Source organism: Massilia aquatica (assembly GCF_011682045.1).
Taxonomy (GTDB): Bacteria; Pseudomonadota; Gammaproteobacteria; order Burkholderiales; family Burkholderiaceae_D; genus Telluria_A; species Telluria_A aquatica.
On the sequence record NZ_VVIW01000022.1, the window covers coordinates 57672 to 105718 of the forward strand.

Below are 48047 nucleotides of genomic sequence, written 5' to 3' on the forward strand. Positions count from 1 at the left end.
GGCGCGCCAGCGAGGCTGAAATCTCTTCTTCGTCCACCCCGTTGAATTTGACGGTGGTGGTCATCACGATGCGTTCGATCGGCATGTTCAGGCCCATCGCCAGCGCATCGGTGCCGACCACGATATCGGCCGAGCCATCGCGGAAGCGCTCGGCCTGGGCGCGCCGCACCTCGGGCGCCAGGTTGCCGTACACGGTCGCCACCGACAAGCCCATCTCGGTGATCATGTCGCGCCACATCAGCACCTCGCGCCGCGAAAAGCAGATCACCGCGTCGCCGCGCTTGAGGTTGCGCAATTTGCGCACCGCGCCCGACTCCATCGACAGCGGCGCCATGCGCTTGAGCAGATGCACTTCGAGCGGACATTCGAGGCGCGCCGCCAGGGCCTCGATCGCGCGCCGCGCTTCAGGCGCGCCGACCAGGTACACCACCGAGGCCGGGGCGCCGCACACGGCCGCGGTCCAGGCTGCGCCACGGTCGCGGTCGGCCAGCATCTGGATCTCGTCGATGACGGCCACCTCGACCGGAGTGCGCGAATCGAGCATCTCGACCGTGCTGGCCACGTGGGTACCGTTCTCGGCGATGCGGCGCTCCTCGCCCGTGACCAGGCTCACCGCCAGCGGCTCGCCATGCGGACGCGCCGCTTGCAGGCGCTCGAAATTTTCCAGCGCCAAGAGGCGCAGCGGGGCAAGATACACGCCGGATTTGGCCTTGGCCAGCGCCTCCATGGCGCGGTGGGTCTTGCCCGAATTGGTGGGCCCAAGCAAGGCGATGAACTTGCGCGGCATGCGGCGCGCCACCTCGAACGAGGCCGGATACTCGGCCAGGTTGATGCTGGCGCGGGTGCGCGCGGCGTGGCGCTCCTCCTGGGCGCGCTCGACCGCGTGGGCCACGCGCTGCGCGATGCGCTCGAACAGGTAGCTGGCCGGCTCCGAGGTTTCCATTTCGAACAGCGGGCCGAGGAAGGTGGCCGCGTCCAGATTGTGATCCTCGCACTCGCCTGAAATATCGCGCACGAACACGCGCACGCTCTGGTGCAGCTCGTCAATAGTGCGTTCCGACACCCGTTCGCGCAGCAGGGCGCGCTTGGTATCCGCATCCATCTTGCGCCACTTGCCGGGGCGCGCCAGCACGCCCTGGGCCGGGACCAGGTGATACGGCACATTCAGGCCGCCCTCGTCGACCGCGCCGGAAAATTGCAGGAAGACCCGGCCTTCCAGCTTAACCAGGCGCACGGTCTGCGGATCGAAACCGAGCTCGGCGACCAGCGTATCGTCGTCGCTGTTGTCGTTGGCGGAAGGGGGTAATTGCTGAGTTGAAGATGCTGTCATTGGTGCTATTCAAAAATTATATACGCGATGAACGTGCACTATATCGCGTCCGCGCCGCTTGCGTAACAGGAAACATTTCCTAACCGGGGTCAGACCTCAATTAAGAAACTTTCTTAATTGAGGTCTGACCCCGGTTAAGAAATTAATTGTCGCAGCGCAGGAGTTGGACCAGGGCGGCGGCGTGGTCGGCGGCAGCTTGGGCCGCGGCCGCCTGCATGGCGCGATAGCGCGTCAGCACCTCGCGGCCCATTTCGGTCACGCCGGCGCCGCCGCCCTGGCTGCCGCCAGCCGCGCTGCGCACCAGCGGCACGCCGAAGCTGTTGTTCATCACGTCCACCAGCAACCATGCGCGCCGGTACGACATGCCCATCGCGCGCGCCGCCGCACTGATCGATCCGGTGCGGCCGATCGCGTCAAGCAGGTCGGCCTTGCCGGGACCCATGGCGATCTCGTCGCCGTGCATCAGGCGCAGCTTGACGTCGATGCGCCCTGCCCGCTCCTGCTTGCCGTCCTTGTTCACCATGGCCCTACCCTCCCGACAGCAGCGCCGCCGCCTTGACCTGGGCCCACACCGGCATGCCCGCTTCCAGCCCCAGCTGGTCGCACGAACGCCGCGTGATGCGCGCCAGCAGCGCGGTGCCGCCGGCGTCAAGGCGCAGCATGACGTGTGCCGGGTCAATGCCCGGCGCAATCTGCACCACCGTCGCGCGCAGCTGGTTGAGAATCGAACTGCCGGCCTGCGCCACCAGCGCCACGCTGACGTCGCGCGCCAGCACGCGCAGCCGCAGGCGCGTGCCCGCCGCCAGCGGCGCGTGCGCAATGTACATGGTCCCGCCCGCCGCTTTTAGGCTCAGCAGGCCGTAGTCGCTGTCGACGCTCTCGACCACGCCTTCAACCAGCGCACCGGCCTCATCCAACATGCCGCGCGTGACTTCCGGCAGCACCAGGGTGTCGGCCGCCGGGCCGCTGGCAACGATGCGCCCGCCGTCAAGCAGGACGATATGGTCGGCCAGGCGCGCCACTTCCTGCGTCGAGTGGCTCACGTACAGCATGGGAATGGCCAGCTCGGCCTGCACCCGTTCCAGATAGGGCAGCACGTCATCCTTGCGCCGCGCGTCGAGCGAGGCCAGTGGTTCATCCATGAGCAGCAGGCGCGGCGCGCCCAGCATGGCGCGCGCGATTGCCACCCGCTGCCGCTCGCCGCCGGATAATCCCTCGGGCCGGCGCCCGAGCAGATGGCCGATGCCAAGCAGCGCCACGGCGTGCGCCATGACCCTGGCGCCATCGGCGGCGCGCGCCCGCTTGCGGGCAAAATCGAGGTTGCCCTGGACCGACAGGTGGGCAAACAGGCTCGCTTCCTGGAACACATAGCCGAGCGCGCGCTGGTGCGTAGGCAGGAACACGCCGGCGGCGTCATCCTGCCACACCTCGCCGTTGACTTCGAGATAGCCGCCGGCATGGCGTTCCAGCCCGGCAATCGCGCGCAGCAAGGTGGTCTTGCCGGAGCCGGAGTGGCCGAACAGCGCACTCACGCCACGCCCCGGCAAGTCGAGCCGGACCTGCATGGCGAAGCCGCTGCGCCGGATGTCGAAGCGCATGCGGATCGCTTCGCCCTGCCCTGCGGCGCTGCTCACAGCGTCCTGCGCGGTGGGTTGAAGCGGTACAGCAGCAGCAAGGCGACGAAGCTGATCACCAGCATGCCGCCGGACAGCCAGTGCGCCTGGGCATATTCGATCGCTTCCACATGCCCGTAAATCTGCACCGACACCACCCGCGTCTGATGTGGAATATTCCCGCCGATCATCATGACCACGCCGAATTCACCGACCGTATGGGCAAACCCGAGGGTCGCGGCGGTAATAAAGCCCGGCTTGGCCAGCGGCAACACCACCGAAAAAAAGGTGTCGAGCGGGCTGGCGCGCAGGGTGGCCGCCACTTCGAGCGGACGCGGGCCGATCGCCTCGAAGGCGTTTTGCAGCGGCTGGATCACGAAGGGCATCGAATACAGCAGCGAGCCGATCACCAGCCCGGTAAACGTAAACGGCAGCAGCCCCAGGCCGAGTCCTTGCGTGAGATGCCCGAGCGGGCCGTTCGAGCCCATCGCCACCAGCAGGTAAAAGCCAAGCACGGACGGCGGCAGCACCAGCGGCAGCGCGACGATGGCGCCGACCACGCTCTTGGCGCGCGAGCGGGTTTGCGACAGCCACCATGCCAGCGGCGTGCCCAACAGCAGCAGCAATACCGTGACGATGGCCGCCAGTTTCAGGGTCAGCCAGATCGCGCCCCAGTCGTCCGCGCTGAGCATGCGGCCCTACAGTCCGTAGCCGTAGGCGCGCATCACGGCACGCGCCGGCGCGCCGCGCAGGTAGCGCAGGAAAGCGATCGCGGCCGGCTGGTCCTTGCCCGCCGCCAGCAGCAGCGCATCTTGCTTGATCGGTGCGTACATTTCCTGCGGCACTACCCAGGCCGAGCCCGTTTCCGGCTTGCCGCCGCCCTTGATTTGCGACATGGCCACAAAGCCCAGCGGCGCCGCGCCCGAGACGACAAATTGATGGGCTTGGGCAATGCTGTCGCCCTGCACCAGGGTGGGCGCCAGGCGCTCGTGCAAGCCCAGCTTCTCCAGGGTCTGCATGGCGGCCGCGCCGTACGGGGCCAGCTTGGGGTTGGCGATGGCCAGGTGGGTGAACTTGCCGCCGCCGAGCACGTCGCCACGCTGGTCCACCAGGCCCGCCTGCGGACTCCACAAGACCAGCTTGCCGATGGCGTAGGTAAACCGCGAGCCCGGCGCAGCGTTGCCTTCGCGCTCCAGCCGCGCCGGGGTCTCGTCATCGGCCGCCAGCAGCACCTGGAACGGCGCGCCGTTCTTGATCTGGGCGTAGAACTTGCCGGTGGCGCCGATCGTGGTCAGCACCTTGTGCCCGCTTTCGCGCTCGAAAGCGGTCGCGATCTCTTTCATTGGTCCGGTGAAATTGGCGGCCACGGCCACGTGCACCTCGTCAGCGCTGGCAATCCCGGCCGCCATCAGGGCGAGCCACAAGCTGGCTAGTCGAAACATGTTGTTACTCCAATCATGGTCAAGGCGGAGGCGCCGCGCATGGCGCTATATCCGATTATATACGACGGCATTTTGTGATACGGAAAAGTCCGCCGCCGGTGATGTGCGGGTGCGTTCGCACAGTGGGGCCGGTGTGGTGAATATGCGACCAATGAACGAATTTCGTCACGTATCGACAGCGTCAAACGCATAATGATTGCAACGATGGCGCGCGGAAATGTCACAAGATGGCGCGGCGATAACGATGTTTCACTCTCCACAAGGAAACGCTGATGAGTCTGTCTAATATGAAAATCGGAACGCGCCTGTACCTGGGTTTCGCCGCCGTGGTGCTGCTGCTGGTCGTGCTGGTCAGCGTGGCGTACGCCAACTTCCAGAAACTCAGTGCAGCGAACGATATCAATGTGCACACCTACCAGGTGACGGCCGAAGTCAACGGCGCCCTGGCGCAGCTGATCAACATCGAAACCGGCCAGCGCGGTTTCCTGCTGACCGGCAATCCGGCCTCCCTCGAACCCTACAATGCCGGCAAGGCCGCTTTCCTCAAGCATGTGGCGAGGGCAACCTCGTTCACGTCCGATAATCCGGTCCAGCAGGAACGCCTGCAACGCCTGCAACGCGAACAGGAGGCATGGCTGGCGAGCGCGGTCGACCCCGCCATCGCGCTGCGCAAGGCGGCGGCGGATGGCGACATGGCGGGTGTGGTCGCGGCCGAAAAAGAAGGCAAGGGCAAGAAAGGCATGGATGCCATGCGCGGCCTCATCGCCGAGATTACCGGCGCCGAAGAAATGCTGCTGGTGCAGCGCGCCAGGGACGCCAAGGCGCTCGATGCGCAGACGGCCGGGATGCTGGTCGGCGGCGGCGTGCTGGCCGCCGTGCTCGCCGCCGTCATCGCCGTCTGGCTCGCCCGCAACATCACCGTGCCGCTGGGCCGTGCCGTGGCCTTCGCCCAGCAGGTGGCCGAGGGCGACCTGACCGCCCATGTCGACGCCAGTTCCACGGATGAAATCGGCGAATTGCTGGCGGCGCTCAAGACCATGAACACCGCGCTGGCGCGCATCGTCGGCGAGGTGCGCACCGGCACCGACACGATCGCCACGGCATCGGCGGAAATATCGTCCGGTAACTTCGACCTGTCGTCCCGCACCGAGCAGCAAGCCGGATCGCTGGAAGAAACCGCCTCCTCCATGGAAGAGCTGACCGCCACCGTCAAGCAGAACGCCGACAATGCGCGCCAGGCCAACCAGCTGGCCACCGAAGCGTCCGACGTGGCGGTGCGCGGCGGCGCCGCCGTGTCGCAAGTGGTGGAGACGATGGGCGCGATCAACGATTCGGCCAAGAAAATTGTCGACATCATCGGCGTGATCGACGGCATCGCTTTCCAGACCAATATCCTGGCGCTCAATGCCGCCGTGGAAGCGGCCCGCGCCGGCGAACAGGGGCGCGGCTTCGCGGTCGTGGCGTCGGAAGTACGCAATCTGGCCCAGCGCTCGGCCGGTGCGGCCAAGGAAATCAAGGCGCTGATCGACAATTCGGTCGAAAAAGTCGAGCTCGGCACGCGCCTGGTGGACCAAGCCGGCGTGACCATGGGCGAAGTGGTCGGCAGCGTGCGCCGCGTCAATGACATCATCAGCGAAATCGCCAATGCCAGCGACGAGCAGCGCGCCGGCATTGAGCAGGTCAACGCGGCCATTACCCAGATGGACGAGGCGACCCAGCAGAACGCGGCGCTGGTCGAACAGGCCGCCGCCGCATCGGCCTCGATGCAGGAGCAAGCCGCGCAACTGGCCGAGGTGGTCAGCGTGTTCAAGCTCGATGGCGCCGCCGCCCTGGTGCGGCCGGTTCTTGCGCGCAAGCCGGCGCCGGTGGTAGCGCCCGCGCCCGCGGCACGCGCCGCCGCGCCGCGCAAGGCGATCGCTGCCGCCAGGCCGGCGCCTGCCAAACAGAGCGCGGCCGCCAGCGGTGGCGACGATGGCTGGGAAGAGTTCTAACCCTGGCGCACTGCCTCCCCGCAGCGGCCGTCAGCTGCGGTGATACGTGAGCGCGCTGGCAATGCAGAACGCCAGCGCATCGACCGGCGGCGCGGCCGATTGCTCGAAGACCAGCGCGCGGCTGCCGTCGAACACGAAGTCGTGCGGAAAGATGCTGCGAAAGGTGTCGACCAGGGTGGTATTGCAATTGAAATAGATCGCGTACTGCGCCGGCGCCGATTTTTTCCAGGCGAGCCGAATCGTGCTGCCGCCCTTGCTCTCGGTGGTGAGGTAGGCGGGCTCGCCCCACTTGAGCGTTTCCTCGATCGCCCCGACACCCTCGGTCGACGCCGCCGTGGCGAAAATCAGTTCGCGCAGCGCCAGCAGCCGCGCGCGTACCGCAGCGGGATAGGTGGCGTAGGTGCGCTGCACGGCGGCGTTACGAAAGGGCGTGATCGGCGCAGTCATGCGTATCCTGTCGGAGTGCGGCGCCGGCGCGCCCTTCCCGCCTACGCCGCGATTTTTTTCGATACGAAGCGCGCCGCCATCAGCGCGCTGGCCAGCCCCACCACGATGGCCGCAGTGCTGCCCGAAAATCCCACCGCCGTGTTGGCAGCGATCTTGCCCACCTTGGGCTTGAGCAATTCCAGCCGGCGCCTGGTCATCTGCGCGCCCAGTTCATTGAGGCGATCCTTGTCCAGCATGCGCTCGGCCTCGGGCAGCAGCACCGTTTCTTCATCGGCCACGTGGTGCATGACGTCGCGCATCAGCTCGTGCAACAGCTGGTCGTGGCGGCGCTCAGTCGGCGCGGTGGCGCGCAGCTCGCCGATCAGGCGCCGCATCTCATCATGTTCGGGCTCGCTTTTGCGGATCACCGGCTCGTCGCCGTTCAGGCGCCTCAGGACCGGGTAAAACACTTCTTCTTCCAGTGTCGCATGGATCTCGAGCGCGTCGCAAATCGTTTCGGCCAGCGCTTTCTTGACGCTCGCGCGCGCGGCCGTGGTGTACTGGTGGAACGTCACCAGCACGTGCGAGTGATCGAAGCGGATCATGTCGGTTACCGACGGGCTTAATTTATTCAAAGAAAACATAGTTTTTCCTCCTGACAGGTGATGCCTTCATGATAAATACACCCGCCGGATTTTCGCGTAGGACCTTACCTCTTTGCGGTGTCGGCTTAGTCCATCGCCTAGCGTTCATTGCGTCCGTGCAGGAACTCACGGTACCAGCGCCCGCTGCTTTTCACGGTGCGCTGCTGGGTCTCGAAGTCGACGTGGACGATGCCGAAGCGGCGCAGATAGCCTTCCGACCATTCGAAATTGTCCAGCAGGCTCCAGGCGAAGTAGCCTTTCACATCCACGCCCTGCTCCTGCGCGGCGCGCACGGCGGCCAGGTGGCGCGCCAGGTAGTGGCGGCGCGCCTCGTCGTCGACGCTGCCGTCGGCCTGCACCGCGTCGTCGTAGGAAGAACCGTTTTCGGTCACATACACGGGGCCGGGCTGGTACTCGCGCGCGATGCGCAGCAGCAGTTCGGTCAGGCCGTCGGGCGCGACTTCCCAGCCGAAATCGGTGCGCTCGCGGTCCTGCGGCAAGGCCACCTCGGTGCGCAGGAAGCCGGCCGGCGCGCCCCTGCCTGGAACATCGCGCACCACCTCCGGAAAGTAGTAATTGAGGCCGACGAAATCGGTCGGCGCGGCGATGGCGTCCATGTCGCCTTCCAGCACCGCTGGCGCGGCCGCGCCCAGCAGCGCCAGCGTCTCTTGCGGATAACCGCGCCCATACAGCGGATCGAGGAACCAGCGGTTGCGAAAGCCGTCGTGGCGCGCCACGGCCTGGCGGTCCGCCTCGCTGTCGGACGCTGGACGGATCGGGTGCAGGCTCAGGGCGATGCCGACCTGCGCCTGCGGCACATTGGCGCGGATCACCGGCGTGGCCAGGCCGTGCGACAGCAGCACGTGGTGGCATACCTGGAGCGCGGTGGCGGCGTCGCGCAGGCCCGGCGCGTGCATGCCGTCGAGGTTACCGTGCATGGCGGTGCACCATGGCTCGTTGTGGGTGATCCAGTGGCGCACCCGGTCGCCCAGGCGGCGCGTGACCACGTCGGCATAGTCGACAAAGGCGTCGACGGTGGCGCGGTTGGCCCAGCCGCCCTGGTCCTGCAAGGCTTGCGGCAGGTCCCAGTGGTACAGCGTGGCCCACGGCTGCAGGCCGCGTTCGAGCATGCCGTCGACCAGGCGCGAATAGAAGTCGAGCCCCGCTTCGTTGGGCGGCTGGCCCGGGCCGCTGAAAATACGCGGCCAGGCGATCGAGAAGCGGTAAGCGTTCAGGCCGAGCGACTGGCCGATGTCGAAGTCCTCGGGCCAGCGGTGGTAATGGTCGCAGGCGACCTGGCCGTTGGCGCCGTCGCGGATCTTGCCGGGTATGGCGCTGAAGGTGTCCCAGATCGACGCCACGCGCCCGTCGGTGCTGCCCGCGCCCTCGATCTGGAAGGCCGATGTCGAACAGCCCCACAGGAAGTCGTCGCCGAAACTGGCGCGTGCAAGGGGCTGGTGCGGGGCGTTTTTCTGGATGGTCATAGAAGGATCGGTCAGTTTAAAGTTGCTCGATGAGAAATTGGAATCGCTTCCACTTTAACACAAAAAAAAGCCCCGGCAAGGGCGATGGGAGAATATTTGTTGCGCTTGAGTTAAGGTTTCCGGCAGCGTCGGAGCGTCGCTGCCGGCATCAGCTACGCTGCCGGGATGTCCCTGGCGCGCCCCAGCGACGCCCGCAGCGCAATCGTCACCGGATAATCATGCGTGACCGGCCGCTCCATGCCATAGCAGCGATTGAGCAGGCAATTCAAGCCGCTCAGGGTCATCTCGGTCCACGGCATATGCACGGTCGTCAGGCGCGGCGCCGTGTATTCGGCGCTGTTGGTATCGTCGTAGCCCAGCACCGACACCTGCTCCGGCACCGCGATGCCGGCCTGCTGGAAGTACGACAGCGCGCCCACCGCCATGTCGTCGTTGGCGCAAAAGACAGCGGTAAACGGATAGCCCGATTCGGCCAGCTCGCGGGCCGCCTCCCACCCGCCCCTGGGCGCGAAGTCGCTTTCGGCCACCCACAGGCCGTCGGTGTCGATGCCGGCTTTGGCCAGCTCGCCCAAAAAGCCGTCGATGCGCTCGACGTTATCGGGCGCGCCGCGCGGGCCGGCGATGACGGCGATGTCGCGATGCCCTTCGCGCAGCAGGGCCTGCGCCGCCAGCCGCCCGCCCAGCAGATGGTCGATGGTGAAGCTCTGGCTGGCGATCGACGGCACGCTGTGATTGAGCAGCACCAGGCGCGACTTGCGCGGCCCGAGCGCGGCGATATCTTCATCGCGCAGCACGTTACTCATCACCAGCACGCCGTCGCAGCCGCGCTCCTTGAGGAAATCGATGCCCTGCACCGCCTGCGTGCGCTCGTCGTCGCTGCCGATGCCGAAACCGACCACCATGTTCAGCCCCGCCGCGCGCAGCTCGGCGTAAATGAGCTTGAGGATCGGCGTGTAAAAGGTGCCGCTCAGGTAGGGTATGTACACCCCGATCATCTGCGAGCTGCCCAGCATCAGCGTGCGCGCCGCGTACGAAGGATGGAATTCGAGTTCCTCGATCGCCTTGCGGACCCGCGCCAGCGTCTTGGGCGAGACCGCCCCCTTGCCGCTGACGACACGCGAGGCGGTTCCGAGGCCGACCCCGGCCCGCAATGCTACGTCTTTGAGAGTTGCCACGCGCGCTTGTTCCGTTCAAAAATAGGGACTAAAAAAAGGCAGCATACTGCATCCGGGTGCCCTCTCACAAGCGCGCAGCGCCTCACTGCTCGCTGCGCAGCGCCGCCGCGATCTGCTTTTGCGCCTTCTCGACCGGCATTCTGGTGTTCCAGAAGGCGGTCAGCACGTCCTGCATGGCGCCGTTCTGGTCGGGCGTCAGGTACACCTCGCCGATGCCGACATGGCGCGTGCGGTCCTTCATGATGGCCATGCCGGCGCGCGCGCACGGGTCCATGCTTGATGAGTCGACGTCGCCGCGGATCGGGATCGAGCCTTTGAGCTTGCTGAAGGCGACCTGGGTGCCGGGCGCCACCACCACGCTGGCCAGCAGCTTCTGGTACTTGACCTGCTGCGCATTCGACGTCTTGGGGAACACGAAAGCGTCGCCCTGGATCAGGTAGGGCGAGCGCGGGCCGAAGCCGGCGATGCAGCCGTAATCCTTGCCGGCGCTCTGGCGCGCGGCGGAAAATTCGCCCTTGGCCCAGTCGCCCATCACCTGCACCCCGGCCTTGCCGGCGATGACCAGGGCGGTGGCGTCGTTCCAGTTGCGCCCCGGCGCGCCGGCGTCCACATACGATTGCAGGCGCTTGAAGTTAAGCAGAACGCGGCGGAAGGCCTCGGAATTGATGGCCGCCGGATCGCGCTCGCGCAGCACCTTCAGGTACAGGTCGGTGCCGCCCATGTGCGCCAGCATCGACAGGAACAGGATGTTTTCCTGCCACGGCTGGCCACCGTGGGCCAGGGGAATGATGCCGGCGGCCTTGAGCTTGTCGAGCGCGGCGAACAGTTCATCGACGCTGGCCGGCTCCCTGGCGATGCCGGCCTTCTGGAAGGCGGCCTTGGAATACCAGATCCAGGCCTGCATGTGGATATTGACCGGCACCGCGTAGTAATGGCCCTTGACGCGGATCACGTTCAGGACCGGCTCGGGCAGGAACTTGTCCCAGCCTTCCCTGAGGGCGACGTCGTCGACGTTATTGAGCATGCCCTGCTCGACCAGGTCGGTGAACTGCTTGGTGGTGTTGAACTGGGCCGCCATCGGGGCGTTGCCGCCGACGATGCGGTTGACCGCCACCGCGCGCGCCTGGTCGGCGCCGGCAATGGCGGTGTCGGTCCAGACCCCGCCGGCGGCGCGGTAGGCGTCGGCGATGGTGCGCACCGCGGCAGCTTCGCTGCTCGAGGTCCACCAGTGGATCACTTCCGGTTTGGGGTCGGCGCCGAAGGCGGCGCCGCTGCTTGCCAGCGCCAGCGCGGCGGCCAGAATGCGTTGTTTCAACGTGGGTCTCCTGGTTGAGCAGGTCTGCGCCCGCTTCGCAATTGGAAGGCTTTCCAATTTAGTCGGCTGACTATATCATTCAAAGAATTTCAATGTCAACGCGCAAACACCCCGCAGCGCCGTGACATCGTTTTCACCACCCTGTCCGCATGGAGCGCCCTTGTTCAATCCCCGTCCCACCGTCCGTTACGTCGCCATTCCCGGCCAGGCGCCCTGCGCGGTGGTGGACGACTTTTTGCTCGACCCGCATGCGCTGGTGGCCAGGGCGGTGGCTGACCAGGCGCGCTTCGCCGTCGATCCGGCCAATTATTATCCCGGCCCGGAACTGGACCTGGGGCGCGATACGGCGCTGCGCCTCGATGAATTCTTCATCCAGCACATCCGCCGCGCACTGGGCGCGCAGCGCACCATCAGCGTGGCGGCGCGCCTGGCGTTGGCCACCCTGGCACCGCGTGAGCTGCATCCCTTGCAGCGCCTGTGCCACCGCGACTGCGCCGAACTGGCCCCCGGCACCGGCGCGGCGGCGGCCGTGGTGTACCTGTTCGACGATGCGCGCCTGGGCGGCACCAGCTTTTACCGCCCCATGCAGGGGCTGGAGGCCACGGGCCGCGTGCTGCGCGAGGCCCATGCCGGGATCGCCCCGGATGCGCACGCGCCCGGCTACCTGGCGGCCTCGAACGCTCATTTCGAGCAGTTGTGCACCATCCCCGCGCACTTTAACCGCGCCATTTTCTACGATGGCGCGATTTTCCACGCCGCCCAGATCGACCATCCCGCCCTGCTCGACGCCGACCCGGCGCGCGGGCGCCTGACCATGAACGGGTTTTTCCGCTTCCGCAAACGCAGCGCCTGAGTGCTTGCGCCGACCACAGCAGTGTTGTTTTACAGCAAATTCCCGGCAAATAAATTGCAAATAAGAAACTTTCACGTGATTTGCCAAGATTGTCCGATATATAATCCGGACAGTTTTCGCCAAATAACGACATTTGGTGACATATTTTTACAAACCATCTACAGGATTTCACGTGAAAAACACTCTCGCTCTCGCTTTGCTGGCCGTCGCTTCCCTCCCGCTGGCAGCCCATGCCGAAGGCTCCTACATCGGCGGCGGCGTCGGCCGCGCCGAGCACAAAGTTGCGGTTAACAGCATTGGCTCGTACAAGGACAGCGACGTTGCCATCAAAATCTTCACCGGCTACAACTTCGACAAGAATTTCGGTATCGAAGCCGGCTATTCCGACCTGGGCGAAATTGAAGCGGGCAATACCGGCATCAGCGTCAAGGGCCGCTCGTTCTACGCCGCTGGCACCGCCACCTTGGCGCTGAACGAGAAATTGTCCCTGACAGGCAAGCTGGGTGTGGCCAAGAACCGCGCGCGCATGAACCTGCCAGGTGGCGACCTCAAGGACACCAAGACCGATACCCTGCTGAGCGTCAGCGCCGCTTACGAAGTCACCAAGAACCTGGCTGCCTACGTCGAAATCGAAAACTACGGCAACATGGCCCAGCCGAAGGGCGGCGGTTCGCTCAAGGTCAAGGTCATTTCGACCGGCCTGCGTTTCTCGTTCTAAGCTGTTCTGGCATGCAAAAAAAACCGGCTGCGCGCCGGTTTTTTTACGTCCGCGTCACGCCGCGCGCCGCAGCGGCGCCGCCTGGCAGTTGGCCTTGATGAATTGCTCGTGGCTGTCCATGGCGTTCACGCATTTGCGGATCACCGCCTGCGTACCGTGCAGGAAGTCGGCGATCTCGTCGGGCGCGCGCTGGTCCACCACCGGATTGTAGCCGCGCGCGCGCAAGCCCTGCCCGTGCATCACCTGCAACCAGCTATCCTCGGGAAACAACTCCTCGTTCTCGCGCAGGATGCGCCCGTGGCTGGCGTACAGCGCCAGCTTGCGCTGCAGGTTGAGCGGCACCTCCATGTCGCGGCAATAGCGCCAGAAGGCCGAATCGTCGCGCGTGCCGACCTTGTAGTGCAGGATCAGGAAGTCGCGGATCTGCTCGTATTCCTTGTCGCACAGGCGGTTGAAGGTGTCGATGTCGACCTGGTCGAAGCCGCAGTCCGGGAAAAAGCTGATCAGGCGCATCAGCGCCGTCTTGACCATGTGGATGCTGGTCGACTCCAGCGGCTCCATGAAGCCGCCCGACAGGCCGATCGCCACGCAGTTCTTGTTCCAGGCGCGCTTGCGCTTGCCGGTGGTGAATTTAAGCAGGCGCGGTTCGGCCAGCGGCTGGCCGTCGAGATTGTTCATCAGGATGGCCTGGGCTTCGTCGGCGCTCATGAATTTGCTTGAGAACACATGGCCATTGCCGGTGCGGTGCTGCAAGGGAATGCGCCATTGCCAGCCGGCCGTGTGCGCGGTCGAGCGCGTCAGCGGCGCCAGCGGGCCGTGCGATTCGCAGGGAACGGCAATGGCGCGGTCGCATGGCAGCCAGTGACTCCAGTCGTCGAAGCCGGTGTGCAAGGCCTGCTCGATCAGCAGGCCCACCATGCCGGAGCAATCGAGAAAAAAGTCGCCGTCGATGCGCTCGCCGTTTTCCATCAGCAGCGCGCAAATCGATCCATCCGGGTGCAGCACGGTCTCGACGATGCGCCCTTCGGTGCGGCGCACCCCGCGCGCTTCGCTGTAGCTGCGCAGGTAGCGCGCGTACAGGCCGGCGTCGAAATGAAAAGCGTACGACAGGTCGGCCAGCGGCGAATTGGGCAGGTCCGGGCGTCCGCGGCTGAATTTGCCCAGGCGCGCGGCCATGCTGTTGATCGAGTACGGCTCCAGGCTCGCGGCCTGGCCGGCCTGGTGCATCTTGAGCCAGTAGTGGAAGAAATTGGCGGTCGGCTGGTCGCGTCCGACCGAACCGAAGCCGTGGATGTAGTTGCTGCCCTGCCGGCCCCAGTCGACGAATTCGATACCGAGCTTGAAGGTGCCCTGGGTGGCGCGGATGAAATCGTTCTCGTCGATGCCCAGGTGCAGGTTGAAATTGCGGATGCTGGGGATGGTGGCCTCCCCTACCCCGATGGTGGAAATCTGGTCCGACTCGATCAGCCGGTATTCATGGCCCACGGGCAGCAGCTGCGCCAGTGCGGCGGCGCTCATCCAGCCGGCGGTGCCGCCGCCGACGATCACGATCTGTTTGATGCGGTGCTCTGTCATCTGGTTCTCCGGTCGATATGCAATTGACATATACAGCAGGCAAAAAAACCGGTGTGGCCCGGGGACAGGCCACACCGGTCCACCGCGCGCCTTGCGGCACGCGGGGCTCGCCAAACGGTTGTGCCGGTTTGTTTGCCGGGTACGTTGTTACTTAATAGTTGATCCCGGCGCGCAAGCCGAACATGCGCGGTTCGATGTAGCCGGCGATCATCTGCGCGCCCAGGCCGCTACCGCCGGACGTCTTGACGCGCTTGTCGGACACGTTGCGCACATACAGTTCCGCGTGCCAGTTGCCGTTCGGCGCGTCAACCCGGAACGAGGCGTCGCCGACCGCGTTGGCCTTCTGGAAGCGCCCGATATGCGCGAATTCGTCGTTGCGCACGTCGAAATACACCTTGTCGCGCCAGTTGACCTTGAAGTACGGGGTCAGCTTGTAGCCGCTGTCGAGCACAAAGGCTTGCGAGGCGTGCAGCATGAAGGTGTACTTGGGCGCGTTCGGCAGGCGGTTGTTGGTCACGTCGTACAGGCGCTTGCCGTTGTCGGTGCCGGCACCGGTGAACGGGGCCGGGCAGCGTTCCTGGTTGAACTCGATGCGCTCGTCGCACAGGTAGTCGTCGTTGTAGGCGCCGTAGTCGCGGATCGAGGTATTCAGGTTGGAGAACGCGCCGCCCACCTTGGCGCCCTTCCACGGCTTGTAGTCCCACTCGACTTCGACGCCCGAGATGCGCGTGTTGCCGACGTTGATGGTGCGCCAGGTTTCGTACACATCGCACTTGGGCTGGTCGCTGGCGCACGGCTTGCCGTCGTCCGGCATGACCTTCGAGACAAAATAGGTGTTGGTCAGCTGCTGGTCCTTGTAGCGCATCATGAAGGCCACGGCCGACACGCTCAGGCGGTTTTCCAGGAACTTGCCCTTGTAGCCCAGCTCCAGGTTGGTCACCAGTTCAGGCTTGTAAGGAAGGAAGGTTTCGACGCCCTTCTTGCCGTCGGCGCACAGTTTGTTGTTGCAGCTGTCCACCTTGTCGCCGAAGCCGCCCGCCTTGTAGCCGGTCGACAGGGCCGTATAGGCCATCTGGTTCTCGCTCACCTGCTTTTGCAGGCCGACCCGCCAAGTGACTTTTTTCCATTCTTCCTTGTGGTCGTTGGCGGTGGGGCGCGGATAGCCGGAATACGCGTCGACACTGCCGCCCATGCCCGGTTTCAGGTCATTTGCCTGCGGGAAGCGGTAGCCGGGCGTGTTCGGCGTGCCGCCGTTGTACTGGCCGCGGTAGAAGGCGGTATTGCCGGCCCAGCCGCCCAGGTTCAGGCCGTTCTTGTCTTCCTTGCTGTCGACGCTGTAGCGTGCGCCCGCCGTGGCGGTCCAGCTCGGGACGAATTTCCAGTCGGCTTGCGCGAACACGGCCTTGGCGTCGACCTGGCGGTCCGGCTGGGAGTAGAAGGCGCCGGAGGCGATGCCGTGCGGCTTGCGGAAGAAGTCGACGACTTCGTAGTTGATCTGGTTTTTCTCGTGCATCCAGAACAGGCCGGCCACGTATTGCAGGGTGTCGAACTGCTGCTTGAGCTGGAGTTCCTGCACCGAGGACTTGTATTTCGAGTCCCAGGTGGCCTGGTAGCGGTCGTCCAGCGGCCAGGTGCTCCAGTTGGCCGCGTCCGGACGGTTCGGGTAGTCGGCCGTCACCTGGAACGGCAGCGCCGAGGTCAGGCCCTTGTCGGCGTCATACAGCTGCGAGCGCTGCTGGTTGGCCAGCATGAAGCTGTAGTCGACGCTGGTGTTCTTGTTGACGTTCCAGTTGATCCCGGCGCGCAGCGATTTGATCGTCATGTCGGTCTTGCCGGGCACGTTGACCAGCAGGTCCCACTGGCCGCCGCTGCAGGCGTAGCGCGTGCCGGCGCCCTGCTCGCAGTCGCGGAAGCTGGTGTTGCCAGCGCCATTGTCCTGGAACAGCTCGTAGGCGGCGTTCAGGGTCAGGTCGGGTGTGATCTTGAACTTTGCCGCCAGGCGCGCCGCGTACTCGTCCTGGTTGGTATAGAAATCCCTGGCGCTGACCGGGTGGTTGTAGCGCTGGTCGATGTCCGGAATGCCGTCCGGAATCCAGCCCTTGGCCGGTACGTTCGCTTCGCGCGTGTCCGACATCTGCTTGGCCCAGCCGTTGCGGGTCACCTTGGAGAACGCGGCGCGCAGCGCCAGCTGGTCGTTGATGGTGATGTTCTGGATCAGGTTGACCTGTTTCTTGCGGTAATTGCCGATGTCGATCTCGGCCTTGCCGTAGTTGCCGGTGAAGTCAGGCTTGGCCGAGATGACGTTGACGCTGCCGCCGGTGGAATTGCGTCCGAACAAGGTCCCTTGCGGACCACGCAAGACTTCCACCTGCTCGACGTCGAACATGAGCGCCTGCGCGCCTTGCGGGCGCGGCGAATACAGGCCGTCGACGTGAAAGCCGACGGCCGGATCGCCGATTTCGGTGGTGTTCGAGGAGGTGATGCCGCGGATCGTGATCTGCACGGCGGAGTCGCCGGTGGCCTGGAAGGTAACGTTGGGAATTTCACTGGCCAGGTCCTTGGCGCTGGTGATGCCCATGCGGTTCAGGTTGTCCTGGCTGTAGGCAGTGACCGCCAGCGGGGTTTTCAGCAGCGAGGTCGAGTAGCGGGTCGCGGTCACCTTCACCTCGGGAATGACTTCCTTGTCGCTTTCGGTACTGGGTGCCGGTGCGGGTGCCTGGGCATGGGCGGACATGCCGATCAGCCCGCAGGCGCTGGCAACGGCCAGGCTGACCAGGGTCCTTCTTGTCTTCGGATACAACATTGCGTCTCCTTGATTTTTTTGATTATCGTTTTTAGTACGCGGCCATGGCCGGCGCCGCGTCTTGACTCCACTACTGCCTGCTGCCCGGACCCGGATGACACAGCCACGATCGGCTCTCGCGGCATTTCCGACGGATTGGAAACGCTCCCAATCAATGAGCAAAATATATCACTCAATGTTTTTCAATGTCAACGAGACTTTGTCAGGAGTTAAAAATGCAACAACAGCGGCCGCGATGGCGCGTTGCAGCAAGCTCGCATGCGGCAGCGCGACCAATGAAAAGCATTCCGGGTGGCAATAGAGCACGCGTCGCGCGTGCTTTTTGCGCGCGCCGTGAACTGGCTGCGGAACGATTTGGAACGGCGCCACTCCAATCACTGTATAGCCATTGCCAACAGGTGCCCCATGCAGTCCATCGATACCGAACTTGCGATCATTGTCGCGCTCGCCCTCCTCCTGTGCCTGTGCCTGTACACGCGCTGGCGCTACCCGGTACCGGATTTTCCGCCCATGGCCACCCATGCGGACGACCCGCTCATGCAGGCCGCCAAGGAACAGGCCAAGGCCGGGTTGGACCGGTTCCGGGCGCTGCTCGGCAAGCCGTACGACAACGCGCTGGTCAAGCTGCGCTTCGTCAGCAGTTCGGCGCGGGTGGAATATTTATGGGCGGAAGTGCTGGAAGTACTCGGTCCTGACGAACTCGGCATCCGCCTGGTCACGCCGCCGGTAACCCACCGGGGGCGGCTCGAACGCATCTACCGCTGCCGCTACGATGAGCTGGTCGACTGGCAAGTGCGCGACCGCGCTGGCGGCCTGCACGGCGGCTACACCGAACGCGCGATGTTCGCCGTGGCGCGCCGCGACGGCGTGCAGCTGCCCGACAGCCTGCTCCAGCGTGAGCAGGCTTACGTGGACAGCGATACCGGCTAGCGATGTGGTCTAGCGATATGGGCGCGGACCCATCGCTCAGCGGCCGAATGGATATTCCAGGTTCTTGCCAATGACGATCGGCAGTGGAATATCCCTGCCCGAATCGAAGGCCCTGTTCATCAGCTTCACGTCTTCCGCCGAGATGACGAGCGGCGACGGATCCTTGTTCGCCGCGCTGCGCACCGGCGTCCTCGAACGGTTCAGGTTCTGGATGCCCATGGCGATTTGCAGCGAATAGTCGGTCGGAATGGCGCCGGCATCGAAGGCGCGGCTGCCGGGATAATTGGCGAACCAGCGCGGCGCATCGGCTTGCGAGGGCGGAATCAGCGGCGATCGCGAGGGCGTCTGGGCTGTCGCATGGCAAGAAATGCAGGACGACCTCGGGTTGTCAACCGGTCCATTGAGGCGGCCTTCCGCCCCAAGATGCTGGGGCGTCCCGTTGGCACTGTTGATCCATTGCTGTTTTTTGGCCAGATCGTTGCCCCACATCACCCCGACCAGTTCCATCCGCTCCCACGGCGTGGCCCCCGCACGCATGCCGTTGTACGACAGCGTGGCGAACACCCATCCCGTGTCCGCCGCCCGCGCATCCTTGACTGCAAGATCGATTTGTATCAGCCGTACCGTCTGCGGTTGCCGGACCAGCGCCCCGTTGGGGCAGGTGACGCCATTGAAAACATGAATGTTCGCGCGCCACTCGAACGTGTTCTTGAGATAAGGCACTTCGGAATCGGGCGCCGTCGTGAACAGGAGCTTCGCGATGACGGTGCCGTTCGGAAATTGCGATAAGCCCGGATTCGGCTTGCTTGCTTGCTGCCATATCTTTCCGACCTGGTACCCTCCCGGCGGATTGTAAAAACCGACCGCCCAGTTCTGGAAACAGCGGGTCTGGGCCGGACCGAGTTCGCCCTTCCCGGCGGTGGCCGGCCGCGGCGTCGTGCGTTCCCTGGTCAAACCGTGGATGAACTCGCGACCGGTATCGCCGTAATGCATCCACGGCGCGTGATACCACGTCCGAACCTTGTTGGCGCGCACGTCCCAGTCGACTTCCGTATTGCCCTCAAGGACGTAGTTGTAAATCGTCCGGCCAAAGCGCTCCGGTTCCACGGTGGGATCGATGTCGCGCCAAGGCAAGGCATCGTCCGCCAGCGTGGTGGGATAATCCTGGCTGAGTTTGAAAACGGGACCGTTCCAGCCGGCGGGCACCTTATCATTGGACGACGGAAAACCCTGCGCCGCAATATGTCCATGAAACAAACCGGCAAACAGCACCATCCCGACTGCGAGCGCGCGCCAACGCCGCGCTGCCGGATCCGACCGACATTGACTGGTCGCCCTGCGGGTCATCGTGGCAAGGGTATGAGCATGCATATCCATTCTCCTGGTGAAATACAGTTTGCAAAGGACGCCATGCCGGGCAATCACCCGGCTTTGTCCGATTCACTATATCGCCACCGTCAAGCGAAAATGTTGATGCACTCTGCGCGCGCGTCCCGCTCCCGCAGGCGTTCCATGGGCGGATTGACGCACAAGGTCTGTTGATTCCTGTTGAGCACCTGCCACGTGTTTATCCGGCGCAGGCCGGCCGGCGCTATTGCTGGCGCGCAGCAGTACGCAGATCGTCGACCGGCACGCTGCCGAAGTGCTGGTCCAGCACGTAGTCGATGATGCCGGCGGCGCATTGCTCGGGCGAGGTCAAAGCGCCATCCTGCTGCAAGGCGCTGAACCGCGCACGCTGCGGAAACAGGCTCTCGGGCGTGGCGCGGATCTGCGCCTGCATGGCGGTGTCGATCACACCCGGCGCCAGGCTGCAGATACGCACGCCGGCCTCGCCAGTGCGCGGCGCGTCGGGATAGTCCAGCGCCACCGAGCGCGCATGATGATCGAGCGCGGCCTTGGTGGCCCCGTACACGCTCCAGCCCGTGTAAGCATTGCGCGCGGCGCCGCTCGACACATGCACGATGCGCCGCTCGGCGTGGGGGGCCGCGGCGACCACGGCGGCGGCCAGCATCAGCGGCGCCGCCACGTTCAGCGCGACCGCCCGCGCCACCGCCAGCACATCCTGCTGGTGCAGCGCGCCGACCGGTTCGACCGTGCCGGCATTATTGATCAGCAGCACCAGAGTGCGCGCTTCCACATGCTCGCGCAAGGCGGACGTGGCCAGCCAGGCGCCCAGCGCCTCACTGTCGGACAGGTTGAGCTGGACTTCGCTCAGCAGCGGCCCGAAGCGTTCCGCCAGCGCGGGCGCCGTGCCGCGCGCCAGGCCCAGCACAGCGATGTTGCGTTCCATTAGCCCGGCGGCGAGTGCCGCGCCCAGGCCCTGCGTGTGGCCGCTGACAACGGCGACGATGGCGGTCGGGCTCACGATGATTCCGCTTGCGCGGCCTTGCGGCGGCGGTAGTCGGCGTCGATGCTTTCGCCGCGCTTGCTCAGCACCGGCACCCGGCGCGAAAAATTGAATTCAACCGTGGAATCGGGATAGATATGAATCGACAGATAGCGCGCATCGGACGGAATCTCACCCATGCTGGGCGTGTTGGACGAGCGCACCACCGGCCCCGCTTCCTGCCCTTCGCTGCCGCCCACGCGCCAGGTCACTGTCTGCGCGCCATCGTTCAGGCGAACGCCGACCTTGTTGCGGCGCCCGCTGTACGGATAAGGCCCGGGGCTGCCCATGCGCACGCCGTTGATGGACACATCGAGCAAGGTGCGGTCGGAATAGTTGAAGATGTAGACATCGAGCACCTTGTCGCTCTGGGCCATCGTCGCGGATGTTCCCAGCAGCCACAGTGCAGCACCGGCCAGCAGCGTGCGGCGGGAAACGATCTTGTTCAGCATGTCATGCTCCTGCAGATGAATGAGGCCTTATTGTGAAGCAAAATCCGCGCGGCGACGAGGGCTGTCGCGCCCGGCCCGGCGGCGCCCCGCCTTGGCGCGCCTCCCTGGTGCGCCAAGGCGGGGCATGGTCGCTCAGTCCGCCTCGGGCTTGGCCGCGCGCAGCGAGCGGCATTGCGGATCGTCCTTGGCGCTGCCGGCGCACAGCCTGACCCGGCATTGCTCGGCCTGGGCGGCGTTGAGCTGCTTGCACTGCTTCAGGGAAGTGGGGGCGGCGCCGGTATTGCTGGCCTTGGCGGCCCCGCCTTCCTTGGAATGGGCCTTCAGCGCGGCCAGCAGGCTGGCATCGTCGGCCGGCGCTGCCTTGGCCGGGACCGCCTTGGCGAGGGGCACGGATTTTTTGACGCCTTCTTTGGCGAGGGCGGCCTTTTGCTCGCGTGGCGCCGGCTTGGCATCGCCCTTCAACAAAAACGGCGCGCTACCCGATGCGCTATGCGGCGCGCTATGCGACGCGCTATCCGCGGCAGTTTCCGGCGGACTGCTGGCGAGCAGCTGGTCGAGTTCCTCCGCCGCTGTGCGGGGGGCGTCGAGCATGTCCTTGAGCGACTTCCCCTTGGCGGCGGCGGGCGGCGCCGCACCGTGCTCGAGGATGGCGGCGGCCGACACATCCGATCCGGACTCGGCCGGCGTGGCGAAAGCGGCCGGCTTGAGCGCCGCCGCGTCGGGGGTGGCCGCATCATGGTTGGCCGCCTCGGTCCGGGCCGCCGCGACGGTCAGCTCGGCCGGCTTGCCGGCGTCGAGCACCATCCAGCCGGCGCCGCCGGCGCACAGCGCCAGCACCACGGCGCCACCGGCCAGCCAGCCTTTCTTGCTGCGCCTGTCCTGGTCGGCCTTGAGGGCGGCGCTGTCCGCCGCTTGTGCCGCCTGGCGCGCTTGCGCACTCGCGCGCGCCGCTGCTTCTTGTTGCTCGGTAGAAAGTAAACTGGGCCGACTATAGGCTGGCGGCTGATCTTCACGATGTTGCAAAGGGTGCTCCTTGTTGATCTCTACATAACTTTACGCTATTCAAAAAAAACGTGAAGCTTTTTTACCATGTCAACAGTGCGTTTCTTCACACAAAAGAGTGTTAAATCCTATGTCGGATTGCCATTACAGTAAGATATACTTCCAAGCAATCCTTTGTGTCAGTATCGCACTTTTTGTTTTAAATGTCCCGATGAGGTCCCCGTGCTGTTCCTTGCAGTAGCCTTGTATTTCCTGCTGGCGTGCCTGATCAGTTTCCTGGTGCTGTTTCCGGCCGGGCGCGCGTTCGCGCTGCGCATGCTGGCGCGTGCCGGCGCGCGCCTGCGCGGCTGGTTCGGCAAGGCGGAGCACGTCAGGGGACAGAGTGTTGCAGCAATACGACAGACAAGCAGTGCATCTGCTCACGAAGCAGGCAATTTTCTGCGCCGTCATTATCTGCTGGTCATCGGCGGGCTGGTGCTGGTCTCGGTGCCGCCGCTCATCGCGCTGTTTTCCGGCGGCTCGTCGCTGGGTGGCTATGTGGAGTCGACGCGCGAGGTCGATACCCAGGTGGCCGGCCTGCTGGAAGGCGAAAACCTGGTGCCGCCGCCGCCCCTGCCGCCGATGCTGTTTGCCACCGTGGAAGTCGAACAGGAGCGCCCGATGATCGTCTCGGCCAGCCGCGACTGGGCACTGATGAATCCGCAGTACACCCAACGCCTGCTCCAAGCGTTTAAAATAATGAAAGAACGGCATGGTTATGACATGGCGATCCTGGAAGGCTATCGCAGTCCGGAACGCCAGAACAAGCTGGCCGCGATGGGCTCGTCCGTCACCAACGCCGCCGCCTTCCAGAGCTGGCACCAGTACGGCCTGGCGGCCGACTGCGCGTTCGTGCGTAACGGTAAAATTGTAATTTCGGAAAAAGATCCCTGGGCCATGCGCGGCTATGAGCTGTACGGCGAAGTCGCCGAATCGCTCGGGCTGACCTGGGGCGGACGCTGGAAAATGATGGATTTCGGTCATACCGAACTGCGCTTGCCGGGTGTCATGAAGCGCCGTTGACCGGCGCCTGACATCGGGCGTGTTTCCGGAATGTCCCTGTAGTATGTCTGACAAGTATGTCTGACAATGTCTGAGCAATGAATTTCTCTCCGTCGCTGTGCCTGATCCGGCCCGCGACGGTCCTGATGTACATGTTTTCTAAACTGAGTTTCTGATAATGATGCAATCAATCTGGCAGTTCCTGACGAGCCGTCGCACCCTGATCGTGGTGGGGTGGGTGGCATTTGCCGCCATCTTGCTGATCGGGGCGGCAGTGCTGGACCTCCCCATCGAGTACGCCCTGGCCGTGCTCGGCGTGGCGCTGTTCTTCGCTTTGCTGGTCTGGCTGTGGCGCCGCCACCGGCGCCAGCGCGCCGCCGGCAACCTGGGCGACATGCTCGAACAGCAGGTGACCCAGTCGCCGGTGCGCGCCGATCCGGCCCAGCGCCAGGAACACGAAACCATCAAGAAACGCATGCTCGATGCGATCGCCACCATCAAGGGCTCCAAGCTGGGCCAGTTGTCGGGTGACGCGGCCCTGTACGAATTGCCTTGGTACATGATCATCGGCAATCCGGCGGCCGGCAAGAGTACCGCGATCGCCAGTTCCGGCCTGCAATTCCCGTTTGCCGACAGCCAGATCGTGCAGGGCGTGGGCGGCACCAGGAACTGCGACTGGTTCTTCACCACCGACGGCATCCTGCTCGACACCGCCGGGCGCTACTCGGTGGTCGACGAAGACCGCACCGAGTGGTTCGGCTTCCTGTCGCTGCTGAAAAAATACCGTAAAAAAGCCCCAATCAACGGCATCATCATCGCCGTCAGCGTGGCCGAACTGACCGGCAACCGTCCCGAATTCGCCATCAACCTGGCGAAAAACCTGCGCATGCGCGTGCAGGAACTGACCGAGCGCCTCGAAGTGCACGCGCCGGTCTACGTTGTATTTACCAAGGCCGACCTGATCGCCGGCTTTAACGAATTCTTCCAGGATACCGAACGCGCCGAACGCGACCGCGTCTGGGGCGCCACCCTGCCCTACAGCCACACCACCGGCAGCGAAAAAGCGCTGTCCCAGTTCGACGCCCGCTTCGACGAGCTGTACGACGGCCTGAAAGACTTGAGCGCGGCCAATATGGCGCTCCAGTGGCGCGAGCGCATGCCGCCGGGCGTGTTCACCTTCCCGCTCGAGTTTTCCACCATCAAGCAGCCGCTGCGCACCTTCATCGCCACCCTGTTCGAGGAAAACCCGTTCCAGTTCAAGCCGGTGTTCCGCGGCTTTTACTTCACCAGCGCGCTGCAGGAAGGCGAATCGATTTCGGCCTCGTCCCAGCACGTGGCGCAGTTGTTCGACATTAAACTGCAACCGCAGCACCACGCCGAAACCCAGACCCAGAGCGGCTTCTTCCTGCTCAATCTGTTCCGCAACGTGATTTTCGCCGACCGCGACCTGGTCGCCCAGTACGCCAGTCCGAACAAGACGCGCATGCGCTACGCCGCCTTCTTCCTGGCCACCGCCGTGGTCGGCCTGACCCTGGGCGGCTGGAGCTGGTCGTACATGAGCAACCGCCAGCTGGTGCAGAACGTCCAGGCCGATCTGGACCAGGTGGTCAAGCTCCAGGCCAACAAGATCGACCTGCAATCGCGCTTCGAAGCGCTGCAGATCTTGCAGGACCGCATTGAACAGCTGGAACGCTATCGCGAAGACCGTCCGCTGTCGCTCAGCCTCGGCCTGTACCAGGGCGAAATGCTTGACCGCAAGCTGCGTGAAGAATACTTCAACGGCGTGCGCGAAATCATGCTCAAGCCGGTCGCCGGCTCGCTCGAAACCTTCCTCGCCGAAGTCAACAGCAACTCCGGCCAGTTGCAGGGCAATGTGCGTCCGGTCGCGCCGGATGCACCGGGCGGCGGCGTGCGCGCTGCCGTCGCCGGCGCACTCGGCACCGCTGCGCCTGCGGCCACGGCCACGGCCAGCACGGCGCCGGCCAGCACCCAGTTCCAGGATGCCTCGCCCACCAGCACCGAAGACGGTTACAACGCGCTCAAGACGTATTTGATGCTGGCCGACAAATCGCGCTTCGAAGGCGGCCACCTGAACGACCAGCTGACCCGCTTCTGGCGCGGCTGGCTCGACGCCAACCGCGGCGCCATGCCGCGCGAACAAATGATCCGCAGCGCCGAGCGCACCATCTCGTTCTACCTGGCGCAGATGCAGGATGTGTCGTGGCCGCAGATCGAAAACAAGCTGGCCCTGGTCGACCAGACCCGCGACACCCTGCGCCTGGTGGTGCGTGGCATGCCGGCGCGCGAACGCGTGTACGCCGACGTCAAGGCGCGCGCCGCCACCCGCTTCCCGTCGGCCACCGTGGGCCGCATCGTCGGCGATCAGGACAAGGATCTGGTGCTGGGCAGCTATTCGGTGCCGGGCAGCTTCACGCGCGAAGCTTGGGAAGGCTACGTGAAGGCCGCGTTCAAGGATGCCGCCAACAAGGAACTGCAAAGCGCCGACTGGGTGCTGCGCACCGCCTCGACCAACGACCTGACCCTCGAAGGCAGCCCGGAGCAGATCCAGAAGGCCCTCATCGAGATGTACAAGACCGACTACGCCAAGGAATGGCAGAAGTTCGTGCAGGGCGTGACCATCCGCGACCTGAACGGCTTCGAAGCGGCGGTCACCGCCATGAACCGCCTGGGCGACCCGCAGACTTCGCCGATCCACAAGCTGATCAGTACCGTGGCCGAACAGACCTCGTGGGATAACCCGACCCTGGCCGACGCCGGCATGGCCAGCGCCAAGCGCGACTTCATGACCTGGCTCAAGGAAGTGGTACTGCGCCGCAAACCGTCGCAGATCCAGGTCAACGTGCCGCAAAACCAGAACGCGGTCAATCCCGCCAACCTGCCGCTCGGCCCGATCGGACGCGAGTTCTCGGGCGTGGCGCGGCTGGTGGTGACCCGCGAAAAAGACGCTTCGCTGATGCGCGGCTACATGGAACACTTGTCGAAACTGCGCAGCCGCTTCAACACCATCAAGAACCAGGGCGACCCGGGTCCGGGCGCCAAGCAGCTGATGCAGCAGACCCTCGAAGGCAGCGGCTCGGAACTGGCCGATGCGCTCAAGTATGTCGACGAACAGATGCTCACCGGCATGACCGACATCCAGAAGCAGGCCATCCGCCCGATCCTGGTGCGTCCGCTGATGCAGACCTTCGCCGTGATCGTGCGTCCGACCGAAGCCGAAATCGACAAGGTCTGGGCGGCCCAGGTCTTGCAGCCCTTCCGCCAGAACCTGGTCGGCAAGTATCCGTTCTCGTCCGACTCGCGTTCGGAAGCGACCAACGAAGAAATCGGCCTGGTGTTCGGCCCGTCCGGCGTCATCGCCAAGTTCTTCGACACCACCATCGGCCCGCTCGTGGTGCGCCGCGGCGACGTGGTCGCGGCCCGCACCTGGGCCAATATGGGAGTCGGCCTGTCGCCTTCGGCGGTGAGCAGCTTCCCGGGCTGGATCGCCCCGCTGTCGGCCGGCGGCGTGGCCAACGCGACCGCCACCGCCAGCGCCGCCACCGAAGCGCAGACCCAGTTCGAACTGCAAGCGCTGGGCTCGGTCGGCGCGACCGAATTCACCATCGAAATCGATGGCCAGTCGCTGCGCTGGAAAGGCCAGCAGCAGCCGTACGTGCGCATGGTCTGGCCGAACCCGCAGGGCACGCCGGGCTCGCGCATTACCGCCATCACGCCGCAGGGCCAGACGGTGGTGCTGCTCAATGAACCGGGCCGCAACGGCCTGCAAAAGATGGTCGAATCGGCCCAGCGCAAGCGCAAGGATGACGGTGCGTTCGAGCTGAGCTGGGAAAGCAACGGCGTCAAGGTCACCTCCAACCTGAAGATCATCCCGGCCGGCTCCGCACCACGGCCGGCCCCGGCAGCGGCGCCGGCAACCGGCCGCGGCTTCAAGGGCCTGCGCCTGCCGGATACGATCATCAGTTCGACCGTGCCGGCGGCCGCGCCGGCAGCCGCTCCAGCGGCGCCCGCCGGCGGAGCACGCCCATGACGCGCACCGCCACCCCGGTCCCGGTCGGCTACTTCGGCAAGATTCCCAGCCGTGGCGACTTCGTCAAGGGCAGCGACAGCCCGGCCCTGATCCAGGTGCTGGACGACTGGCTGGCCCAGGCCATGGACCTGATGAGCGCCGACGCGCGCTGGAAACTCTCCTACGACGCGGTGGCGCCGCTGCACTTCGCCTTCGTCGGCCCGCGCCGCAGGAATGCCATCGCCGGCCATATCGTGGCCAGCAGCGACCAGTCGAACCGGCGCTTCCCGTTCCTGATGATGAGCACGATGGAGGTGCCCGACCCGGTCACCTTTGTGCCCGATGCGCCGCTGGTGTTGAGCCGCCTGTGGAACCGGCTCGAGACGCTCAGCGCCGGCGTGATCGGCGCGGCCGATGCCGCAGCGCCCCTGCAGGCCGCCGCCACCCAGATGATCGAGGTCGACCTGCGCGTGGCCGCCTATGACGCCGCGTTCGAGGACTTCCTCGACATGCAGACGGTCGGCGCGCTCGACGCCCTGCTGCACCAGGCCGGCTACGAGTGTCCGGCGCGCCAGGTGCTGCTGGCGATCGGCATGCTGATGCAGCCGGTCATGGCCAGCAGTTCGAGCCGGCTCGAAAAAAGCCTGGTGCTGCCGCTGCCGCTCGACCCGATCCACCGCAACCTGGTGGCGGCCTTCTGGATGCACCTGATTACCCCGTTCCTGGCGCGCGCCGACTTCGAGCTGGCCCTGTTCGTGACCCGCATCAACAACAAGCCGGCGCTGGTGATCGGCTTTTCCGGCGCCTCGCCGCAGACCTTGCAGGCGATCATGGACCCGAGCGCCGGCCTGGAACGCCACATCACCTTCGACCAGCTCGAATGGGTCGAGGAACAGACCGACGCCGACTACGCCGTCAAGAAACTGTCCACCTATCTGGCGCAAGCCAATTTGTCACTCAAATCCGCGCTGGAATCGTTGCGCGCGGCGTTTATCGGATCTTAGAACATGCGCCACCTCCTCGCCCTTGTCATCCTGCTTGCCGGCGCAGTCAATGCCGGCGCCCAGACCCAGAGCGCCGCTCCCCAGCCCGGCCAGGTGCTGGTGTCGGGCACCGTGCCCGATGAAGCGACCAAACTGGCCGTGCTGACGCGCCTGCGCGACATCTACGGCGCCGCCATGGTGGTCGACCAGATCAGCATCGGCCAGGTCGCCACCCCGGCCAACTGGAACAGCTATGTGGAGAAACTGATCACGCCCGACCTCAAGTCGATCTCGCGCGGCCAGCTCAAGATCGACGGCAGCACCGTCAGCATCAAGGGCGAAGTGGGAAGCGAAGCGACGCGCCAGAAAATCGGCGCCGGCGTCACCGCCAGCCTGAACCCGACCTACACGGTCAACAACACGCTGCGCGTCTCGGCCGCCGACCAGAGCGTGCTCGACACCACCCTGGCCAACCGCATCGTCGAATTCGAAAGCGGCAAGGCCGAGCTGACCCAGACCGGGCGCGCGATCCTCGACGAGATGGCCGCCGCCATGAAAAAACTCAACGACCGCAAGATCGACGTGATCGGCCACACCGACAGCCAGGGCAACAAGACGACTAACCAGAACCTGAGCCAGGCGCGCGCCGACGCGGTCAAGGCCTACCTGATCGGCGCCGGCATCAAGGGCGAACTGCTCAGCGCCTCCGGCCAGGGCGCCGACCGCCCGGTCGCCAGCAACGACAGCTCGGACGGGCGCGCGCGCAACCGCCGCATCGAATTCCGGATGGCGCAATAAGCGCCGCCCCACTACAAGGACATCATGTTTGCAGCAGAACAGCTTTTAACCCCGATCAGCGAAGACCGCCCGGCCGGCGAGGACCTGGCGTTTTCACCCGACCTCGACGCCATCAACCTGGCGCGCAAGGCCGACGACCCGTCGCTCGACCAGGGCGAATGGGTTACCGAAATCAAGGAAGCGGACTGGGAATTCGTGGTCAAGCGCTGCGCCGCCCTGATCGAGACGCAGAGCAAGGACTTGCGCCTGGCGGTCTGGCTGGCCGAGGCGGCCGCCAAAAAATACCAGCTGCGCGGCCTGGGCGAGAGTTTTCGCGTCATCGCCGGCCTGCTCGATCAGTACTGGGAACTCGGCCTGTACCCGGAAGCCGAGGACGGCGACCAGGACCAGCGCATCGGCAACCTGTCGTGGATCCTCGGCCGCACGCCGGCCCTGGTGCGTGAAACGCGCGTCACCGAAGGCAACCGCGGCTACACCATCATCGACTTCGAAGTGGCGCGCAAGCTGGCCAACGCGCCCGCCCCCAGCGGCAGCCACAGCAACGGCCACACCAATCCGGGCAGCGGACCGGCGCCGCTCAAGCTGGCCGACCTGGAAAAAGCGCGCAGCGCCAACTCGGCGCGCTTTCGCGAGACCTTCACCGCCGACGCCCAGTACTGCCTGGATGGACTCAAGCTGTTCGAACAGGCAGCCGACGCCCGTCTCGGGCACGACAGCCCGGGTTTTTCCAACGCCCGCGAAGCACTGCAAAACATGGTCACCCTGATGCCGTCCGCGTCCGCCGCCGTCGAGGCCGAACAGCCGGCCGACAGCGCCGACTATGCTTATAGCGAGCCGCAGAATGACCAGGGCCCGCAAGGCGGCGTGGCGGTGCCGTCCGGGCCACCGGGCGTGATCCGCACGCGCGACCAGGCCGTGACCCAGCTGCGCAACGTGGCCGAATTTTTCCGCCGCACCGAGCCGCACAGCCCGGCCTCGTACTTCGCCGACAAGGCGGCCGACGCCGCCGGCACCGACCTGCACGTCTGGCTGCGCTCGGTGGTCAAGGATGCCGGCGCCATGGCCCACATCGAAGAGCTGCTGGGCGTCAAGCCGCCGCAGGACGATTGAGAAACGGCCGCATGTCAAGGGCCACGCTGTGCGCCTTGACGCTGCTGGCAGCGTCGGGCGCGGCGCTGGCCCAGTCGTGCAACCGCAACGAGGACGACGGGGATCACCTCTACCCTTGGGAATTTTGCGACGATGATGTCCGCCACCGTCAGCTTGCGCAATTCAAGGATTTTCCGGCCGAACCGGCAGCGCGCTTCACCCCGGTGCTGCCGCAACGCCTGGCGGGCGCGGACGCCGCGACCAACGCGGCGTGGATGGAGGCGATCCGGCGCGAGCTTCAATCGCAACAAGGCCTGTTCGCCGGCCATTACCTGTTTGTGCACCGTGGCGGCTGCGGCGCCGGATGCCATCAGTCGCTGATCGTCGACCTGCGCAATGGCCGCATCCACGCGCCGGAGCAAATCAATCTGGTGCAGGCCAACGTGAACAACCTCACGCCGACCCTGTGCAAGAAGCTCGACATCGACTGCATGCAAGACACGTATACCTTTCGCAGGGACAGCAAGCTGCTGGTGGTGGTCGGCGCCCTGGGCGAGGACGCGGAAAAGCGCGGGATCTACCATTTTCGCTGGGATGACGACAAGCTGGCCTTGGTCTCGAAGCTCGAAAAGTCACCCTACGACAAACCGACAAAGCGCGCACGCTAGCGTGCACGCCGCAAGCGCCCACCCAATTTCCCCACGATCCGCATGTCAAACTCCCCCACGGTCACCTATGCGGGCCAGGAACTGTTCCTGGTCGAAGGCACGCTCGCATCGCTGCACCACGCAGCATCGAAAACGCGTCTGCTCGAGGCGCTGGCCCGCCACATGCGCGATCCGCGCGCGCAGTCGGGCGACAGCAGGGAGGCGGCCGGCATGCACCAGGCGCTGGCGGAAGAAACCGTCATGTATGAGCTCTCTGAATATGACACACCCGTGTTCATCGCGCGCCTGGACGGCTCGCTGTTATTTGGCATGTTCGACAACGCCTGCGCACTGGTCGAGGGCGACCGCGTGCGCGCCGTGGTCGCGAAGAGCGGCGCACATCTGCACCTGCATGGCCTGATCCGCGATGCTGACAAGATGATGCTGCTGCCGCCCGGCGCCGACTCCGGCCCGCTGGCGCGCGTGCGCAGCAACAAGCGCGGGCTGTGGCGGCTCATTTTCGGCATCTGGATCGCCTCCGCGCTCATCACGGCGATCGTCATGCACACCCAAGGCGGTTTCCGGTTCGGATGGGAGGGGTTCTTTTTCACGCTGGCGATGATGCTGTTCTCGGCCGCCTTGATCCGGCTTGGCGAAGGCTCGCCCTATCAGATCATGCCGGGCGGAGACCACGCGCAAGCCATCTTTACGGTGTATGGTTTCGCGCTTCCGGCATACTTCGACGCCACGGAGGGCATGACGTGGTACAGCGGAGCGGGGACGTTTTACGCGCCCAACGCCGGCATCGCCCTCGAAAAACACCAGAAAAAATGTCGATCTTTGATCGCAAGCGAGCCAACACCATGACCATCATTCATCCACAGCGGCGCGCGGCGCGCACCCTCGCCACCGCCCTCCTGCTCGGCGCGGCCGGAGCGTGCGGCGCCGGCAGCGTCACCGGCGGCGTGTATTCCAACTTCGGCAACGACCTGCTAGTGCCTGTCTTCCCCGGCAAGAACTGGCTGCCGATGTATGCCAACAAGGACGACACCAAGCCGGTACGGGAACTGTTTGATGCGCGGGTGCTCGATGTCAGCTCCGGCAACTGGGAAGCCTGCATCAGCATGGCCGCCCCGGCGGGACGGGTGCGCTGCCGTGTCGAAGGCGCCGATACCTGGGTCGATCGCTGGAGCTTCACCGGCCCGCGCGAAGTCCTGCCGGTCGAACCGTGGCCGTTTCGCTACTGGCTGTACCTCGCCAGCGAAGGATCGGGCAGCGAAGAAACCACGGACCTCTACAACGCGGTGCCACGCTCGCCCTACCTGGTCAAGCCGAAGCAGTTCGCCAGCGTGTTTTTCATCGTCAAATTCGACAAGCGCGGTTTTGCCATCAGTCCCAAGACCGGCAAGCGCACCGGCGACCGGGTGTTCCTGGCAGGCGGCGGCGCCTACCTGGCGCCGGACGACCCGGCCAAGCGCCTGCGCCAGCGCTGGCTGTTCCTGAGCTACTATCACAGCAGTCTCAAGGCGCTGTGTCCGGGCGAAGCGGAACAAAGCTGCGCCAGCGCCATCAACCTGCAGCCGCAATGGCGCGGGATCAAGGCGCTGCACGCCGAACCTGCCAAACCTTACGCAGGACGCATGTTCGGGCCCGCCGAGACAGCCTTTGCGCGCCATGGCGAACCCGCGCTGCCTTTCAATTACACGGTTCCCGCCGACGTGGACATGCCCGCCGACGAACATGCCAACAGCGCGGCCGAACGTGCCGCCAACCGGGCCAGGCCTTTTTGCATCATCGATTGCCCGCCCGGCGCCAATCTGGCCATTCCCGATCCGGCGCCCCGCTGACGCTGGCACTCGACGCCATGCTCTGCCGCCCATCAAGCCGTGAGGACCGAGGCGACGAGCGCCACCACGCGCGACGCTGTTGACAGACGCGCGTTCCGAGAAAGTGATGGGGGAATGGATGCGGCCGGCCCGCCGAGGCGCCGGCCACCCGCCGGCCAGGACGCGCCGCTGGCGCATCCCGGCCGGGCAGCTTACTTGATGGTGTACTTGAACTGGCCCTTCTTGTCGGCGCTGACCTTGATTTTGGCGATCGCGGCACCTTCGGCCATCTTGGCCAGCACGGTTTCGGCGATCTCCGGCAGCAGGGTGCCGTTGAGGATATTGTCGACGTTACGGGCGCCCGAATCGACTTCGGTGCAGCGCGCCAGCACCGCGTCGACCAGCGCTTCGTCGTACGTGAACTCGGCCTTGTGGTTGGCCGCGATGCGCTGGGCGATCTTGCGCATCTTCAGTTCGATGATCTTGACCAGCGCGTCGTCGCCCAGCGGGTAGTAAGGAATGACCTTCAGGCGCCCCAGGAAGGCCGGCTTGAACTGCTTCATCAGGTGCGGACGAATCATGTCTTCGAGCTGCTCCGGGGTCGGCATTTCTTCCGGCGTCTTGTTCAGGCAAGCCTGCATCATCGCGCTCGAGGCCACGTTCGACGTCAGGATGATGATGGTGTTCTTGAAGTCGATCTCGCGCCCTTCGGCGTCGTCCATCACACCCTTGTCGAACACCTGGAAGAACAGCTCCATCACGTCCGGGTGGGCTTTTTCGACTTCGTCGAGCAGCACCACGCTGTACGGATTGCGGCGCACCGCTTCGGTCAGCACGCCGCCTTCGCCGTAGCCGACGTAGCCAGGTGGCGAGCCTTTCAGGCCGGAGACGCTGTGCGCTTCCTGGTACTCGCTCATGTTAATGGTGATCATCTTGCGTTCGCCGCCGTACAGCACATCGGCCAGCGCCAGCGCGGTTTCGGTCTTGCCGATGCCGGACGGGCCGACGAACAGGAACACGCCTTTCGGTTTGTTCGGGTCATCGAGGTTGGCGCGCGAAGTGCGCACGCGCTGCGCCACCGCTTCGATCGCGTACGACTGGCCCAGCACGCGCTCTTCGAGCAAGTCCTTGAGCTTCAAGACCGTCTTGATTTCGTCCTTGACCATTTTGCCGAGCGGGATGCCGGTCCAGCCAGCGACAATCTCCGCCACCACGTGGCCGTCGACCTGCACCGGCACCATCGGCGTCTCGCCTTGCAGGGTGCGCAATTCGGTCATCAATGCCTGGATAACCTTGCTTTTGCTGGCGTCCTTCTGCCCCGCTTCTTCCAGCGAGCGGCGGCCATCCATGATTTTTTCGGTCAGCTGCTTTTCCTGTTCCCAGCGCGCCGCCAGCGCGCTGTGCTGTTCGGCGGCGGCCGTGCGCTGCGCCGCCAGTTCCTTCAGGCGCGCCACGTGCGAGCCGCCCGCGCTTTCTTCGCGCTTGAGGGCGCCGGCTTCGATGTCGATGCGTTCGAGCTTGCGCGCCAGGTTTTCGATCAGCGCCGGGGTGGCGTTCTGGCCCAGGGCGACCTTGGCGCAGGCGGTATCGAGCACGCTGATGGCCTTGTCCGGCAGCTGGCGGCCCATGATGTAGCGGTGCGACAGGCGCACCGCTTCGGTGATCGCTTCGTCGTAGACGCGCACGCCGAAGTGCTTTTCCATCAGCGGGGCCATGCCGCGCAACATGGCGCAGGCCAGTTCTTCGCTCGGTTCTTCGACCTTGATCACCTGGAAGCGGCGCGCCAGGGCCGCGTCTTTTTCGAAGTATTTTTTATACTCGCCCCAGGTGGTGGCGGCGATGGTGCGCAGTTCGCCGCGCGCCAGCGCAGGTTTGAGCAGGTTGGCCGCGTCGTTCTGGCCGGCGGCGCCGCCGGCGCCGATCATGGTGTGCGCTTCATCGATGAACAGGATGATCGCGTGCGGGCTTTTCTTGACTTCGTCGATCACGCTTTTCAGGCGGTTCTCGAATTCGCCCTTGACGCTGGCGCCGGCCTGCAACAGGCCCATGTCGAGGGTGTGGATTTCGACGCCCTTGAGCACGTCGGGCACGTCGTCGCTGGCGATGCGCAGCGCCAGGCCTTCGACCACGGCGGTCTTGCCCACGCCCGCTTCACCGGTCAGGATCGGGTTGTTCTGGCGCCGCCGCATCAGGATGTCGATGGCCTGGCGGATTTCGGTGTCGCGCCCGATCACCGGATCGACCTTGCCTTCGCGCGCGCGCTCGGTCAGGTTGGTGGTGAACTGGTCCAGCGACGGCGTCTTGGAGGCGGCCTTGGCGGTCATGTCGCCGACCGGGTCATGCCCTTCGCCGTCCTGCACCGCGCCCGGCGCTTGGGCGGCCACCGCTTCCTGCGAGCCGGCGGCCAGCTTGTCGAGGTTATGCTTGATCTGTTCGACGTCGAACTTGGCGAACAGTTTGGAGCCGCGGAAGGCCAGCTGCGCCAGTTCCGGATCGGTCAGCAGCGCTTGCAGCAAGTGGCCGCTGCGGATTTCGGCCGCGCGCCCCGATTGAATATCGAGCGAGGCGATCAGCCAGGCGTTTTCGAACAGCTTGGGCAGGCGCACCGAGAACACCGGCGTGCGCGAGTTGCCCGCCTTGAGGCGCGCCACTTCGGCCTGCAGGTCCGCTTCGAGCATGCCGGCGCTGATGCCGCACTGGCGCGAGATCAGCGCGAAGTCGCTCTTGGGCTGCTCGAGCAGGGCCAGGAACAGGTGTTCGATGTCGACTTCGTACTGGCCGAGCGAGACGCAGATGCCCGCCGCGCGGGTGGCGGCGGTGCGGCTGGTTTCGTTGAGTTTGCCGATCAGCGTTTTCAGGTTGATGCTCATGCAGGGTTCCTTTTATTGGTGTTCGTTTTGTCAATCACAGCGCGTGTATATCGTAGCGGACATCGTTGCGGTCTTCCTGGAGCGCCTGGGTGACCAGAAAACTGTCCCATCCCAGGCGCCCGTGGGTAGCGGCGGCATCCATCTGCATGCCCTGCACGTCGGGGCCGCGCAGCACCAGCTGGACTTCGTATTCGAGCGACACGCCGGTAAACATGGTGACCATGCTCTTGAGCGCGCGCGCCGCCTTCCCGCCCGGCAGGAAGGAGTTGAAGCTGTCATGGTCGAGCGGACCGATGACCAGGCGCAGGCGCAGGTCGCGCTGCCATACGCGCTCGCCGGCCATGGCGCCGGCGCCGAGCATCGAGTTGGCCGCGCCCAGCATGGTCTGCTGGCTGGTCGGCACCTCGTACCAGCAACCGATGAACTGTTCGGCCCTGACGCGCTTGCCGAAATACTCGGACAGCACGCGCGCGACCTGCACCGCCGACGGCGGCCGGTGGCGCAGCGCCGAGGCGAAGTAGCCGAGCGACTCGTCCAGCACCCCGCCCCCGAGTTCATCGTTGAGGCGGTGGCGCAGGCTGTCGTTGCCGACCCCGGCGAGCGAGAGCAGCAGCGGCAGGAAGCTGTCCTTGCCGTCGATGGCGTATTTGAGTTCGAGCCGGTACTTGCGCCAGGCTTCGAAAAACAGCGCCACCGAGCGGCTCGAAAAGGTGTCGAGAAAGGCGCGCGGACCTTCATCCTTGTTATAGATGATGTGGGCCGAAATGCGGTCGGTGTAATGGGCCGGCAGCGCACCCGACACGCCCAGCAGGCCCATGAAGGCCGGCGTGATGCGGATGTACTTGAGCGTGTTCGATTGCAGCGCTTCGCCCAGCGACCTGGCCTGGCGCGGCAGTTCGCGCGGCACCGGTTCCAGCTTTTCAAGTTCGCTCGGCGGAAACGCCAGCGAGGTCGAGTTCTGGAAACGCAGGAAATTGGCGATCGCGCCCTGCTGCGGCGAGCCGTGGCGCTTGAGCCATAGCTCGAGCATGCGCACCGCCTGGAAGAACTGGAAGCGGTACGGTTCCTCGAACAGGCGCTCGATTACAGCAGGCTCAAATCGCCGCTTCGTGGCAAGCATTTCAATAGCTCTTCTCCATTTTTATTTGATACGATCACCAGTTGGGTGAAGCTGTTGGCATGCACGTACAGGCCGAGGAAGCGGTCGATGATGTGGGCAAAGGCGTGGATGCCGCTGCCGACAAAGGCTTCTTCGTCGATCGTCAGGCGCACTTCCATGCCGCGCACCAGGCAGGCGAAGGGGTTCCCCGGCAGCCAGGTGTTGGCCGCCTTGTACCCGACCGCGGCAATACCGCCGATCTGGCGCTGCGAGGACGGCGAGCGTGGCAGGTCGTACAGGGTGAGCATCTCGCGGAACGCATCGAGGCCGCCGTCGGCAAGCGACAGGTGGTTCAGCGAGAGGTGCGAGATCAGGCGCCAGTGGGCGCCGCGGCCACGCTCGAAGCGGTGCGACGACGTCGGTTTGCGCAAGAAGCTGACCTGGCGCACGGTGGAGCCGCCCTCCAAAAACAGGTCGCCGCCGCGCAGGCCGTAGGTCAGCGAGGACGGCAGGTCGCGGTTGGTGCAGGTCAGTTCCAGGCTGAGGGTGTCGGTTTCCACTTCGGCCGGGTCGAAGTCGATGTCGACGATCGAAATCTCGGTTTCGAAACCGGGACTTTTCTCGGCGATGGTTTCATCGCGCCGCATGACCCAGTAGTGGCCCTTCTTTTCCGGCGTCTGCCCGTGCTTGAGCGAATAGAACGGGCGGAAGTCGACGATCGATTCGCCCTGCGGCGTCTGGCGCACCAGCTTGACCGAGTCGATCGACTGCACTTCGTAGGCAAACGCGCGGCGCGCGTCGGCCAGCACCGGATAGCTGGCGGTGGTGTGGGTCAGGCGGATCGGTTCACCGCGCTGGCGGAACAGGTTCACCACCGGGGTGCAGCCGAGCAGCACGTTATTCGTGGTCAGGGTGCCCAGCATGCGCGCCGCGTTCGAGTCGGTGCGCATGCCCGACAGCGCCAGGTGCAGGGTGATCGAGCGGCAGCCCATCGGCAGCACCGAGGTCAGCGCGGCCAGGTCGATGTCGAAGAAGTTGAATTTTTCGGGGAAGCAGAAATACTCGGTCAGCAGGCGGTAGGCCGAATGCGAGCGCGCTTCGAAGTCGATCAGCGATTCATTTTCCTCGAAACCGGCGGCCAGGATCGGAATGGCCGGCAGCGCCATCCAGCGCCCGCTGTTGTCGCCTTCGGCGTAGGCGGCCACGCTGCGCATGAACAGCGCGTCGCGCAGCGCCGCGCAGAACGAGGGCTCGCCGTCGATGAACACGCGCAGCTTGCCCAGGCCCAGGTTGGCCAGGGTCACCTGGTCGGAAATGCTGGTGATGGTCAGCGACAGGCTCGAGGTAGCGCCCACCGGTGGGCGGATCGCTTCGGGCGTGTCGATGATCGGCGCGAAGGTGGCGCCCGACAGGGCCACCGGCGCCACCGTCACCGGATACGAGGTGCGGAAGGTGCAGGAAGCGCCGCGCACCGGGCGCGTGGTCAGCTGGGTGCCGCGCGGGATCGCGGTGGCGGTGGTCAGCTGCGCGGCCACGCCCGAAAAATCCATGTGCGCGATCGAGCACGAGGGAAACGGGCGCAGGTAGTGCGGGTACAGCACTTCAAACAGGGCTTCGGTAAATTCGGGATAGTCGTCGTCGAGCCGCTTGGCGATGCGGGAATTGAGCAGCGCGAACGATTCGATCATGCGTTCGATGTGCGGATCTTCGCACACCTCGCCGGCGATCAGGAGGCGCCCGGCGATCTTCGGGTAGCGTTCGGAGAATTCGCGCGAATAGCGCCGCAAAAATCCCAGTTCGCGTTCGTAATACGGTAATAGATCTTCCAAACTCAGGCTCCCCCGATAGCGCGGCGCGCCTTGCTGATGGTGTAGTGCAGGCTCGATGGCTGCAAGATGGCGTCGAAATTGACGGGTTCCTGGGAACTGCTCACGACCAGCAGTGCCGTAATGGCGAAATTGAGGCGGTTGACCGACTCTTCCTGGATTTCCAGCGAGGCCTTGACGTTGCGCAGGCGCGGCTCATGGCGCGCAATGGCTTTTTCGAGACACTGGCAGATGTAGGCCCGGTCGTCGGTGCTCGAGAGCGAACGGCCGGCAAAATCGTTCAGGCCGAACGTGACGATCGAGCGCCCGCATTCGGGGTACCGTTGCAGCAGCAGTTCCGGGATCACGGTGCGCGTGTTGAGCAGCGCCTCGAGATCGCGTGCGACCGAGTCCTTCAAGTCCTCGATCGACATCCGGGTGACTGTGCCGCTGGAGGAACCATTGACCGGCACATCCATCAACCGGTCAAACAAACCTGGCGTAAAACCCTTCATTGGTACCCCGATACATTGCTACGCGTTATGCTACTTAATGTTGCTTTATGTTGCCTTGATGCTGCTTTATGCCGTTTTATTGGTCGCCAGATCCCAGCCGCCGGAGGTATTACCGCCCGCACCGCCGCCGATTTTTTGCTGCGTGTATTTCCATTTGACCTTGGAATACTTGAGCGACAGGCTTTCGGTCAGGATGTCGCCCTGCGACACGGTCGGCGCGACGCTCGAAATGATCACGTTGTCGAGATCGATTTCGAAATACTTGATGCGGTCGCCCTGGCCATCGGCGCGCAGGAACTCGATCTTGGCCTTGCCCAGGGTTTTACCCGACGAGCAGTTCTGCAGCAGCAGCGGGGTGGCCAGGTCGGCCAGCTTGGCGATCACAATGTCGCGGTGCTCGGTACGTTCGGCGGTATGGCCGCCGCCGGTCGATGCGGTCGCCGATTTCGGCTGCAGCACTTCCCAGCTGACCGACTGGCACTCGATCCAGTCTTTATGCGACGAGTCGGTCGACTCGCCCTTGATGCCGTCGAGTTGGAGGTAGACGTCGATTGCCATGATATTCCTTTCGTTGGTTTGTAGGGACTAAGGCTTCGGCTTACGATTTGGTCGATGGTGGCAGTTCCGCGACCAGACGCAGGGACACCGACAACTCGTCGAGCTGGAAGTGAGGACGCAGGAACGACACGGCGCGGTACACGCCCGGACGGCCCGGTACTTCCGACACTTGCACCGATGCTTCGCGCAACGGGAACTGGGCCTTCTGGGCCTGGCTCGCGTTATCGTCCAGCAACACGTACTGGGTCAACCAGCGGTTCAGGTGGTCTTCGACGTTCGATGCGGCGGCAAAACTACCGATCTTGTCGCGCATCATTGCCTTCATGTAGTGGGCAATCCGCGAGACGGCGAAGATGTATTGCAGCTGGGCCGACAGGGACGCGTTGGCGTTGGCCGAATCGGTGTTGTATTTCTTCGCTTTCTGGGCCGACTGGGCGCCGAAGAAGGCCGCGTAGTCGGTGTTCTTGCAGTGCACCAGGGAGATGAAGCCCAGGTCGGACAGCTCTTTTTCACGGCGGTCGGTGATCGCGATTTCGGCCGGGCACTTGAGCGCCACTTCGCCTTCATCGGTCTTGAAGGTGTGGGTCGGCAGGTCTTCGACCAGGCCGCCGCCTTCGACGCCGCGGATCGCCGCGCACCAGCCGAAGTCGTCGAACGCCCCGGTCAGCTTGGTGGCGAAAGCGTAGGCCGCGTTGCACCACAGGTATTTGTGGTGGTCGGTGCCGTCCACGTCTTCGACGAAGTTGAAGCCTTCGGTGGTGGCGCCATCGGCCGGGTGGAACGGCAGGCGCCCCAGGAAGCGCGGCAGGGTGATGCCGACATAGCGCGAGTCTTCCGATTCGCGGAACGATTTCCATTTGGCGTATTCGACCGTGTCAAAAATCTTGGCCAGGTCGCGCGGACGGCCCAGTTCGCTGTAGCTTTCCAGGCCGAACAGCTCGGGCGAGGCCGAGGTGATGAACGGCGCGTGGGCGGCGGCGGCGATGTGCGACATCTGCTCGACGAAATACATGTCTTCCGGCTGGCGCGTGATCTGGTAGTCGCCCAGGAGCGAGCCGAACGGTGCGCCGCCGAAGGTGCCGAATTCTTCTTCGTAGACTTTCTTGAACATCGCGCTCTGGTCGAACTCGATGGCGGTCTGGAAGTCCTTGACCAGCTCGCGCTTGGTCGCGTTGAACATCTTGATCTTGAGCGTGGTGCTGGTCGAGGTGTTCTTCACCAAGTAATGCAGGCCGGTCCAGCTGCTTTCGAGCTTCTGGAATTCGGGCGAGTGCATCACGGCCGAAAGCTGGTCCGAAATAATGCGGTCCAGTTCGGCGACGCGGGCGTCGATGGTGGCCGACAGGTTGTCCGACACGATCACCGTGCCGTCCATCACCTGGTGCACCAGTTCCGAAATCAGGTCCTTGGCGCGGGCGTGCTCGACGCTCGATTTAGCCACCTTGCTCTGCTCGACGATCTGGTCGAGCAGGGCCGTTTCATGGGTCGCGGCGGCGGCGCCGGCGGCTTGGTTCAGTTGAGCGGACATGGTTAGTCTTTCTTGGTAGCTTGCTGGCCGAGCTGGGCCAGTTTCTCGGTGTTGGTGAGCACGTCGGCGAGGATGTCTTCGAGCTTGTCGTTGCCGGCCAGCTTGTTGCGCAGGTCGGCCAGCTTGGTGCGCGCTTCGAGCAGTTTGCGCAGCGGTTCGACTTGCTGGACCACCGACTCCGGACGGAAATCTTCCATCGAACGGAACTTGAGGTCGACGGCGAACTTGCCGCCTTCGCCGGTCAGGGTGTTCTGCACGCGGTAAGCGGCGCGCGGTTCGATCCCCTTCATGACTTCATCGAAATTGTCGCGGTCGATGCCGACGAAATTGCGGTCTTTCAGGCGTTTCTTCTCGACTTCGGAAGTGCCGCCGAAATCGCCCACCACACCCATCACGAAGGGCAGTTCCTTGCTTTCGATGGCGTCGCCGATTTCGACGTCATAGGTCATCTGGATGCGTGGCGGCCGCACTTTTTGCAGCTTCTTCTGGACACTTTGTTTCTTTGACATGGTAATTCCTTCTACATGATGTGTGAGCGGGTCGTGCAGCCTACTTGCCTGAATCCCTGAGATTGTTGAGAGCCTCGAACGGACTTTTCGACTCCGGTTCCCGGAGCTTGATGGCCGGTTTGTCGTTCTCGGCCTTGGGAGTGTCTTTGAGCGACGTGAGCGGGTTATTGTCCTTGACTGCCTTGACCGCACTCTTCTCGGGCTGGGACCGGCGGATCGGGGCGACCGGGGCGGTGTCGCCCATGTTGTCGCGCAACAGCTTGATCTGCTCCTGGGAATCGGCGCGCACTTGCCCGACCAGCGCGCTCTGGCGATTCAGGTTGCCGAGCGCGTTATTCACACTACGCAGGCCGGCCGCGGCGATAATGGCGCTGGCGGTCTTGTCGTTGGGATCACGCAACAACACTTCCTGCGCAGCGACGATCGCTTCGCCATGCTGGCCGGAGTCGTAGCGGCTCTGGGCAATCTTTACCCATGGCGCCTTGTCGCCCGTGTAGGCGGCGGTGGCCTGCTTCCAGTAGCCGATCGCCTCTTCCTTGCGTCCGGCGGCCGAGGCCTGGGTACCCTGGTTGAGCAGCTCGGCCAGCGGCGGAGGGCCCTTGGCCACCACAGGCTTGGTGGTCTCGCAGCCGGTCAATGCCGCGGCGCAGGCAAGGACGCCGCACAGGTACTTGAAATCGGAAAAAGTGGTCATGCGGTATCCTCAGAAGCGGTGACAAAAAAGTAATGTGTATATTGTAACACTTATTACTGAAACAACGTTAGCAGAGTTTGAAATTTAACAGCGTTCAATTGAAAATCACACATTCTCACTTTGTAGTAAGCGCGCACGTTACATTAGGAACGGCAGACAAATCTTCTCATAAATGTTATTGTTCCGCTAATTAGTTTTTCAAATTCGCGCAAAATTTTCCGAAGGGTGCCAACAGCATGTCAAGTAAAGTCCTCTGGGGTGAAGGATTGTTCCTGCGCCCCCAGCATTTCCAGCAGCAGGACCAGTACCACGAGCACCGCCTCAACGAGAGCGTCAAGGCAGTCCATCCCTACGCCTGGGGCGTGAACCAGTTGCAGGTCGACCGCGATGCGCTGGCCAACAATGCCTTGCGCGTGCTGGAACTGTCGCTGCGCTTCCAGGATGGCGAGCTGGTCGACGCGCCGGGCGCCGATGCGCTGCCCGAGACGGTCGACCTGAGCCAGTTGCTGCAATCGCAGCAGACCGTCACGTTCTACGCCGCCCTGCCCGCCTTCAAGCCGTTCGGCGGCAACTTCGCGCCGCTCGGCCAGACTGCCAACGCGGCCCGCTTCGTCCAGTCCAACGCCGACACGCCCGACCTGTACACCCAGGCCGCGCAAGCCCAGCTGACCTACCTGACCAAGAGCGTGCGTCTCATTTCCGAGTTCGAGCCGCGCGATTCGTACACCCACTTCCCGCTGCTGCGCCTGCGCCGCGTGGCCACCGGCGGGTTCGAGATGGACCCGGGATTCGTGCCGCCAAGCATGTCGGTGCGCAGCGCCCCGATCCTGTTCCTGCAGCTGCGCCGCCTGATCGACGCCTTGCAGGCCAAGGTCAGCGCCCTGTACGGGCACCACCGCGAACCGAGCAAGAACGTGATCGAGTTCCGTTCCGGCGACATGTCCTCGTTCTGGCTGCTGCACACGGCCAGCAGCGCGTATGCCTCGCTGACGCACTACTTCCATCATCCGGCGCTGCATCCGGAGCGCCTGTACGAAGCCCAGCTGGGCGTGGCGGGCGCCCTGATGACGTTCTCCAAGAGCTGGACCCTGGCCGACCTGCCGCCCTACCAGCATGCCGATCCGGGACCGGCCTTCGCGAAACTGAACATGATCATCCGCGACCTGCTCGACACTGTAATATCGTCGAAGTACTTCGCCATTGCGCTCGATCTGATCAAGCCGTCCTACTATCTGGGTTCGCTGGAGTCCGGCAAGATCGACGACAAGACCGTGTTCTACCTGGCGGTGTCGGCCAACCTGGCGGCCATCGAGCTGGTCGAAGTGGTGCCGCTGCGCTTCAAGATCGGCGCCCCCGACGACGTCGAGAAGTTCGTGCTCTCGGCCATGCCGGGCGTGCGCCTGCAGCACGCGCCGCAGGTGCCGCCGGCGGTGCCGGTGCGTCCCGACACGGTCTACTTCACGATCGAGGCCAAAGGCCAGATGTACGAACGCATGATGCAGGCGCAGTCGATTTCGATTTATGTTCCCGAAGGCTTGCGCGAGCTGTCCCTGGAACTGATTGCCGTAACCTCCTGACCCAAGGATTGCCCAGATGACTACCACCGCACCCTCCCTGATGGCTGGCGGGCCCGTTGCGCCCGCCGCGGGAGCGACCCCGCAAACGCTGCTCGACCTGATGTACGAAGGCTTTTACGCGCTGTTCATGCTCAAGAACGGCAGCGGGCCGCAGAACAACACCGATTTCCAGCGCAAGACCACCCAGTTCCTCGAAGATTTCACGCGCGGCGCCAAGAAGCAAGGCGCCTCGGCCGACGACATCGACGCCTCCAAGTACGCGTTCTGCGCGGCGGTCGACGAAATCATCCTGCGCTCGAATTTTTCGATCCGCGACGAGTGGGAACGGCGCCCGCTGCAACTGGTGCTGTTCGGCGACCAGCTGGCCGGCGAGAACTTCTATCACCGCCTCGAATCGCTGCGCACGCGCGGCAGCACCCATTTGCAGGCGCTGGAAGTATTCCATATGTGCCTGCTGCTGGGCTTCCAGGGCCGCTACATCCTGGAAGGGTCGGAAAAGCTGAACTACCTGACCGCGCGCCTGGGCGACGAAATCGCCAACATGAAGGGCCGCCGCGGCGGCTTTGCGCCGCACGCCGACCGTCCCGACCAGATCGTGCACAAGCTGCGCAGCGACTTGCCGCTGTGGGTCCTGTGCTCGGTGTTCGGGCTCATTTGCATTCTCGGCTACGTCGGGCTGCGCACGTCCCTCAACAAGAGCACCGATGAACGCATGAGCGCCTACAACGACGTGGTCAAGCTGGCGCCGCGCGCCGCCAACCTCACCATTACGCTGCCGTGAGAACGCGCCCGGACCGGATCATGTGCATGACTGGTCCGGGCGCGCCGGCGCCGTCGGCAACCTTGGGCAGCGCCGTGCAGGGCGAGGGGAAATGAAGCAAGAAATCTACATCAGCACCGATGTCGAAACCGACGGCCCGATTCCGGGTCCGCATTCGATGCTCAGTATCGGGTCGGCCGCCTACCTGGCCGACAAGACCTGCATCTCCACCTTCAGCGCCAACCTGGAATGCCTGCCGGAAGCGACGGCGCACCCGGACACCGCCGCCTGGTGGCTGACCCAGCCCGAGGCCTGGGCCGCTTGCCGCGCGAATCCGGAAACGCCGCAGGCGGCCATGCAGCGCTATCTGGCATGGGTCAAGTCGCTGCCCGGCAAACCGGTGTTCGTGGCCTACCCCGCCGGCTTCGATTTCCTGTTCGTGTACTGGTACCTGATCCGGTTTACCGGCGAAAGCCCGTTCAGCCATTCGGCGCTCGACATCAAGTCGTACGCCATGGCGGTGCTCAAGCGCGGCTACCGCGACAGCACCAAGCGCAACATGCCCGAACACTGGTTCGATCCCCTGCCCCACACGCATGTGGCGCTCGACGACGCCATCGAACAGGGTGCGATGTTCTGCAATATGCTGGCCGATAACCTGGCGCGCGGGCGCTAGGCGGGATAGGCGGCGATCTTGGCGGCCAGGCGCTGGGCCAAATATCCGTGCGCCGCTCCCAGGGTGTCCAGGATCAGGCATGCTTCCTTGCCGTAGGCGCTGACCTTCTCGGGCGGCCAGTAATGCGGTGGCGCTTCCAGGTTGCAGATACGGTCGGCCAACTTGACGCACCAGATGCCCTTGGGCTGCTGCACGATTCTTGCCAGGCTGTCGGCCATGGCGTCGGCTTTCGACAGGCCGGGCGCCTTCGACAAGGCGGCCACGCCATCTGCCACTGCCGGGCCGAATTCGGCCACCAGGGTGGCGTGCGCGACCTCCTGGTCTTCCATTGCGTCGTGCAGGATGGCGCAGGTCATGGCCACGCCGATGCCGTCGATCGGCTCCTGCGCATGGGCGGCCAGAAGCTCCATGCCGACCATGCCCAGATGGACCAGGTAGGGCATCTCGGTGCCGGGGAATTTCTGCTGTGCGTGCGCCACGGCGGCGAAGCGCCAGGCTTTGATCCAGGCCTCCTGGGATGCGTAATCGATGTGCTTTGTCATGGCTCCTCCGTTAGCGCATCTTAGCAGCAGGCAGACCTGGGTGCGAGCCGATAGAATATGGGCACGCTGGCAAAGGCCGGCATCAACAGGAGAAAACATGTTCAGGGAAGTCGCGGAATTGAAGGTCGCCGAGGGAACGGAGCAGCGGTTCGAAGCAGGCGTGCAGCAAGCGGTGGCGCTGTTCAAGCGCGCCAAGGGGTGCCATGGCATGCGCCTGGAACGCTCGGCCGAAGAGCCGGGAAGCTACATGCTGTTCGTGGAGTGGGAAACCATTGACGACCATATGGTGCACTTTCGCGAGAGCGACGACTTCCAGGAATGGCGGCGGCTGGTGGGCGGCTTTTTCAGCGCGCCGCCGCGGGTCTTTCATACGACCATCGCGGTCGAGGGGTTCTGAGCCAACCGATCGCCATTCACGCCGGCGCGATGCATGGCAAGCCATCGCGCGGTGAGCTCGTGCATCGTGCCTACAACAAGTTATTGTAGTCGTATCCGTATTCGATCGACTCGTCGGCGGTCCAGATATGACCGTCGAGCGCATCGACCGTCATATTGCCGCCGCCTTCGCGTGGCTCCAGCGAACTCTCGGCGGGGTCATGAACCTGGAAATGCCACAGCATCGGATTGACGCTACGTCTCGGCCCCATCACCCGGCCGCCACGCTCCTCCATATGAATGTCGGCATACAAGCGTGCTTCCTCTGCGGGCATCAGGTCGGTGCGGTACCTGACCGGAATATTCAGGCCCCTGACGCCGTTGGTCCTGAAATGGGTCAGAATCGCGACCACCGTTATGCGCTTGAGATTCAAGCCAAGGTAGCCGACGTAGGTCTGGCTCCGGTCAAACCGCGCAGCCGGATCGAATATGTGCAAGCGCTGCAACAGGCTGGACGAACCGGGCACGGCATCGAGTAAATACAGATCGCAGATTTCTTGCATTTTTACATTTAATTTGAAGTCAGCCGGGGTGGTCAACCATCCTGCTTATTGCAATGGGACATACTTCAGCCCCTTTTTGGGGAATCGCTTTACTCTTGGCCGTCAGTATTAAGAAACGAAAGCTGGTCGAGGAGATCTTCGGCTGGAGCAAGACCATCGGCGGGCTGCGTAAGGCGCGCTTCGTCGGCCTGGCCAAGGTGCGCGCGCAGACCAGGTTCACCTTCGTTACGTACAACCTGACTCGCACGGCGACCATCTTTGGCTGGCGTTTGTCGGCCGTGGTGGGATAAATCCGTCCAGAGGGGGCGGGAAGCGCTGAAAAGTACCAAAAAACAGCCTAAAAGACGGCTAGAAACCAGTTCCTAGGCAGAATGCGGGTTCCAACCCGAAAAACTGGTGCTTCGGGCGATAAAACCCGAAGGACTAGGCCACTTTTTCAACGCCCTGTCAGTTTGACAGGATTGTTGCCCCACGCAATGACCGTGCGAAATGGCGATCAATAAAGCAGGCCATTAGGTTTAGCGAGGCGAATCGCTAACTCCCTCAGAAATAATTTTCTCCAACATATCATCGTCCCCATACAGAAGAGGCGAATTTTCATAATAGAAGCGACACTTGAACTGCCCATCGGAGAAGAGCGTCAAAAGTATCCCGGTCCATCTATCGCCATTTTGAGCCGCATTCAAGTAAATTTCCTCGATGGGTTCAAAAGTTTCCAGGGAACCACCAATTCCATAATTACTCAACGGAACGTCGAAATTTTCCCCGCCGAAAACTCTTCCCGTATATTTATTTCTTAATCCAATTTCCTCATCCTCTAAAAATTCCAAATAGAAAACGATCTTTCTCCAATCCGACGGCGCAGTATCGGCAAGACCCTGCACTGCCTGATTCACGAGTTCACCATGATTCTGAAAAGCCATAATTATCCTCCCGCCTTATTTCTAAAAGCACTTCTCTTCAATTACCATCAGCCTGTTGGTAACTTGCCTTGAATGCATCCGGCCTGCTGGTCATATTGCTCTTATTGTAAATTATCTCGAACCGAATTGGAACTGGTTGTCCAGTTTTATGGATAAGGTTGGCAACCGGGTTCTCGAAATCTACCTTGTATCTGCTCAGATTAAGGTTTTTCATTACCTCACCATCGCTCACGGCAATGGATCGACCACTACCTGGGAAGACATTCAATCGATTCATGGGGCCGTGGAACTGATTCCCGATAGCGTGAAAACCAACATCCTCAAATACCCCCTCGTTTCCTATAGTATTAGGCCATTTCGTTATACACATTTCCACCCCTGGATGAGAAACCTCCGGAAAAGCTTTTACATTCAATGAGTTACACAAGGGGCTTGTAAACTGTTCCGAATTCGCGTTTACTCTCGGGATTTCGGTGGGCACGTGATCAAGGTGGCGCAGCAGT

46 protein-coding genes (1 of these 46 only partly in view) are annotated in these 48047 nt (G+C 63.9%); 17 read left to right on the forward strand and 29 right to left on the reverse strand.

Translation table 11 applies throughout. The features are described 5' to 3' along the window. The 5 genes from F1609_RS26570 to modA all read right to left on the reverse strand — a co-directional run. Positions 1 to 1330, reverse strand: partial view of a helicase-related protein gene (locus F1609_RS26570; protein WP_167079676.1) — the 5' portion only. Its footprint begins 647 nt before the window's first position; 1330 of the gene's 1977 nt are visible here — the first part of the coding sequence; the start codon lies at positions 1328 to 1330; its stop codon lies off the left edge, out of view. Positions 1331 to 1472: 142 nt separating this feature from the next. Beyond that, positions 1473 to 1853 (reverse strand): winged helix-turn-helix domain-containing protein, encoded by a 381-nt coding sequence (locus F1609_RS26575; RefSeq protein ID WP_167079678.1) that lies wholly within the window; start codon positions 1851 to 1853, stop codon positions 1473 to 1475. A 4-nt stretch (positions 1854 to 1857) separates the two neighbouring features. Then, the gene (gene modC / locus F1609_RS26580; protein ID WP_441294934.1) at positions 1858 to 2964 is read right to left on the reverse strand and encodes a molybdenum ABC transporter ATP-binding protein; all 1107 of its coding nucleotides are present in this window, start codon (positions 2962 to 2964) and stop codon (positions 1858 to 1860) included. Next, positions 2961 to 3635, reverse strand: coding sequence for a molybdate ABC transporter permease subunit (modB, locus tag F1609_RS26585; RefSeq protein ID WP_167079680.1), 675 nt, complete (start codon positions 3633 to 3635; stop codon positions 2961 to 2963). The genes modC and modB overlap by 4 nt, the downstream gene beginning before the upstream one ends. Positions 3636 to 3641: 6 nt before the next feature. After that, a complete protein-coding gene (gene modA, locus F1609_RS26590; RefSeq protein WP_167079682.1) occupies positions 3642 to 4385 on the reverse strand; it encodes a molybdate ABC transporter substrate-binding protein in 744 nt (247 codons plus the stop codon). A gap of 272 nt (positions 4386 to 4657) precedes the next feature. Between modA and F1609_RS26595 the strand changes: the two genes are divergently transcribed. Continuing rightward, entirely contained in the window at positions 4658 to 6376 is a 1719-nt protein-coding gene (locus F1609_RS26595; RefSeq protein ID WP_167079684.1) for a methyl-accepting chemotaxis protein, read from the forward strand. Positions 6377 to 6406: 30 nt separating this feature from the next. Here the strand turns inward: F1609_RS26595 and F1609_RS26600 are convergent, their stop codons facing one another. The 5 genes from F1609_RS26600 to F1609_RS26620 form a co-directional block, all read right to left on the reverse strand. Continuing rightward, positions 6407 to 6823, reverse strand: a complete 417-nt coding sequence (locus F1609_RS26600; RefSeq protein ID WP_187363145.1) for a DUF1801 domain-containing protein — start codon at positions 6821 to 6823, stop codon at positions 6407 to 6409. Between the two features lie 41 nt (positions 6824 to 6864). After that, a complete protein-coding gene (locus tag F1609_RS26605) occupies positions 6865 to 7446 on the reverse strand; it encodes a hemerythrin domain-containing protein (protein ID WP_167079686.1) in 582 nt (193 codons plus the stop codon). Between the two features lie 98 nt (positions 7447 to 7544). Beyond that, positions 7545 to 8930: a GH1 family beta-glucosidase gene (locus F1609_RS26610; RefSeq protein ID WP_167079688.1), complete on the reverse strand. Its 1386-nt coding sequence runs from the start codon at positions 8928 to 8930 to the stop codon at positions 7545 to 7547. A 152-nt stretch (positions 8931 to 9082) separates the two neighbouring features. Then, positions 9083 to 10105, reverse strand: a complete 1023-nt coding sequence (locus tag F1609_RS26615; RefSeq protein ID WP_167079690.1) for a LacI family DNA-binding transcriptional regulator — start codon at positions 10103 to 10105, stop codon at positions 9083 to 9085. Between the two features lie 82 nt (positions 10106 to 10187). Continuing rightward, entirely contained in the window at positions 10188 to 11420 is a 1233-nt protein-coding gene (locus F1609_RS26620; protein WP_167079692.1) for an ABC transporter substrate-binding protein, read from the reverse strand. A 160-nt stretch (positions 11421 to 11580) separates the two neighbouring features. Here F1609_RS26620 and F1609_RS26625 point away from each other — a divergent pair, with 160 nt between their 5' ends. Both F1609_RS26625 and F1609_RS26630 read left to right on the forward strand, forming a co-directional pair. Next, positions 11581 to 12273 carry a DUF6445 family protein gene (locus F1609_RS26625; RefSeq protein ID WP_167079694.1) on the forward strand — a complete coding sequence of 231 codons (693 nt, stop codon included), beginning with the start codon at positions 11581 to 11583 and terminating at the stop codon, positions 12271 to 12273. A gap of 172 nt (positions 12274 to 12445) precedes the next feature. Then, the gene (locus F1609_RS26630) at positions 12446 to 12991 is read left to right on the forward strand and encodes a porin family protein (protein ID WP_167079696.1); all 546 of its coding nucleotides are present in this window, start codon (positions 12446 to 12448) and stop codon (positions 12989 to 12991) included. Positions 12992 to 13045: 54 nt separating this feature from the next. On the opposite strand, the gene F1609_RS26635 is transcribed toward F1609_RS26630, so the two are convergent. The 3 genes from F1609_RS26635 to F1609_RS26645 all read right to left on the reverse strand — a co-directional run bounded on the left by F1609_RS26635 (position 13046) and on the right by F1609_RS26645 (position 17738). After that, positions 13046 to 14566 carry a tryptophan halogenase family protein gene (locus F1609_RS26635; protein WP_167079697.1) on the reverse strand — a complete coding sequence of 507 codons (1521 nt, stop codon included), beginning with the start codon at positions 14564 to 14566 and terminating at the stop codon, positions 13046 to 13048. Between the two features lie 151 nt (positions 14567 to 14717). Beyond that, positions 14718 to 17369 carry a TonB-dependent receptor gene (locus F1609_RS26640; protein ID WP_167079699.1) on the reverse strand — a complete coding sequence of 884 codons (2652 nt, stop codon included), beginning with the start codon at positions 17367 to 17369 and terminating at the stop codon, positions 14718 to 14720. A 168-nt stretch (positions 17370 to 17537) separates the two neighbouring features. Further along, entirely contained in the window at positions 17538 to 17738 is a 201-nt protein-coding gene (locus tag F1609_RS26645; protein WP_167079701.1) for a hypothetical protein, read from the reverse strand. Between the two features lie 36 nt (positions 17739 to 17774). Here F1609_RS26645 and F1609_RS26650 point away from each other — a divergent pair, with 36 nt between their 5' ends. After that, on the forward strand, positions 17775 to 18299 hold the full coding sequence (locus F1609_RS26650; RefSeq protein WP_167079703.1) for a DUF2314 domain-containing protein: 525 nt from the start codon (positions 17775 to 17777) through the stop codon (positions 18297 to 18299). 36 nt (positions 18300 to 18335) lie between these two features. Here F1609_RS26650 and F1609_RS26655 read toward each other — a convergent pair whose 3' ends face one another. From F1609_RS26655 to F1609_RS26670, 4 genes are all read right to left on the reverse strand, one after another. Continuing rightward, on the reverse strand, positions 18336 to 19670 hold the full coding sequence (locus F1609_RS26655) for a cytochrome P460 family protein (RefSeq protein ID WP_167079705.1): 1335 nt from the start codon (positions 19668 to 19670) through the stop codon (positions 18336 to 18338). A 220-nt stretch (positions 19671 to 19890) separates the two neighbouring features. Continuing rightward, a complete protein-coding gene (locus tag F1609_RS26660) occupies positions 19891 to 20667 on the reverse strand; it encodes an SDR family oxidoreductase (RefSeq protein ID WP_370661682.1) in 777 nt (258 codons plus the stop codon). Beyond that, positions 20661 to 21137, reverse strand: coding sequence for a hypothetical protein (locus tag F1609_RS26665; protein WP_167079707.1), 477 nt, complete (start codon positions 21135 to 21137; stop codon positions 20661 to 20663). The genes F1609_RS26660 and F1609_RS26665 overlap by 7 nt, the downstream gene beginning before the upstream one ends. Positions 21138 to 21269: 132 nt before the next feature. Continuing rightward, a complete protein-coding gene (locus F1609_RS26670) occupies positions 21270 to 22160 on the reverse strand; it encodes a hypothetical protein (RefSeq protein ID WP_167079709.1) in 891 nt (296 codons plus the stop codon). 201 nt (positions 22161 to 22361) lie between these two features. Here F1609_RS26670 and F1609_RS26675 point away from each other — a divergent pair, with 201 nt between their 5' ends. The 8 genes from F1609_RS26675 (at position 22362) to F1609_RS26710 (ending at position 32571) form a co-directional block, all read left to right on the forward strand. Further along, complete coding sequence (locus F1609_RS26675) at positions 22362 to 23201, forward strand: M15 family metallopeptidase (protein WP_188130285.1); 840 nt, start codon at positions 22362 to 22364, stop codon at positions 23199 to 23201. Between the two features lie 160 nt (positions 23202 to 23361). Then, complete coding sequence (gene tssM, locus F1609_RS26680) at positions 23362 to 27228, forward strand: type VI secretion system membrane subunit TssM (protein ID WP_167079779.1); 3867 nt, start codon at positions 23362 to 23364, stop codon at positions 27226 to 27228. Beyond that, positions 27225 to 28211, forward strand: coding sequence for a type VI secretion system-associated protein TagF (gene tagF / locus F1609_RS26685; protein WP_167079712.1), 987 nt, complete (start codon positions 27225 to 27227; stop codon positions 28209 to 28211). The genes tssM and tagF overlap by 4 nt, the downstream gene beginning before the upstream one ends. A 3-nt stretch (positions 28212 to 28214) precedes the next feature. Then, the gene (locus tag F1609_RS26690; protein ID WP_167079714.1) at positions 28215 to 28988 is read left to right on the forward strand and encodes an OmpA family protein; all 774 of its coding nucleotides are present in this window, start codon (positions 28215 to 28217) and stop codon (positions 28986 to 28988) included. Between the two features lie 24 nt (positions 28989 to 29012). Then, positions 29013 to 30098, forward strand: a complete 1086-nt coding sequence (gene tssA, locus F1609_RS26695; protein WP_167079716.1) for a type VI secretion system protein TssA — start codon at positions 29013 to 29015, stop codon at positions 30096 to 30098. Between the two features lie 11 nt (positions 30099 to 30109). Further along, positions 30110 to 30745 carry a hypothetical protein gene (locus F1609_RS26700; protein ID WP_167079718.1) on the forward strand — a complete coding sequence of 212 codons (636 nt, stop codon included), beginning with the start codon at positions 30110 to 30112 and terminating at the stop codon, positions 30743 to 30745. Between the two features lie 42 nt (positions 30746 to 30787). Continuing rightward, the gene (locus F1609_RS26705) at positions 30788 to 31591 is read left to right on the forward strand and encodes a hypothetical protein (protein WP_167079720.1); all 804 of its coding nucleotides are present in this window, start codon (positions 30788 to 30790) and stop codon (positions 31589 to 31591) included. Next, positions 31588 to 32571, forward strand: a complete 984-nt coding sequence (locus F1609_RS26710) for a hypothetical protein (RefSeq protein ID WP_167079722.1) — start codon at positions 31588 to 31590, stop codon at positions 32569 to 32571. Before F1609_RS26705 ends, F1609_RS26710 begins: the two co-directional genes overlap by 4 nt. Positions 32572 to 32762: 191 nt before the next feature. Here F1609_RS26710 and tssH read toward each other — a convergent pair whose 3' ends face one another. From tssH to F1609_RS26750, 8 genes are all read right to left on the reverse strand, one after another. Then, the gene (gene tssH / locus F1609_RS26715; RefSeq protein WP_167079724.1) at positions 32763 to 35420 is read right to left on the reverse strand and encodes a type VI secretion system ATPase TssH; all 2658 of its coding nucleotides are present in this window, start codon (positions 35418 to 35420) and stop codon (positions 32763 to 32765) included. Positions 35421 to 35454: 34 nt separating this feature from the next. Further along, on the reverse strand, positions 35455 to 36540 hold the full coding sequence (tssG, locus tag F1609_RS26720; RefSeq protein WP_167079726.1) for a type VI secretion system baseplate subunit TssG: 1086 nt from the start codon (positions 36538 to 36540) through the stop codon (positions 35455 to 35457). Further along, on the reverse strand, positions 36504 to 38348 hold the full coding sequence (gene tssF / locus F1609_RS26725; protein WP_167079728.1) for a type VI secretion system baseplate subunit TssF: 1845 nt from the start codon (positions 38346 to 38348) through the stop codon (positions 36504 to 36506). The genes tssG and tssF overlap by 37 nt, the downstream gene beginning before the upstream one ends. A gap of 2 nt (positions 38349 to 38350) precedes the next feature. Next, positions 38351 to 38839, reverse strand: a complete 489-nt coding sequence (gene tssE / locus F1609_RS26730) for a type VI secretion system baseplate subunit TssE (RefSeq protein ID WP_167079730.1) — start codon at positions 38837 to 38839, stop codon at positions 38351 to 38353. Between the two features lie 66 nt (positions 38840 to 38905). Beyond that, complete coding sequence (locus F1609_RS26735) at positions 38906 to 39397, reverse strand: Hcp family type VI secretion system effector (protein WP_167079732.1); 492 nt, start codon at positions 39395 to 39397, stop codon at positions 38906 to 38908. A 40-nt stretch (positions 39398 to 39437) separates the two neighbouring features. Further along, the gene (gene tssC / locus F1609_RS26740; RefSeq protein WP_167079734.1) at positions 39438 to 40925 is read right to left on the reverse strand and encodes a type VI secretion system contractile sheath large subunit; all 1488 of its coding nucleotides are present in this window, start codon (positions 40923 to 40925) and stop codon (positions 39438 to 39440) included. 2 nt (positions 40926 to 40927) lie between these two features. Next, positions 40928 to 41434 carry a type VI secretion system contractile sheath small subunit gene (gene tssB / locus F1609_RS26745; RefSeq protein WP_166875647.1) on the reverse strand — a complete coding sequence of 169 codons (507 nt, stop codon included), beginning with the start codon at positions 41432 to 41434 and terminating at the stop codon, positions 40928 to 40930. Between the two features lie 40 nt (positions 41435 to 41474). After that, the gene (locus F1609_RS26750) at positions 41475 to 42128 is read right to left on the reverse strand and encodes an outer membrane protein assembly factor BamD (protein WP_167079736.1); all 654 of its coding nucleotides are present in this window, start codon (positions 42126 to 42128) and stop codon (positions 41475 to 41477) included. A gap of 236 nt (positions 42129 to 42364) precedes the next feature. Between F1609_RS26750 and tssK the strand changes: the two genes are divergently transcribed. The 3 genes from tssK (at position 42365) to F1609_RS26765 (ending at position 45141) form a co-directional block, all read left to right on the forward strand. Next, positions 42365 to 43705: a type VI secretion system baseplate subunit TssK gene (gene tssK / locus F1609_RS26755; protein ID WP_167079738.1), complete on the forward strand. Its 1341-nt coding sequence runs from the start codon at positions 42365 to 42367 to the stop codon at positions 43703 to 43705. A 16-nt stretch (positions 43706 to 43721) separates the two neighbouring features. After that, entirely contained in the window at positions 43722 to 44486 is a 765-nt protein-coding gene (gene icmH, locus F1609_RS26760; RefSeq protein WP_167079740.1) for a type IVB secretion system protein IcmH/DotU, read from the forward strand. A gap of 91 nt (positions 44487 to 44577) precedes the next feature. After that, positions 44578 to 45141: a 3'-5' exonuclease family protein gene (locus tag F1609_RS26765; protein WP_167079742.1), complete on the forward strand. Its 564-nt coding sequence runs from the start codon at positions 44578 to 44580 to the stop codon at positions 45139 to 45141. On the opposite strand, the gene F1609_RS26770 is transcribed toward F1609_RS26765, so the two are convergent. Next, entirely contained in the window at positions 45138 to 45683 is a 546-nt protein-coding gene (locus F1609_RS26770) for an HD domain-containing protein (RefSeq protein WP_167079744.1), read from the reverse strand. The two genes, F1609_RS26765 and F1609_RS26770, sit on opposite strands and share 4 nt — an antisense overlap. A 97-nt stretch (positions 45684 to 45780) precedes the next feature. Here F1609_RS26770 and F1609_RS26775 point away from each other — a divergent pair, with 97 nt between their 5' ends. After that, positions 45781 to 46080 carry an antibiotic biosynthesis monooxygenase family protein gene (locus F1609_RS26775; RefSeq protein WP_167079746.1) on the forward strand — a complete coding sequence of 100 codons (300 nt, stop codon included), beginning with the start codon at positions 45781 to 45783 and terminating at the stop codon, positions 46078 to 46080. A 70-nt stretch (positions 46081 to 46150) separates the two neighbouring features. Here F1609_RS26775 and F1609_RS26780 read toward each other — a convergent pair whose 3' ends face one another. Then, positions 46151 to 46657, reverse strand: a complete 507-nt coding sequence (locus F1609_RS26780) for a hypothetical protein (RefSeq protein ID WP_167079748.1) — start codon at positions 46655 to 46657, stop codon at positions 46151 to 46153. Between the two features lie 59 nt (positions 46658 to 46716). On the opposite strand from F1609_RS26780, the gene F1609_RS35120 reads away from it, so the two are divergent. Next, positions 46717 to 46911 carry a transposase gene (locus F1609_RS35120; RefSeq protein ID WP_167079750.1) on the forward strand — a complete coding sequence of 65 codons (195 nt, stop codon included), beginning with the start codon at positions 46717 to 46719 and terminating at the stop codon, positions 46909 to 46911. Between the two features lie 228 nt (positions 46912 to 47139). Here the strand turns inward: F1609_RS35120 and F1609_RS26790 are convergent, their stop codons facing one another. Next, a complete protein-coding gene (locus F1609_RS26790; protein WP_167079753.1) occupies positions 47140 to 47544 on the reverse strand; it encodes a hypothetical protein in 405 nt (134 codons plus the stop codon). A gap of 37 nt (positions 47545 to 47581) precedes the next feature. Next, positions 47582 to 48047: hypothetical protein (locus F1609_RS34320; protein ID WP_206752974.1), on the reverse strand; the 466-nt coding region annotated here is incomplete at its 5' end.

Bases quoted from the DNA above. Each gene is read 5' to 3' on its own strand.
- tssG (WP_167079726.1), bottom strand. From the start codon at position 36,540: ATGCTTGCCACGAAGCGGCGATTTGAGCCTGCTGTAATCGAGCGCCTG.
- F1609_RS26710 (WP_167079722.1), top strand. From the start codon at position 31,588: ATGACCATCATTCATCCACAGCGGCGCGCGGCGCGCACCCTCGCCACC.
- F1609_RS26605 (WP_167079686.1), bottom strand. From the start codon at position 7,446: ATGTTTTCTTTGAATAAATTAAGCCCGTCGGTAACCGACATGATCCGC.
- F1609_RS26705 (WP_167079720.1), top strand. From the start codon at position 30,788: ATGTCAAACTCCCCCACGGTCACCTATGCGGGCCAGGAACTGTTCCTG.
- F1609_RS26600 (WP_187363145.1), bottom strand. From the start codon at position 6,823: ATGACTGCGCCGATCACGCCCTTTCGTAACGCCGCCGTGCAGCGCACC.
- tssK (WP_167079738.1), top strand. From the start codon at position 42,365: ATGTCAAGTAAAGTCCTCTGGGGTGAAGGATTGTTCCTGCGCCCCCAG.
- F1609_RS26575 (WP_167079678.1), bottom strand. From the start codon at position 1,853: ATGGTGAACAAGGACGGCAAGCAGGAGCGGGCAGGGCGCATCGACGTC.
- F1609_RS26640 (WP_167079699.1), bottom strand. From the start codon at position 17,369: ATGTTGTATCCGAAGACAAGAAGGACCCTGGTCAGCCTGGCCGTTGCC.
- F1609_RS26775 (WP_167079746.1), top strand. From the start codon at position 45,781: ATGTTCAGGGAAGTCGCGGAATTGAAGGTCGCCGAGGGAACGGAGCAG.
- F1609_RS26655 (WP_167079705.1), bottom strand. From the start codon at position 19,670: ATGCATGCTCATACCCTTGCCACGATGACCCGCAGGGCGACCAGTCAA.
- F1609_RS26635 (WP_167079697.1), bottom strand. From the start codon at position 14,566: ATGACAGAGCACCGCATCAAACAGATCGTGATCGTCGGCGGCGGCACC.
- F1609_RS26750 (WP_167079736.1), bottom strand. From the start codon at position 42,128: ATGACCACTTTTTCCGATTTCAAGTACCTGTGCGGCGTCCTTGCCTGC.
- F1609_RS26790 (WP_167079753.1), bottom strand. From the start codon at position 47,544: ATGGCTTTTCAGAATCATGGTGAACTCGTGAATCAGGCAGTGCAGGGT.
- tagF (WP_167079712.1), top strand. From the start codon at position 27,225: ATGACGCGCACCGCCACCCCGGTCCCGGTCGGCTACTTCGGCAAGATT.
- F1609_RS26650 (WP_167079703.1), top strand. From the start codon at position 17,775: ATGCAGTCCATCGATACCGAACTTGCGATCATTGTCGCGCTCGCCCTC.
- tssE (WP_167079730.1), bottom strand. From the start codon at position 38,839: ATGAAGGGTTTTACGCCAGGTTTGTTTGACCGGTTGATGGATGTGCCG.
- icmH (WP_167079740.1), top strand. From the start codon at position 43,722: ATGACTACCACCGCACCCTCCCTGATGGCTGGCGGGCCCGTTGCGCCC.
- F1609_RS26770 (WP_167079744.1), bottom strand. From the start codon at position 45,683: ATGACAAAGCACATCGATTACGCATCCCAGGAGGCCTGGATCAAAGCC.
- tssH (WP_167079724.1), bottom strand. From the start codon at position 35,420: ATGAGCATCAACCTGAAAACGCTGATCGGCAAACTCAACGAAACCAGC.
- F1609_RS26700 (WP_167079718.1), top strand. From the start codon at position 30,110: ATGTCAAGGGCCACGCTGTGCGCCTTGACGCTGCTGGCAGCGTCGGGC.
- tssA (WP_167079716.1), top strand. From the start codon at position 29,013: ATGTTTGCAGCAGAACAGCTTTTAACCCCGATCAGCGAAGACCGCCCG.
- modA (WP_167079682.1), bottom strand. From the start codon at position 4,385: ATGTTTCGACTAGCCAGCTTGTGGCTCGCCCTGATGGCGGCCGGGATT.
- F1609_RS26735 (WP_167079732.1), bottom strand. From the start codon at position 39,397: ATGGCAATCGACGTCTACCTCCAACTCGACGGCATCAAGGGCGAGTCG.
- F1609_RS26665 (WP_167079707.1), bottom strand. From the start codon at position 21,137: ATGCTGAACAAGATCGTTTCCCGCCGCACGCTGCTGGCCGGTGCTGCA.
- tssC (WP_167079734.1), bottom strand. From the start codon at position 40,925: ATGTCCGCTCAACTGAACCAAGCCGCCGGCGCCGCCGCCGCGACCCAT.
- F1609_RS26595 (WP_167079684.1), top strand. From the start codon at position 4,658: ATGAGTCTGTCTAATATGAAAATCGGAACGCGCCTGTACCTGGGTTTC.
- modB (WP_167079680.1), bottom strand. From the start codon at position 3,635: ATGCTCAGCGCGGACGACTGGGGCGCGATCTGGCTGACCCTGAAACTG.
- F1609_RS26765 (WP_167079742.1), top strand. From the start codon at position 44,578: ATGAAGCAAGAAATCTACATCAGCACCGATGTCGAAACCGACGGCCCG.
- F1609_RS26690 (WP_167079714.1), top strand. From the start codon at position 28,215: ATGCGCCACCTCCTCGCCCTTGTCATCCTGCTTGCCGGCGCAGTCAAT.
- F1609_RS26610 (WP_167079688.1), bottom strand. From the start codon at position 8,930: ATGACCATCCAGAAAAACGCCCCGCACCAGCCCCTTGCACGCGCCAGT.
- tssM (WP_167079779.1), top strand. From the start codon at position 23,362: ATGCAATCAATCTGGCAGTTCCTGACGAGCCGTCGCACCCTGATCGTG.
- tssB (WP_166875647.1), bottom strand. From the start codon at position 41,434: ATGTCAAAGAAACAAAGTGTCCAGAAGAAGCTGCAAAAAGTGCGGCCG.